Raw genomic sequence first — 56,953 nt, 5'->3', positions numbered from 1 at the left:
ATCCAGATTACCGGGAGATTTAAGATAAGGATGCAGATGCTATTCCGGTCCGTGGGACGAGATGCCTGTTTACGAATAAACGATCAAGAAAATGCGTCGACACTCCCGAAACAAACAGCCGCGGCGACGTTCTTCACGCTTCGCCCGGGCAATAAATGCACTCCAATCCGTCAAGCAAGGACGACCGTGACTTGCCGACGGTTTCGTCAAGGCTTCCATGAGCTCCTGGGCGGCGTCAATCAAAAGATGCCGTTGCCTTACGGATGTACAAAATGCGGCCTTGACGCGCCATTACGGTTCTTCTCAAGCCTCTTGTGAAAGGCATTGTTCAAGAGAAGATGCTAGCTGTACTCCAAAAAAACGTCAGCCAGGAATATTCGACCTTCGGGATATCCTCGACACAGCACAAACAGGAACGCCGCATTTTGTTCCTAGGTTTGTCAGTGCCAGCCACAGTGTTCCAATGACGAAGCACTGCCGAAAAAGAGTCAACAGGACGAGGCGGAAGCACACCGCCATCGTCCGCGTTGTTCGTTAGTTCGCCCGCCGAATTATCCGTTTGGAACATTACGGTTCGGATGAAATTCTCATCAGACTTACAGAGCGGCGCGCTGAGCTTTATCGCCAGCTTGCAAGAAGGCGAGCAATCGCGTCGTAAAGTGATCGGGCGAATCAGCGTTTGAGATGTGAGCTGCGCCCTGGATGACGGTTACTTCGCTATTTGGGGTCTGCATGGCCATGTGATGACTGAGCTCTGGTGGTGACATTCTGTCAATGCTTCCAGCAATGAACAAGATAGGCATAGAAAGTTCCCGAAGGCGAGATGAGACATCGAACGTAGTGATACCGCGAGCGACCTGAGCAAGAGACCCACCGTCTGAGGTCGCCGCGATACCGTGCCAAACTTGGTATGTGCGTATTCCCTCTGGCGTTGCCTGAAAAGACGGTGAAACCGAAACAAGCCAGTTCTGTTCTAGCCTTGCTTCTGGACCATTGGCTTGTTCGAAAACCGATGCCCATCCCTCGGCCATTGCTTTAAATTCGGGCGTATCCGTCTTATAAAAACTGTTTGCCACGACGAGCCGTCGTATCCTGGATGGCTGTCGAAGCGCGAGCTCTAGCGCGACCATTCCGCCCAACGAGAGGCCGACGACATCCAGATCATCGACGCCCAGATAGGCGAGCAAACGTTGTGTGTCGTCGGCGATATCCGCGACGCTGAACGGGCTGGACAGTCGAGCAGAAGCACCGTGACCGGCATGATCGGGAACTATCGTACGATAGCCGGCTTCGACAAGTGCGGGAATTTGCGGTCCCCAGGCTCGGCCGGAATTGCTGATGCCGTGCAGCAGCAGAACCGGCCTGCCCTTTCCGAACTCCATGAAGTAATTGCGGCGACCCTGTGACTCATAATAAGCCATGATATTGCTCCTTTCGGCCAGTTCGAAGATACGAGATGGATGTGAGGATGGAAGCAGATGTCGCTCCCAAAAAGGGGCGAGGCTCCAACCGAGAGATGACAACGCGACAGATTGCTCGGAAGGCTGTGAAGGCCCCCCCACAGCAATACCTTCCCGACCCTGCAAAGGCGTTCTCAAGCCCGCAGTTGCGATAGCGCCGATACGGGCAATGCCGCGCGGGAGCGCGGCAGGTATTCAGCTGAGAAAAGGAGACATTGTACGCTCGTTCGTCCGGATTTCGAGGAGGTAATCTCATTTATCTCTACGTAGAGATAATATGTCTTGACGTCAAGACATATTTCGCCGTTCAAGGAGCGATTGTTCGTTTTCGTGCAGAGCTGAGACGGTGGGGGTGCGGATAAAAGATTGGACCGTTTCATAAGTTCAGGCCGAGACTTTTACGATACTCGACCGGGTTGAGTGATCCCGACATTATTTTGATGCGCCTCTCATCGTACTATCGGATGTAGGTGTCCACCTCGGCGACGAACGATCGATCGTGATGGCCTTCCAGTCTCGTGGATAGAGGGCTCTGGTTTCAGGCGGCCGAAACGCTCGGCATTTAGGAAGCTAAAAGCAAATCAAGCGAACGACGCCCCATGTCCTTCGTTTTTGTCCAGCCTTCAGTGCCGGCTTAAGGCGAGCGCTGGAGGCTGGATTGGCAACGGCATAAGTTCCACGGCCGCCGGCATTCTGTCTTTCGATTATGCGTTTCTCGTAACGATGCGTGCTGCTTCGGCCAAAACGGCTTCCTGATCAGCCACGGAACCACGTGCCTTGCCGAGATAGGCCGCGACGACGATCGGAGAACGATTGGGTGGGAAGATCACCCCGATATCGTTGGTTGCTATTCCCTCCCACGTCCCGGGCTTGTTCGCGATCCGCCAGCCCGCCGGCAAACCAGCCCGCAAGCGCTGTGCGGCCGCGTCTCTGGACGCCATCATCCACCCTGTCAGGTACGCCCGCGACTTCGGTGACAGAGCGGAGCCCAGTATGATGCGTTGCAGTGTGCCCACCATCCCCCGCGGCGACGTCGTGTCGTGTGTTTCTCCGGGCTTGACGATATTGAGAGTCAGTTCGGTCTTGTCGATACGAGTCGTTTGATCACCGATTGAGCGCAGATAGGCGGTCAATGCAGAAGGTCCGCCGAAGCTGGACAGAAGCAGGTTTGCCGCGGTGCTATCGCTGACCACCGCCGCCGCTTCGCAGAGTTCTTCGATAGTCATGCCATCGGTAATGTGCGGTTTGGTCGCCTTGAACGGAATAATCAGGTCCTTTTCCCCGAAGAAGATTCGTCGATCTAATTTCTCCTCTCCGCGATCAACGCGAGCGAGTGTGAACGCGATAGCGAGAGCCTTGAATGTGCTGCAAAGCGCGAAGCGTTCATCAAGACGGTTCTCAATTATCTGGCCGGTCGCGGTGTCCAGGACCGCGACCCCAAGATGACCACCACTGCCGAGTTTGAGCTCTTTGAGCTGCATTTCAACAATGGCTTTGCTGCTAGCGGCCCAAGCACTCCGCTCCAGCGACCAACATGCTGCAACCAGGGGGGGGTAAGGCATAGAGTTCGTCGTGTTATCCACAGGAATACTGAGCCTTAGCTTTTCATGAGTTATCGAACTGTACGGCAGTCATGGCGCTCTTAAGACAAGAAGATTTTTTTGTTGCGCCACAACACTCGCGCTTACAAATGCGAGATGGCAGGAGAATCAGGATCACCATCGGTTTGTATAAGCGCTTGAGAGCCGGCTCACGCGTGAGTCACCGCTTTAAGCGACAACAGGTTTGTGAACTAGAACTTCAATTTAAAGGGTCATCTGGAAGGGCGTGGGAATCTGCGTCATTTCCCGTATTTCAAGTGCATGAGCGGATAAGGCCTTCCCTGCCCGTCAAGCGGTGACCGGCCCGTACTTCGAAATCCCATTTTTTTATAAAAGCCGATCGCTTGACCATTCTGCTCATTGACGTCGGTTGTCATCTCAGGATGAAGTGATAGACCGTGGCGCACCAGAGCTGCGCCAATTCCAGTTCCCCGACACGCTGGATCGACAAACAGCGCCTCCATGTGGCCGTTGTCAATCAGCATGAAGGCTAGCGGGTAGTCGTCAGCGTTGACCGCGATCCACAGCGGAGCCTGGGGTAGAAAATCACGAACCATCTCTTCAATTTCATGGCGATCCTGAGGTGAAAGAAAGTCATGGGTCGCGTCTACCGCTGCCCGCCAAATTTCCACCACTCGTTCGTTTTCGTCGGGGTTAGACCATCTAATTTTGATCACGACGCCACCTCTGTTGTTTCTCGGCAAAAGTGAATATTGCCGAACACTAAAACGCTGCAAGCAGCCCATTGAGTAGCAATGCGGCCGTCAGCGTTGCGAACCGGTTCGAAAACCGATTTCCTGCCCGAACGACAGCTCTAGCGTGTTGCCATCCGGGTCGGAGATATACGTCCAGAGGCCGACCGGCGGCCCGCTGTCGCGCGGGGCAGACCGCAAGATGCCGCGACGCTCAGCCTCAGCGGCAAGACGCAACACATCGTCCGGCGTGGCACAGGCGATGCCGATATGCCCGAAGGGTCCGAGTGGCGTATCATCTAACTTCCTAGATGCAACTAGGACAAGTGCGAAGGGACGCAAGCCATCGGCCATCCAGGCGACCTCTTGGATATCGCCGCCTGCGGTTCGACGATGAATCACCTCAAGGTCGGCGAATTCCCGATAGAAGTTGATGCTCTTATCCAGGTCGCCCACGACGATTGCTACGTGAGACAGGCCGAGATCAGTTTCAGGTGACTGGACCATGTTCGATTCTCCTTTGCTCTCAATTCTGGATCATTGAAAAATTGAATGGAAATTGATATTCAATATTCTCGCTATGCACGATTCGAATAATATTCATCCATCCGATTTGGGCTTGCTGCCTGTTCTCGAGGCACTCCTCGAGGAGCGCCATGTCTCCCGCGCAGCTTTGCGGCTCAACCGTTCACAGCCAGCGGTTAGTCACGCCCTGGCACGGCTGAGAGATATTTTTGACGATCCGCTGCTGGTGAGAGCCGAAGGTGGCCTGCAACCCACAGCGCGGGCGCTTCAACTTGCAGAGCCGCTCGGCGAAGCCCTTGCGCTGATGCGTTCCCTTGTCAATCAAACATCATTCGACATGGAGCAGTGTAACAGCCATTTCCGCCTTTCCCTGTCGGATTATGGAGCTGCAATCCTCCTTCCTGCTCTCGTCTCACGGCTCCGAAAGTCGGCCCCGTCAGTGGACCTGTCTATCGTGTCGTATGGTCGAGAGCGCGCCCTCGCCGCGCTTTTGGACGGGGAGATCGATATGGCCATTGGCGTTTACCCCAAGCTGGAGCACCTCAGGGATCTCAAAAACGTGGTGCTCTTCGAAGAGACATTCGCCTGCCTCTTCGACCACTCGGCTGGAAGCAAAGCATTATCTCTTAAAGACTATCTTGCGCGTCCGCATATCCGAGTGAGTGTTGCGCTGCAGGATAACAGCGAGGTCGATGAAGCGCTTTCTCGTCTTGGCCACAAGCGCCGCATAGCAGTCCAAATTCCGCACTGGTCTGCTGCGCCCGACCTCGTTCGTGAAAGCGATCTTGTGCTGACCGCAGCAAGCCGCAGCATCGAAGGTTTGAGCGGTGGAAGCCTCCAATGTGGCGAACTGCCTTTCCAGCTTAACAAATTTCCATTCGTTCAGACGTGGCACCGGCGCCGTGAAAAGGATGCAGCGCATCGATGGCTGCGGGAGGAAATCGCTGCTATAGCCGTTAAGCAAATATAGGCTCGAGACTAGTATCCCACTGTGAGCGTCAAGTTGAGGCCGTTCAGGCGTAAGCGCGGATTTCCATGCACCTTTTGTCATTGAGAGTAATGCGCCAGCTTTTTTCTCAAAGGCCCTTTTGGCGAACGGGTTCCCGCCGATAACCCGATATTTCCACCTGTAAATTATGCCGGGATAATTTCCCGGGGAAGATTCCTGTGACCGCCTCCGCCCGCCAACATGCCAAGACGCGGAGCTAAGGATAACTGATGCACGTTCATTCTTCATAGGCGACCGCATAGGTCCCGTCTGCTGTACGCACTATATGTCCAAAAGCGGATTCGCCCAGATGCATTCCTGCGATGAGCAGACGCTCCGAACTGGCAAGGTCCAACAACCTCGTCCGTGTTTCAGCGGCAAGTTGTGCATCCTGATCGAAAGCAATCGATACATCAGGGCGCGGAATCTGAATCTCAGGGAAATGGACAATATCTCCCCAGACCAGCAGATCTTGACCGCCGGATTCGAGACGGTAGCCGGTGTGCCCGACGGTGTGGCCCAGAAGCGGAACCGCCGTCATGCCGGCAAACACCTCTCCGGCATCGAAGGTGCGTAATCGCGCGCGATAGCCATCGAACGCTTGGCGTACCAAAAGGAAGTTGCCACGGGCGCGCTCAGGCGCGCGACTTAAATTGCCATCATCTTCCCAAAAAGCGACTTCCCGATGGTGAACGACCAATTCGGCGTTCGCGAAGACGGCTTCGCCTGAAGCGTTCATCAGCCCGCCGATATGATCGGGATGGGCGTGCGTCAACAAGATCGCATCGATTTCGGAAGGCTGGATGCCAGCGCGCAACAAATTGGCGGTTAATCGACCGCCCCATTGCTTGAAACCGCCTGCTCCTGCGTCGATCAAGAAGGTACGGCCGCCTGCGCGAACAATGTAACAGTTGATATGAATCGACGTATAATCCCTTATCCCGGCATTTTCCTGTATGCGACAGGCATGGTCCGGATCGATATTCGCAAGAAAGTCGAAACTGGCATGAAGATAGCCATCGCTGACGGCGATGATTGTTAGATCACCGATCTGTTGGCTGGGTAATACAAAATTAGACATTGGTTTTCTCCTGCATCCGCTCAATTTCGTGCGTGAATGCTCAATGCTTCATAGCCAAAGCAGCGAATGCGCGCGATGAGGCCAGTGTTGCGCCTTATGGCGTCGTCCAGTCCACCCATAAACTCCGCCATGACTGGCGGCGTCCGAAATGCCTCAAGCCGATATTGGATTTCTACGAAGGCGGGGTGCCCCGGCCATGACCGACAGCGACATAGATAATATGTACGTTCGCCAATGCTGCGTGGAGAATGCCGGTGCAGAGTTCAGTGCATTGCTCCGTAAGGTCTGCGAGCGCCTCGTCCGGCGGCATCTTGTCTGCCGGAATATAGATCGTGACATTCGGCATTGGGGCCTACCGGGCTTTCGCAGACGTCGCATCGTCCTTTGTCAACTGCGGCGTCATCGGCGCATAGACTTGGACGCCTTCCGGCAAATGCCCGATATCAAGCACATTGTCGCGCTCCACTTTGGCGAGCCAGCGGTGTTCCGGAACCTTCTCCATAGCGACCGCGTGCATCGCATGTGAAATAAGACCAAGCCCGATCAGCAGTTCAGGCCCTGTTGCGCTTAACGCCAGATATTCGCCTTCACCAATGGCCGGCGCACGGTCGATACCACCGTAGAGGTTCCGGTGCCAGTCGGTGATGTGCTGTTGCCAGCGTGCGAAATTGCCGCCGCCCTTCTGGCGGTATTCCTCACCCGTGAGAATATCGAAGCCATCAATGGAATGAAGGGCAAGATAAACAGGGCAACCGCGGCTCAAAGACCTGAAACGCTGCGACGTATGAAAACCGGTTACGGAAATAAGGGCTGACAGCTTGTCCAGGCTGTAAAAGTCGTTCCATTCCACTTCGCTGGCCGGATCGGCAAAGCTGCATTCTACCGTATAGATCATCACACCACCTTCCACCGGAAGTTTGGAGTGTCCGGCCTTGTTTATTATTGATATTTCCTCATGTTAGACCGGTGATCTCGGTTCATATATCGAATACTGATCATGCTTCAGTGACATAACATCAATGTGGCGGCGAATCCAATGCCGCCCACCTTCTCAGGAACCGCCATGCGCCGCAAGATTCCCAGCAATTCCGCACTCATGGCGTTCGAGGCTGCGGCGCGTCATGGTAGCTTCGCTCGCGCAGCCGACGAACTGGCTCTCACCGAAGGAGCGATCAGCCGCCAGATCGGTCGACTGGAAGCTTTCCTTGGCGTCATGCTGTTCGAGAGGGTCGGCAATCGTGTGCGGCTTTTGCCGAGCGGAGAGCGGTATGCGGCTCAGGTTCGCGAGACGCTCGATCGGCTTGAGCGTGACAGTCAATATCTGATGGGGCAGCCCAGCGATTGCGCGAGCCTCGACATCGCGACCATCCCGACATTTGCCGTGCGCTGGCTTATTCCCCGGTTAGCGCGGTTTCGAAAGATGCAGCCAAACATCACCGTCCATCTCACTGAGCGGATGGAGCCCTTTGTGCTTGCCGAAAGCGGTTTCGATGCTGCGATCCATTTCGAGCATCCTGCCTGGACGGGAATGAGAACGCACCGCCTGCTGCATGAGACGTTGGTACCTGTTTGCCATCCAGGGCTTCTCGATGGGGGTGAAGGGGCGGTATCCCTGGATGAACTGCCTCGCCTTCATCGACGCCAGAACCCGGACGCCTGGCAACGATATGCGCAAGAAACCGGGATCGCGCTGACCAATCCTGCGATTGGCGCCCGTTATGATCTTCACTCCATGCAAATCGAAGCCGCTTTAGCCGGCCTCGGCGTTGCACTCGTACCGCGCCTCTATGTCGAAACCGAATTGGCTGAAGGTCGCCTTGTTGCGCCTTGGCCAGACGGCAAGTCGATCTCCAAGACCTTCTGCCTGGTGCTTCCGGAGCCGATCCGATTGAGTGAAGGGCCTATCCAGATGTTCGCGAACTGGCTGATGGAGGAAACGCGCCGTCATAGTCCAAGCTTCGATTAACATACTGCCAAGTTTGGAAATCGACTTAATACAAGAAGGCTACCCGCGCCAAACGCTGAGCAGATTACGTTCAAGCGGCGCGGACGGTCCAAAAGAGCTCTATCACCCTGGCCAGCACCAACGTCTCGTTTAGAGCATAATCCGACCGGAGCGAAACGAGGATCGGCTATGGTCTGATGACTCGTTCGGCCATGTTGGAGTCGATCTGGGCACGGCCATTGGAAGCTCCAAAGCTGTTGGCGCAGACTATCCTGGACTGGGTTGCCAATCTACCGTCTCAACCACCGCCGGAGAAAGAATTGCGAGAGTCAGCCGTTGGCGCTTCCTAGGATTTGGTGGGGATGATCGCGTGACGTCATTGAGCGGGACCAGTACAGGATGATGACGAAAGGTAGACTGAGTATTGATGATCCAGCCAAGAAATTTGAAACAGGATCAATGGCGCGAAACCCGACAGAGCCGTAATAACCAAACATTAGGAAGGAACTTACCAGAAGTAGGAATTTTCTATCAAAGGGGTCGAGGCCAAGGTCGGCACAGAGACCAGGAATCTGATACTTGTAAAAATTCATTATGCCTTCGATGACAATGGGAAATATGAATATATATATGCGCCAAGGCGAAATGTGTAGGGCGGCGCAAATATTCGCAATGTCTCCAGTCGGGGAGAATGTCCTGATCGGCACATAGTCGTAAAGGTTGGCGAGGTTCATGAAGAGAAGCCAAAAATACATAAGCCTCAATCCTGGATGTTGCGACTTCGATCTAAGGCGAGCGTTGATCCGAAAGTAAGCATAGAGACCACCATTGACAAAGAATGGCCCTGTTGCAGCGGTCAGTGCAGCAGCTAAATTGTGCCCTCCACCAATGGCCCGGGCGTAATCCACACGCTCTCCAATCTGAAAAAGGGTCAGGATGTTCAAGGCGCTGGTGTCTCCCCACGTGATGATAAGTGGATTGGACTTGATCCCAAGCATCCATGCCATGAATGAATGCCCGAACTCATGTGTCACCACTGCCATGCTATGCGAAATGAACAGCAGAGGAGTTGTTAGCAAGAAAAGGATCGATCTCCTCATCAGAGCCTGCCCTCCCCGCTGCGCCAAAAGCGGCAAGCAAGATTAGCGTTCCGGCCGACCGACATGCCGATGAATAGCATCCAAAGGGCAGCAGCGATCGACGACAGGTCGAGGTTGCTCATCCGGACTGCGCCTGATTCAACCAGGTAGTGCAGAGCGAATTCGAAACAGAATGTCGCAAGGATCACAACAAGCATCATCACGTCGCCAGGAACAGAAACGGTATGCTCTGCCCTGTTAACGGTGACGGCCCATGCTTGGACATGACTGTAACCGAGCGCTACTCCTATGGCTCCTCCGCAGAGGCCAGCCAGAAGATCGAGAAGACTCGCCGAGTGGAATAACCCATAAAATCCGTGGAAGCCCAGCGCGGCCATCAAAATCGGCATGATCAGCAGGCGCTCGATCCGGAATGTTCGAGGCTGACAACGTGAAATTCCCATCCAAAGAAGTGTGAGAAACAGAATGTAGACGTAAGGCGGCACGTGAGACATTGCCAATTCCTTGAAATGTTGTAGAATCCTAACGTTGTTAGTTTTGCAGGATGGTTCGTACAATGTCAAGTCGATCGTCGGGAAGTCATGGTCGCTATCACCATGGCGCTCTTCGCGCAGCTCTGTTGGTGGAAGCCCGCGCTCAGCTTGAAAAGGAAGGTCCGGCGGCATTGTCGATGCGCGAGATCGCCCGGCGAGTCGGGGTGGCGGCCCCGTCCGCGTACCATCATTTTCCAAAGCTGGACGCCATCGCCCTCGCCTTGGCGGAGGAGGGTTTCGCAGAATTGGCTGCCCGACTGGAAACCGCGCCCACCAATGCGAAGGGCCAGTTGTCCGGGGTGGGCTTGGCCTATGTTCGGTTCGCCCTAGATAATCCAGGGCTCTATCGGCTGATGTTCGGTGATGGCCTAAAAACATCGTCAACCGAACACCACGCCCTTCGAATACTGCGCGAGCGGACCTATGAGAGGGTCAAGACCGGTTTGAGAGCGAGGTTGCGTGAAGAACAGGTTGAGACAGCAGCCCTGTTCCTTTGGTCACTGGTGCATGGGTTGGCTTTGCTGATGATTGACGGACGGATTGGCAAGCCTGCCAATCACGATGCCGTCATTATGTCAGTGCTTCGACTGGCTGGAACGGGACTTCCAAGTGCCTCAAGTCAGTTGTAGCAAAAGGCCTTCAACCATTACCGCTTGTCTCATCGCACTGACCAACCTTGATTGGCTCTTGCGAAAATGTCACTGTAACCGGTGTGTTGATTTCCGCGCGGAAACCAGCACGGACGACCGGAATACGCCGAAAGCTCTACGGGTGAACTGTCGCGATTCTTGAGACCGCCGCAGGTAGTCGCGCCACACCTTTAAGGAAATGGCCGATATGGACGGAGTTGGGAAATCAAATGTGCGTTCTAAGACCCAGCGCCGCTTTAGCGCTACAATGCTCTCGGAGACCTTTTAGGGCACCTTCGGACTTCCGATCGATCATCCAGCATTAGACGTCCCCGTCGATCCCGCGGCGATAGCAGTTTCGAGTAGTCGATATTCATGATTGTTAGCTTCACCTTGTCCGATCTCGACGAAGCCGTTTGCTAAGTAGAATGCTAATGCCGCTCTGTTTGCGGAGACACATTTAAGTTGGTATCGAACCGACTTCCATCCAGGCAGAGCCGAGAGGAGCGAGCGCCCGATCCCGCGCCCTACATAGAGTGGATCGACATGCAGATGGTGGATAAAATTGCTTGGCTCCCATACTGAACTGAACCCGGTAACACGATCACCATCTGCGGAGATCGTTATTGTCTCGCCGTCAGTTTCCTTATCGAAATCTTCGAGAGCAAAAGTGGAAGGCATCTCCCAAACAAAAGCCGCTCGTCGAGATCTCAAAAACAGATCTCGTAGGTCAGGCAAATCGCGCAATTCTGCGGGTCTTATAATCATTGCTCGCGGCTCCTGTCCTCATTTTCTGACAATGCTGTTTGCAAAGCGGGTTTTTGCTGCTCAGTATCACTGCCCCATGTCAGGTTAAATTGGGGATCCGCCGGCGCGGGTCAAGCCTGATCGCGATAAGGCCGAGCACTGCACAAAGGAGCATCATCAGCCACCAGGCAAGGGACAGGTCAGCGAGTATCTGTCGCAACAAGCCAGCCACCAACGGCATCACCGCCGCCAAAACATAGCCCCCTCCTTGTACAAATGCCGCGATGGCAGCGGCTTCGTCAGGCTCATCGCCATGATCCATCGCCACGATAATAGAGAGGGGAAACAAGGCTCCAATCCCTAAACCGCCCGAAACTGCCGCCTGCCATGCGAATGTTTGCGGTGAAATTGCAAGCCCCAGCATTCCCAAAAAAAGAGCCCCGATCGCCATCAACAAGGCGGGACGTCTATCTGGCAGGCGATTAATTGCCGACGACACGGCGAGCCCCGCGATCACCTCCGCAACCGTCACTGCTGCCAAAAGTCCACCTGCCCTTTGCGCCGACCAGCCCATCTGGGTGTAAAAAGGTGGCAGCCAGGCGAGCACCAAAGTGTACGCCCCCGTACTTAAGCCAAAAAATGCCAACAGGAGCCAGGCGCGTGGCTCTCTATAGAGATGTAACGGTTTGTCGCAGACCCGATGCACGACTGTTTCAGGACCAAGCGCATGTCGCCAAATCAGCAGTGCTATCGCAGCGGGTACGACCCATATTCCCAAAGCTGCCCTCCAGTTCAGCGTCACGGCGAGCCATGGCCCGGCCATGGCTGATATAAGAGCGCCCGCCATTATCGCTGTTGAATAAAGTCCCATCATTCCCGCCGCATCACTCTTTGCGTGACGACGGATGACCGCAGGCATGACCGCCTGCACCAACGCTATGCCTATCCCCCCGCAAACCGCCGTCATCAGCAAGATTGAAGCACTCGGTAGGACGAAACGGACTACGTGACTAAAGAGAAGAAGGATGAGTCCCGTCGCAATCGCGGTCTTATCGCGGACAGCAGCCCGGAGCGGGCGGATCGCAAAAAGAACCGCGCCCATCAAACCTACAGGAAGCGTCGTGAGTAAACTACTGCCCGAATCCGAGAGACCGGTCGAATGCTGTATCGTATCAAGCAAAGGTCCGATGACCGCAATAGACGGCCTCAAATTGATACCGACGAACAAAATCGCAGCCGGAAGCATCCAGCGATGGCTAGGGCCGATCATAAATGACTCCTGAAAAAATCTCTGCTTGCGGTCGCAAGTTACCACCGATATAAATCTCTACATAAAGACAGATGTCTTGATGTCAAGATAGGATTTGTATGGACCGCGCTTCAAAAGCTGCTGATCAATGGGCCCGTGAGCGGCCAGACTTGGATACCAGCGCAATGCTACTTCTCGGGCGTTTGGGCGAGGCGGCACTCGTCATTATGCGAGAACACCTAAATCCTGTATTTGCTGCGTTCGGCCTTCAACCCGGTGAATTCGACGTATTGGCAACTCTGCGTCGAAGTGGAGCACCTTATGCGCTAACGCCAACTGATCTTTATGAAGCCGCGATGATTTCATCAGGTAGCATGACAAACAGAATAGATCGACTGGAAAAGGCTCAGTTGGTGCTGCGTCAGCCCAACCCAAGCGACAAGCGTGGCACCTTGGTTGCACTTACCCCTCAGGGCTTGGCTTTGATTGATCGCGCAGTGGAAGTCCACGTTGTCAATCAGAAGGCGGTCCTGGCAGGACTTACCGAGAGTGAACGTGCAGCGCTTTCAGCTTTGTTGGAAAAGCTCCTTGACCATGTTCAGAATTGACCCATTCCGATTGGGAAAAGACTACCCATAGGCACCTCTTAACTTCCAGGAGTAACTTACGAGCCTTTCCAGCCCGCAGTTTTCGGATTCTATCGACCTGCGGCCAAAAACTTGTTGACGTCGACCGGAATCGAAAACCGGATTTCGGAAGATGCTTTTCAGGACTTCGACTAGTTCCTGAGCCAGTTCACTTGTATTATTTTGTTTTACAATCTCAATTCGGAAGCTGGCAGGCTCGGCAGCCTCCATCAATCTTGCGGATGGCAGAAGGTATTTGGTGCGCAGTACGAGCCGCATGCCCAAGCCAAATCTCAAAGCACGCCAGACCTTGGCAAAAGGATCCCAATTTGGATACCATCTTGAATCGGGCCTTGACACAACCCCATCTAACGTTCAGCCCGCAGCCCTCCCGCTACACAGAACTTTCGGGTGGAGGCGATACTGGTGGTGGGATAGAGGCCGTTTGGATGTCCATCGCTGACAAGGCTGGCGTCCATCGAGTGCTTCCGGATGGGCGTTGTGATATCATTCTACGTTTCTGCGCCACAGCACGTCCGATCAACAGCATCACGATTGTTGTGACGGGCCCGACGACCCGGCATTATGATGTTTTGTTGGAACCGGGCATGGGCTTTGCTGGTATCCGCCTGCGCCCGGGTTTCCTTCATGCTATTCTGGGACTGAGGCCCATGGTTTTACGGGACGGCAACCTTGTGGGTGAAGCGGCGATTGAGGCCTGCGCCCCCCTTTCCGAACTAGGTGCGAAAGCAAATTCGCCAGACGATCTACCAGGTCGGTTGGTTGCGTTTGTGCGGCACCGCATAGCGCTTGGGCACTTCCTTCCGCCAATGCAGGCCCTACGCATTCTAAGCGCGTTCCATGCTTCGGGCGGCCGACTTCGGGTCAAGGATGTTGCGCGCATGCAGGGCATCAGCACCCGCACGGTTCAGCGGATCGTCCAAAGCGCGACGGGCCTGTCGCCCAAATCCTACGCCCGGATATTGCAGTTTCATCGCGCGCTGCGCCTGCTTCGCGACCATCGCATGCGCCCATCTGAAGCTGCGTTTGAAGCAGGATATGCTGATCAGGCCCATATGACAAATGCGTTGCGCGACTTCGGCGGGCTAACATCTACTGAGCTGGGGGATGTGACACTGGTCACACTCGGAGATTGATGTCCGATTTTTACAAGACCGGGATCGCCGCCGCGTGCATGGTCCGGCCGAATTAACAAGGAAATCCCCATGACCGTCAGATTCGGCTATACCATTCTCTATGTCCCAGATGTTCCGGCAACGGTCGCCTTTTATGAGGCGGCCTTCGGCATGACGCTTCGATTTCTGCACGAAAGTCGTCTTTATGCTGAGATGGAAACCGGCGCCACCGCCTTGGCCTTCGCAAGCGAAGAGATGGCTGAGATGAACGGGGTGGCTATTCGGCCCCTGCGTGCCGTTGATCTGGCCCAAGCGGTGGAGGTAGCGTTAATCTGCGACGATCCGCACACTTTATGGGACAGAGCTGTCGCAGCAGGGGCAAGCCCGTTGACGCCGCCAACGACCAGGCCGTGGGGCCAGGTTGTCGGTCATGTCCGTGACCTGAATGGCGGTCTGGTCGAACTCTGCTCCGACATGAAAGCGATCGCTTGAAGAGTCGCTGTACAACCCAAAATAGGTTCTCTTATGCTGACTACATGTTTTATGGCAGGCTTTAATGGAGTAGGAACGGACAGAGCTTGTTTGGCTTACGGAAATATATTTCATCTCGACATGCTCGTTGTTAATTAATGGCTCGGCTGCGACTGTCATGAGCGGTAGATTGAGTTCGATCATGTAGAGAGATGTTTTACATAAAGCAGGTGGTGGCTTGTATCAGATAACCTATTCCATGAATGCACGAGACTATGCGGCTATGACACGTGTTCTGACGAGGCGGCCTCTGGCAAGGAATAGTTTGGCATTCGTCCTTTGGCTGTTTTCCCTATGGTATTTCATCGGTTTACTCACAGATATCTTCAATCCAAAGTTCATGGCGAAATTTCTCTATGCTAGCAGCTTTTATTTCTGGATTTTCTTTGCCATGATAGCATTTTCCATCCTGCTTTCGTATTTTAATCATTGGCTTGCCGCTGGAATATCTTTTTTTTACTTCCGGCAGATGGCTTCTGCAGATGCGAGAGTGACCTTAACCATGAGCGAGGAGGGTATTGAGAGCCAGTCGGAAGTCGCCAAAGTGAATTTTCCGTGGCGTGCCGTCAAACGTATTGTTCATGAAGGCAACTATTTAATCATGGCGATATCGAAGCGTGAAGCGATCATTTTTCCTCGGCGCGGCTTCAATACGGATTCTGAATTTGAAGCAGCGTATCAATTCGCAGCGGACAGGCTCTTGGCGTCTGGCTGATACAATTCTAACCTCATGACAGCGCCAAAGACTGCGGGTGCTGAAAGAGATGCCAGACGAACAAGCACTCTCGTCGAACTCTGCACATCCATGGAGGAAGAAGTTTTCAGAGCGGGATCGACTCCTATCTCGTTATTCATTCAATTAGAATTAAAGATCTGGACCCGTTTCACGCGCTTACTACGCCGTGTCTCCGTAAATGGGTGTGTAACGCGGCCCAAACCTTAGTGGCCTCAATCAATGATTGATGACGAGATTTCTTACAGCTGTTTTGAGGATGTCAGCCAGTTCATGAGCCCCCTCTGTGGGATGGTCTTGTTTTAACATCCTCAACTCGAGAGCAGGCAACTTCGGTAGTCCATCCTCCACCTTATGTATTCCCGGCGGCACACGGTAGGTGGTGCGAACTGTGATGCCCAATCCAAACCTCAAAGCGCCCCAAACCCCAGCCAAGCTGGGGGTTGTTAGGGAAAGTCGCCACTTGATCCTTGCGTCCTCTAACGCGCGAAGTGCAGCTTGCCGAAACAGGCAGGGATGTTCGTAAAGAACAAGAGGCAAATCGCTTTGCGAACCTCTAACAGCGTCTATGTTCTCATCCTTGGCCAACCAGAGCATCGGCATAGTTGCCAAAAGTTCACCTGTCGCAGGCCGACCTGCTTCGCAAAAAGCAAGGGCAACGTCCAGTTGACCCGCCTTCACCTCTTCCTCAAGTGCATAATTTCGACCCGCCCGAACTGCGACATGTGCGTTGGGTTGGCTATTGGCAAATGCCGTAAGTGTAGTGGGCATGACATCTTCAAAAAAATCTTGCGGCAGGCCAAGCCGTATCGTTGGAGGTGCTACAGAGGCACCCAAAGCCGCCGCCGCCTCATCGTGCATAGCAACGATGCGACGCGCGTACTCAAGAAGTGTTTCGCCGGCCTCCGTCGGCGTAAGACCGCGACCCTTCCGTTGAAACAGCAGATGACCAGCCTGATCTTCCAGGCGTTTGAGTTGCATGCTAACAGCGGATTGTGAACGGCCGAGATGCACCGCCGCTCGCGCGAAACTACCTAGCTCAATGCCCATGATCATCATACGCAAGGCTTCGATGTCGAATTGAGGCGTCATCTACCCGATTCCTTGAAGTCGGATGAAAGACCTATCGTATTATCTAATTATTTGCTATATGCGCCTGCACCTTGAAAGGTTTTTATCTGCTTGTGTTTGGCATCGTCAGCCGGCGGATGGAACGACCGAGCGTTTGTGACAGTTCGCCGGGCGAGCGATTGCCTGTAAGGCTGATGTGCATTCGAGGAGATGCGCAAATGGCACTACTGATGATCCCAGGTTACATGCTGGATGCTGAACTCTGGCTCGAGGTTGAACCAGCTCTAGCCCATTACGGGCCTATCGTTCATGCCGATTTGGCTCAGGATAATTCGATCACTGCTATGGCGCGGCGCGCTATAGCGAGCGCCCCATCTGAGTTCATTTTGATTGGTTTTTCGATGGGAGGCTACGTGGCGCGCGAAATCGCGCGGCAGGTTCCCGAACGAGTGAAGGGATTGATTTTGATTGCCACGTCTGCGCGCGGGGATAGCGACATACAGGTAAATCGAAGAGCGCCTGTTACGCATCAGAATGCACCTGAAGCATTCAAAGGTCTCAGCAGGGCAGCGATAAACTCCTCGCTGCATCCTAATAATGCGGACCGCGATGACCTCATCTCGTCGATCCAAGCGATGAACCTGCGCATCGGTTATGCTGCCTTTGAGCGGCAGTCTCTGCTTGTCCGACACGATGAGCGCGGCGAATTAGGGACGATCAAATGTCCTTGCCTCATAATTGCTGGTGAGCAGGACAGACTCCGATCAAGAGCGGAAGCCATCGAGCTTCACCAAGGACTGGCAAAATCCACGTTTGCCGTCATCGAGGGAGCGGGCCACATGGTGCCACTGGAAGCTCCAAGATTGCTGACGAAAACTATCTTGGATTGGCTTTCCAAACTATCGCACTAAAAAAATCGCAGCTTTAAGTTTGGGTGCCAGTGCTAACCGCCCGCAACTCGATTGCTATCTCCTGTGGCGGCGTCCACTTTTGCCCCGCTGGCTATTGGCCTTGCTTCAGCCGAACACAAGGCCACCATCGACGATGAGGTTCTGACCCGTCACTGCTCTCCCCCACGGACTGACAAAGAACAGCACTGCATCGGCCGCCTCTTCCGGTGTAGTGACACGACGCAGGGGCGTGCTGGCTGCGACCAGGTCGAACACTGCCTCTGGGGTCGCGCTGCTCGCCGCCGTGGTCCGAAGTAGACCACCAGAGACCATGTTTACAGTGATACCATCCGGCCCGAGTTCGGCCGCGGCAGTGCGGGTAAGCGAGAGGAGCGCGGCTTTTGCTGCTGTGTAATCGTGGTAGGGAACGACAGGATTCTGGAATAAGTTCGTGCCAATCGTCACGATCCGACCGAAGCCGGAAGCCGCCATGCCCGCGCGCACCGCCTGGATCAGGTTGAGCGCGCCCTTGAGGGCGGTATCGAGCTGTCCCGTCATGTCGTGCCATGAGAGATCGCTGAGCTTCGGCCGCGCATCTCCGTTGAAGCTGAAATCGGTCAGTGCATTGTGCACGACCGTTGTTGGTACACCGAAAGCATCAGTCACCTCGGCAACCAATCGGTTGACGGCGTCTGTATCCCGAATATCGGCCTGGAAGGCGCGTGTCCGATCGCCGAGACGGTCCGCCAGCGATTCGGCTTCCCTTCGGCTGGTGCGAAAATTGATAGCCACTTTTGCGCCTTCACGTGCGAGAGCTTCGGCAATTGCCGCGCCAAGGCCACGCCCAGCGCCGGTTACGATGACCGTCTGCTTACTGATATCAAGTGTCATGCCTTTCATCCTTCCTGATTGCGCTATAGCGCATGAAAATGTTGCCTCGGCCTATGGCTGGAACCGACGTGGAGCGTACCCGCCTTGGCGACATAGGCTTTGGCAGCCGCCATCGCTTGGCTGACTTGCCCCCCGTTGGCGAGTTCGACGGCGAGCGCGCTGGAGAGGGTGCAGCCAGTGACGCGCGTGTTAACTGCCTGACCTCTCGCTGCCTCGAACCAGACCGTGCTGGATGGGTCAGAGCCGGCGATCGAAAGAATGTCGCATAATCACCCTTTGACCTTTCTGATTTGTTCCGCGATAAGCGCAGCCTCTGCGCGTGGATCCGGCCTGCCACATATGGCCGAAACGACTGCAAGCCCTTGGGCGCCCGCTCTAAACACCTCATCGACATGCCCGGCTTTCAGGCCTCCGATCGCCACCGACGGGACCGGGCATATTGAAACCAACCGGGCCAATCCGTCTAAGCCGATTGGCTGCTTGTGATCAGGCTTGGTCGGCGTTCCGAAGACAGGACCGATGCCGGCGTAGTCGACGAGATCGACGTCCACTGCGGCAGACAGCGTTTCCGTCTCGACGGAGAGGCCAAGGATCATGGAAGGGCCGATCAGTCTGCGGGCTCTGCGCGCATCCATGTCCTCCTGACCGATGTGCAGACCGTCGGCGCGGATAGCGATCGCCGCCTCGACGTCATCGTTAACTATGAGCAATGCGCCGGTGCCCGCTAGCGCTGCCTTCAGCGCGTGGCCGGTTTCGATTATCGCCGCCGTGTCGGCGTGCTTGTCGCGCAATTGCACGATCGTTGCGCCACCGGCTACGGCGGCGCGGGCCGTCTGTACCATGCCGACATCGGCGCAGAGATCAGGATCGAGAACGAGATAGAGCGAGAGGTCGAAGCTTTTCATGCCGCACGAATCCTTGCCTGTCTGTCGAGCGTCGGGCCATCAAGGGCGGAAAGCGCGTCAAGGAAACGCCACGCAAAGGAGCCCGGGCCATCCGCTTGGCGCGCCGCGTTTTCGCCTGCCACTGCGAAGATGGTGAGCGCCGCGACAGAGGACACAAGCGGATCGGTCGGGAAAACCGCCGCTAAAGCACCAACGAGGCAGGTGAGTGAGCATCCCAGCGCCGTGACTGCAGGCATGAAACGCGACCCACCTTCGATAACGAAGGCCCGCTCGCCATCGGTAACGAAATCGATCTCGCCAGTGGCAGCGACGACTGCCCCGTGTGCTTTCGCGAGGATGCGGGCAGAGGACTGCGCTTGCTCTACCGGATCGCGGCTATCGACGCCTTGCCCGCGATTGGTGCCACCGGCCAAGGCAATGATCTCGGAGGCGTTGCCGCGAATGATAGTCGGGCGATGGGCCAGTAGCGCATCGACCGCCTGGCGTCGGAAATTCGTCGCATAGTGCGCCACAGGATCGAGCACCCAGGGCTTTCCAGCACGGTTGGCGGCATCTGCGGCGCTGTGCATGCCTTTCATCCAGCCTGCTGACAGCGTGCCGATGTTGATAGTCAATGCGCGGGCGATGCCTGCGAACTCGCTCGCTTCTTCCTCGGCATGGACCATGGCGGGAGAAGCGCCGGCGGCGAGCAGCACATTGGCGGCGATGTTCATTGCCACGAAATTGGTGATGTTCTGGACGAGCGGCGGATCGGCGCGTAGCGCCGTCAGTAGGCTTCCGGGCGAGGTCTGCTGCATGTTGCTCCTTTCGAACGGAGCAAGACGCGGGAGCGGAACGCAAAAGCCTGCGAAGATCCCGAGCGACTCCCTCCGCCAGCATTATCTGGTTCAGGTTCCAAGGGTACTTCTCAGCCCGCCTTTCGACGAACGCCCCTGTCTCTCAATGTGTTCGTTGTTGCAGAGAACCGAACGATTGTCACTTTAAAAAGCAGCCAGCCCAGCTGGGACTCAGCGAGTTATTGCAAGTTGGTTTATGTCGCTTCTTCATGATTGAAGTACGATTCCGACGACTCGGATTTCCTAGTGAGGAAGCTATAAATAGGATCGGGTAATTGAGCCTAGATCTCCTCAGAAAAAATCCCGCGCTATTTCTTTGCAGGGTTAGCGAGCATATCCTTGTGTGCAAGGCTGTGCATTTAAGTGCGTTGACTTCATGTGTCTTGGAAAACCGAGGCTAGCGTCCACGCTCTGCGCCCCCGTTGACCTGAATGATCTGCCCAGTGATATGTGCAGCCTCAGCAGAGGCAAGCCACCCAATCGTATGAGCGATATCTGCGGGGATGCCGGCCCGGCCGTTCATCGTTTCGGCAATCTTGGCCTGATGCAGCGCATCAGACAGAGCTGTACCAAAGAAGCCCGTCTCGGACACATAGCCGGGCGCAATTGCATTGACCGTGATGCCTTTGCCGCCCAGCGACTTGGCAAGATCGAAACAGTAAGGATGCAGGGCTGCCTTGGCACCGCCGTAGCAGCCATTTCCTGAGCCGCGATAGGCCGCGATCGAGCTCAGGAGAATGATGCGTCCTCCCGGAGACCGCAATTGTGGCAAAAGAGCTTCTGTGAGAAGGACAGCGGCAAGCGTGTTGTTGCGGAAATTGTCGTTCCAGCGGCGGGCCACACCCGCCAATCCGTCAGCATAGGTTTCAGCCGGAAATTGACGCAGCACGTGACCGCCCGCAGCGTTTACCAGCACGTCAAGGGTCGAAAGCCGGTCCGATAGATCAGCTTTAATGGCCTCAACCTCCGGCGCGTTTCCAAGATCACCCGCAATCACCAAGACATTCGGTGCCTGCGGAAACTCGCGCGCAATTGCAACTGCGGCATCCTCCAAAACGGACTTCCTTCGGCCAATGATGGCCACTTGCGCACCGCGTTCCGCAAAATATCGCGCCGTCGCCAAACCGATACCGCTGCCGCCGCCGCTGATAACAACTGTTTTCGTCATGATGTAAGCTCCGTGGATGAGGTAGATTTGGCGTTCAGCCAGACCGGCGGCGATGATCCCAGTTTCGGGGCGGGAAGATCCCAGCCCATTGTGACGCCATCAATTGTAGCAGGCGGTCGCAAACGCCGCGCCGGTCCCCAACCGGTGCGCTCGATTGCATCCGACAAGTCTTCCTGCTGTTCTGGCAAAAACGCCGTCGTGTCGGCGGATTGGTGGCCAGCGGACACCAGCAATTGCGCGGTGCGTGCCAGCGATGCGCGGGCTTCGAGGACGCGCCCGGTGCGCAGTCTTTCGGTCAGGCCTCGAACTACCGCGGCGGCCATCAAGTAACCTGTCCCGTGGTCGATGGATTGTCCGGGCAACGGCGTCGGGCGATCACGACCCATCAAACGCATGCCAGTATCGGCGATCCCGGTACTCATCTGAATGAGACTGTCGAAGCCGCGTCGTCCTTTCCACGGACCTGTCCAGCCATAGGCGTCAAGGCAGACGTCGATCAAGTTGGGATTGATTGCCCGACGCTGTGCCGGATCGAAGCCAAGGTCCGCCAGCGCGCCCGGCCGGTAGCCATGGACGATCACGTCGGCCCCGGCGATCAAATGGGAAAGGCGGTCGCGCCCTTCTGCGGTCTTCAGGTCAAGTCGCGCGCAGCGTTTGCCAAGGACAACTTCTGGGACCGTCCCGGGCTCCTCCCATCCAAAGGGATCGATCCGCAAAACGTCGGCACCAAAGGCTGCCAGGAAGCGTGTTGCAACAGGACCGGCGAGGATGCGTGTCAGATCAAGCACGCGGATGCCCTGAAGTGGGCGTTCCGCCATCGGGGTCCAGTGCGCTGGGGTCGCGGCGGTTGTCCACGCAAGGTGTATCAGTGGCTCGGCGTTCACGGCTAGCCCTTGCGGGTGTTCAGCCCATGCCTGTTGTGTACGCATTGATGCCGCACACCCACCACGTTCGACGATCGCGGCCTCAAGATCGGCGGCGTTCCATTTCTCCACAGCCTGCTCGACTGAGCGTTTATCGATAGGTGTTCCGAGAACGGACAGGACGACGTCGCGGTGGTGGGGCGCATTCGTGTGCAGCCGGATCCAGCCGTCAGCCGCCTGATAATCACCAGCGATCGGGTCCCATTGCGGTGGCAACGACCAATCCTGCGGGCGGAGGGATGTCAAAAACCAATAGGACCCAAGTCGCCGGTCGATCCCGACCGTCGGAAGAGCGCCCGATGCGACAGCAGACAACTCCGCTACCGCAAGACTGGCAACCCCGATCGTTGCAGCCGCCAGTTCGGTGACGTGGAACGCTGACGGAAGCACACCAATTCCTGAAAATTTGATGTGTTTCAATTCATCGGGGTCACCCCCGATGGACGTCCACGACGTTTGTAGAAGCTTGTTCGGAGACGGTTTATCTGAGGTTGGGTTTGGCCCAAAAGCAAAATTGTCAGGCATGGCAGCCTCCCAAATGGAAGATATTGCATCCATCGCCACGATAGAATAATTGTCAACGTTGATTAATTTTGTCAATATAACTTTGAGGGTCTGCAATGCCTCGTTACATGTCCTCCAAGGAGGCGGCAGCCTATTTGCGGGTGTCTCTGCAGACACTTTATGCCTATGTCAGCCGAGGATTGCTTCACGCGGAAAACGGGCCCGGCCAGCGTGAAAGCCGCTATCTTGCCACAGATGTTGAGCGCCTCAGAGACAGGAAGGAAAAGGGCCGTAAGCCAAGGGAAGTGGCGAAAGCAACGCTGAGTTTTGGCCTTCCTGTTCTGGAGTCGGAGATCACCCTTATCGAGAACGAGCGCCTTTACTATCGTGGCCTCGATGCATTGGAGATAGCCCGCACGCACAGCGTCGAAGAGGCGGCGGCCCACCTCTGGCAATGCGATATCTCTGCGTTCGACCGTTCCGCGCCCTCTTCTGACAGTTCTCTTTTGGTCGTGATGGATAACTTCCGGGGACGGCGTGCGGAAGAGGTGCTGTTGCCACTCTTCACGCTGGCAAGTGACGATGCCAGAACTGCGCTGTGGCAGACATCGCAGCAACGCCTGGCGGAAGGTAGTATTGATCTTGTGCGCATCCTGGCTGGATGCTTGCTGGGCACGGGGCCGAATGCAAAGCCACTTCATCAGCAATGCGCAGACGTCTGGGGCATCGATAGCCGCGGGGCGGACCTCATTCGCAGGGCCCTCGTTCTTTGTGCTGACCATGAATTGAACGCATCAAGTTTCACGGCGCGTTGCGTTGTATCGACCGGAGCAAGCCTGAGGGCCGGCATCATCGGGGGATTGGCCGCATTGACGGGCGGCCGCCATGGGGCGACCACCGCTCGCGGTGAAGCGCTTTGGGACGAGGTCGTAGGTGATGAAATGGGTACGAAGATACGCCAGCGATTAGCACGAGGCGACGACATTCCCGGTTTCGGCCATCGATTGTATCCTTCCGGAGATGTTCGCGCGGCAGATCTACTGGCGTCCATGGCACCCCTCGATCGCGATTGCCAGGAACTCATACATCATGGACACGATTTAACGGGGGCCCGACCTTCCATAGATTTTGCGCTTGTAGCCCTACGGCGCCACCTTCGGTTACCGCTCGGTGCGGCTTTCGGCGTGTTTGCCTTGGGCCGCTCGATCGGCTGGATTGCACATGGTCTGGAACAGCGACGCAATCCCGACATCATTCGGCCACGCGCGGCTTACACGGGGCATATACCATCTGACGTAGATCCCCATTATGGAGTGCCTCGGTAAGAAACGTAGACCTGCAAGGGTAAGCGCCAGCTTTGCGGACAGTTGAAGCTGACCTAATTTGGCTTTAGATCCTTTAGCACCCTATTTGGCACATCATTGTAAATGATTACCGACGACACATAGGAAAGCGGGACTATAGGACAAGGCGATGCGGCGTCCAGCTTATCTCTTGTCACCATTGTGGAGATCTCGCTAGATCGGCGTCGTTTCTGTAGCCATGATGAAGTTGGTGCCAACTCGGATTTGTCGCGATTTCTGAGCGACTTTAGGGAACCTCTCGGGAGAGAACGATGAAGCGAAATATTGACAATGCAGAACATTACAATTGGGGCGCGGAGTGCGATGGCTGGATCCTTTCGCCTCGCCCGGAAATGATGGTTATCCAAGAGAGGATGCCGCCAGCTACAGCTGAAAAAAGACATTACCACAACGTCGCCAGGCAATTCTTCTACGTTTTATCTGGTGAATTGACTATGGAGCTCGACGGAACCTACCATTCTCTACCAAGTATGTCCGGTATCGAAATCCCTCCCTTGGGGCGTCATCAGGCGCGTAACGATAGCGGTGCGGATGTGCACTTTCTTGTCATTTCCAGCCCCACGACGCGCGGCGATCGTGTAGATCTCGAATAAAGCGGTAACTGGCGCGTCTACTTATCAATGGTACTGACCCGGGAAAACAATGTCCTGATCGACGAGGACATTGAATTTATAGCCTGGCTGGATCTGCAGCGTCGGCTGCACGTCCGTGTTCCGCTGGATCGTCCTGTCCGCAACGCGTCCAAATGTCTCGGCAAAATTGCGTCTTGCCGCATCGGATGCCGTATCTTGGGTGGCAAGCGTTGAGCTCTGGGGCACAGCCATGTCGATACCCGTCCCGATCAGCGCGATCATGACCGCCGAACCGAAGGTTCTGAGGTAGTGGTTGTTCACCTTGTCATTGAATCCGCCATAGCCTTCAGCATCCGTGCCGGCCATCCCGCCGATCTGCAATGTCGAGCCGTTGGGGAAGATGATATCGGACCAGACGACAAGAACCCGGCTCTGCCCGAACGAAACCTTGCTGTCATAGCGACCGAACAGTTTCGTGCCTTGCGGGATCAGCAGGCGATGGCCTGTCGCGCTGTCATAGACATTCTGGCTGACCTGCGCGGTGATCCGACCCGGAAGGTCGGAATTGATGCCCGTTATCAATGTCGCCGGAATGACCGAGCCGCGTTTCAGTTCGTACAGGGACTGCTGTGGCACGACGCGGTTTGGCAGATAGCCAAGATCCTTGAGGTCGGCATTGAAGAAGTCTTCCTTGGAGCTCTGTCCATTCGGATCGACATTCTGGCCGCCGAGACCAGCGCGTAGGGCCGCGGCATAAAGGTCGGAGGCGTTTGCGCTCGCGGCGGCTGTCGTCGTCCGGCCCCCCGCGCCCTCATCTCTTTCCGACCGCGCTTCCAGCTTGCCGCGATCGATGGCAAGCGGTGCATCGTAGGCGGAGTCCCGCGCCTGCAACCGGGCCATCCGCTGGCGTTGCTGCTCGCGCAGCACCTGTTCCTGTTGCTCGCGGGCGAGCCGCGCCCGCCACACCTCTTCAGGCTCCAATTCCGGTCCCCGCCTCGGCTGTTCCTGCTCGGGCTGAGGCGTAAAGGGGTTGGCCACCTTCTCTTGGGCCTGTTTCGTCTCGACCGGGGTTGGCTGAAAAGTTTGCTGCTGCTGTGGCTCGCCAATGATGCCGTCAGTGACGCCCCGCTTGATCTGGTCGGCATAGGTCGAGGCCGGATTGCCTGTACTGGTATCCGGGCCGTTATCCTTGCCGAAGTAAAACCCGCGCGAGGCGAGCCCAAAGAAGATGATGCCGAGAAGGGCGACCAACAGCACCATTACAAGGATGACAGGCAGGCGGTTCACCCGCTTGATGCCGGATGCGGCCTGACTGTTTTGCGCACCACCGAGTTTGAGAGACTGCACCATGATGTCCTCCCTTACCCGCGCCGCATGAGGGACAGGGCGCTTGCCGGTGTCGCACCCGATGTCGTCACAATGTAGGCACGACCAAGCTCGACACTGCTGGTCGAGAGCCTTGCGAGCACCTGACCGTCATAGGGCATGACGACATAGGCGAGCGGAATGACGGCAGCGCCGCCATCCGTCTTCTGGTCAGTGACAACCGCATAACCCCATCCCTTCAAGGCTGCTTCAAGCGCCTGTCCGAACGGCGAGCCGTCCTGCTTGAGCACAACGGTCGCTTTTCCCTGTCCGATCTGTTCGGCAAGACGGCTGACCATATCGCCGGCGATCGCGCCCGCCGCCGGTCCCGAGATTTCTGGAGGGGCCGCGCTGGAAACGAGACGGTCGGTGTCCATCGATTGGCAACCGGAGAGCAGGATGCCAAGGGTACCGACTGCGACAAGGCAGTAGATGGGTCTGAGACGTTTTACGCTGTGGCGGGGGAAGTTCAGCATCATCGCCCTCCCCTGCTGATCGTCACCTTCTGCTGTTTCCAGCCAACGCCCGAGACGAGGACAGCACGGTCGATATTATAATCAACCACCATCATGTTGCTCTTCATGCGATAGTTGACGATGCGGTTCTGACCGCCGGAAACGACGAACAGAACCGGCGCATCCTGACCGGAGATCGACTGTGGAAACTGGATGTAGGTCTTCTGCCCATCCGAGTAGACCCGCGTCGGCCGCCAACCGGCACTGCCCGAGACGGAGTACGCAAAGCTCAATTGCTCCGCCGGAACGCCGGCGCCTGGAATGGTGCTGGCTTCCAGCCGTGCATTGACGTCGGCGAGTTTTGCCGAAACGTCCTCGGGATATTCAAAGCCGACACGCGCCATATACTGGCTTGGATGAGACTTGAGTTGGATATGATAGGTCCGCCGCGACGTGGTCACGACCATCGATGTGATGAGACCCGGCTCCGACGGCTTGACGATCAGGTGGATCGCCTGCCCGGCAGCAGCACCGGATGTCGCGGGCTCGACCTTCCACCGCACGGTGTCTCCAACCAGCACGTCACGAACGACCTCGCCACCCTGAAGCTCGATGTCGCAGACCTGCAGAGGCGAGCAGACGACGGACGGCTGCACTTCGCCATAAAGGAAGATGACTTTTCCGTCCGCGCCTTTCGTCACGAGCCCGCGACTTCCGCGCCATTGTGTCGAAATCCCCATGCCTTTCGCCTCGTTGGCGGTGACGCCATCGGCGGCACGTGCCTGGGAAGTGGGGAAAACCATCATCGGGAAAATCATCAGCATCGCTACGCTAGCCGTCAGGGCGGCTCGTATTCCGAAATGTCGTATGTTCATGTTGGGAGCCATGCCTTTCAAAGCTGCGCGGTCCAGTCAAAGTCCCTGACATAGAGACCGATGGGATTGAGACGGATGAGGCCCTCGTCCTGCGGCGGCGTCAAAGTCACGGTGGCAATGCCGCGGAAGCGGCGCGTGGCGGTCTCCTTGCCGCGCCGATCCCGCTCGAACTCGGTCCAGTCAATCTGGTAGCTCTGGTTCGACAGAGCGACGATATTGTTGACCTCGATCGCGACCGTCGCGGTCTTTGCCTTCTCGAAGGGCGAATTCGAACGGAACCAGGCATTGACCTTTTCGGTGGCGGGATCGGAGGTCCGCAGCAGCCCGTAGGTCCGGTCGATATATTGCTTCTGGACCACCGCATCAGGCGTGACGGATCGGAAGTTCGACACGAAACTGCCGAGCGTTGCACGGACCACGCGCGGATCGGCATACTCGATCTGCTGCGGGAAGCCGGCATTGACTGATGTGCCGAGCTTGTCGACTTCGACGATATACGGAATCAGCTTGACCTGGGTGCTCTGATAGAGGGCGTAGCCGAAGCCAATGACGGCCATGGTCATGCCGGCAATGCCGACGACGCGCCAGGCGGCGGCCGCTTTGACGTACGAGCCATAACGCTCGTTCCATTCGTTGCGCGCGGCGATGTAGGGATTATCTGGAGCATTCTGTCCGGCCATTCTGTCACGGTCCCGTCACTTGCTGTCGTTGATCGGCGGTGGTGGAGGCGGCGTGCCGGGCCGGCCGGATTGTTGATCGAGTTTAGCGTTGGCTAGGCCGAGCATCGATCCGGCATAGGCGCCGGGCGAACCGATCGTTTTTTCCTTCGCTGCCGAGCCGACTGCGCCGGCCGCCCCGCCAATCCCGGCCTGCATGCCGCGCAGCGCCGCACTGCCGAGGGATGCTCCCCCTGCCCTTGCCGTCGTCGCCGCCTGAAACCCTCTGCTTGCCGCTGCCGTTGCCAAAAAGCCGGCGCCCGCCGCAAAAGACGCGGCCTGTCCTCCGTGACGTATCGCCTCCATACCGCCGCCGACCGATGCACCCTGGACCACGCCCTGCAGGATGGGCGGCACATACATGGCGATAACGAAGACAACGACCGAGATGCCGGCAATTGCAAGCGTGGTGATGAACTGCTCCGAGGTCGCCGTTGGCGCCTCTGCCAGACCGAGCAGGATATCCGAGCCGATCTTGGCGATCATCACCAGTGCCATCAGCTTCATGCCGACAGAGAAGGCATAGACCAAATATTTGATCGTAAAGTCCTTGGTGTAGGACGACCCACCCAGCCCGAGCATGATCATGCCAGCGAGCAGTCCGACATACATCTCGACCATGACGGCCACGAAGATCGCCGCAACGAGCGAAAACGAGACAACGACCACCACCATGGCGAAGACGGCGGCGATAGCGAGTGCATTGTCTTCCCAGAGCCCAAACTTCGCCTGTTCCGACATTTTGGTTGCGACACGAATGCCGGCGTCGAAAATATTGGCAGGTGAAGCCGAACCGCCGCCGGCGCCGATCTGGTAGAGGCTGTCGACGACGGCTTTCGCGAACGCCGGGCCCTGATCGAGGATGAAGGCGAACAGGCCGATAAACATGATCCGCTTCACGAGTTCGGCAAACCAGCTGTCGAGCGAGGCGGCGTTGATTGCCAGCCATACGGCCGCAATCCCGACTTCGATGCCGGCCAGGATCCAGAAGAGTGAGCGGGCCGCATTCATCACAGTCGACTCCCAGCCCTTGGCGGCGGTGACGACGGAGTTTTCGAGTGTGGTGAGAACCTGGCCCTGTTGTGCCAGCGCCGGCGTGGTTGCCACCAAGATGAGCATGATCGCGATGAACATCCGTTCGAGCGTGCGGGAAGAAGGAGCAGCTACCATCGCGGTTTCATCTCCTGACCGCCGCGGATGTCGCTGTTAGAATTCCCAACAAAGAACTCTTCGCGATATCGGCGCTGTTCTTCAGCGGGTGACGAACTCGTTGCGGCCGTGCCGGAAGCTGAGACGGGTGCGGCCGGCGGCTGAACGACGACAAAGGTGATGGCGCTTGCACCGGCCGCCGAAACGACCGCGACGAAGGCGAGAATGAGGATCAGACGCGGGCTCACCAGCGGGGCTCCATCGTCTGGCCGCCACGGATGTCACGCTCGGTTCCGCTAAAGAATTGTTCGCGCCGCGCCTGCGCCAGATCTTTTTGCGCCTGCTCGGACTGATACCAAGTACCCATCATCGTCATCTGCTGGGAAACGAGACCCCGCAGCTTCTGCATCTGCGCGACCTGCTGGGCTGCAATCTCGTGCCCGACCTGCAGCGCCTTCATCTGGCCGTCGGCCGATTCCGACATCGACCTGAGCTGCGACATCGTGCTCTCCTCGCTGGAGAATTGCTCTGCCGTCAGATTGGCAGCCTTCAGCGTGCCGGCGATCGTGTCGCGATTGGTGTCGGACCAGCTCTGGTAGGTCGTGGAGAAGCTCGCACCCTCAGGAAGGTTGCTCTTCATGTCGGCGAAACTCTGGAAGCGTTGCTTGAGCACATCGTCGACATTGCCCATGGAGAAGGCGACGCCCTGGCCCTGGTTGACGATGCTCTGGAGGTTCTTCAGGTCATTTTCGACCTGGCCCCAGATATGGTTCGGCAGCTGAGCGGTGTTCTGCAGCATGTTTTTGTAGATGTTAATCTGGTTCTGGATCTGCTCGGCCAGCTGCGAGATCTGGGTGATCTGGTTGTTCACCTGCTCGGCGGACTTGCCGACGAGGCTGATGAGTTCGGTATTGTTCGCCAGCTGCGTCCATTCTGTCGCCTGTCCGGTGACGCCACCGGCCTGCACTGGAAGCGGGAGAGCGGACGAGAGCATGAGGATCGCACCAAGCGCGGTGTGCAATGTCCTATCGGGTTGGGAAGAGCGTGTCGGCATGGGCGATCCCCCTTTGCTGGAGCCAATGGAGAGGCCAGCTGGCCCCATGTTCGAGATGCAGGGCGCGGATGCGCTTCAGGTCTTCCTTTCCGGACGCCCCGACAAATGAGAGCGCCACCGGCCCCAGTGCCATGTCGAACAAGCGCCGACCCTCGGGCGAGACGACGTAATAGTCGCGCTTCGGGATTGCTGTCGCGACAATCTCGATCTGCCTCTCATTAAATCCGATGCGCTCGTAGAACTCGCGGGTGCCCGGCTCCCGTGAAGCACCATTCGGCAGGCAGATCTTCGTCGGGCAGGATTCTTTCAGCACATCGATGATGCCGGAGCGTTCCGCATCAGAGATCGATTGCGTGGCGAGCACCACGGCGCAATTGGCCTTGCGCAGCACCTTCAGCCATTCGCGGATCTTGTCGCGGAAAACCGGATGGCCGAGCATCAGCCAGGCTTCGTCGAGGATGATCAGGCTTGGTGCGCCGGTGAGTCGTTTTTCGATGCGTCGGAAGAGATAGGTGAGCACGGGCACGAGGTTGCGCTCGCCCATGTTCATCAGTTCCTCGATCTCGAAGCACTGGAAGGCGCCAAGCGCCAGGCCGTCCTCCTCGGCGTCGAGAAGTTGCCCCATCGGACCATCGACGGTGTAGTGATGCAGGGCGTCCTTGATCTCTCGCATCTGGACGCCCGAGACGAAGTCGGAGAGCGAGCGGCCGCGGGACTCGGCCATCAGTCCGACCTGTCGGGATATGGCATTGCGATAATCAGGGGTGATGGTGACACCCTGCAGCGCAACCAACATCTCGATCCACTCAGAGGCGAATGCCCGGTCGGCGTCGGACGAAAGCTCGCCCAGCGGGCAGAAAGAGAGTGCCCTTCCTTCCCCTTCCTCTGGAGCGTCGCCACCGATCTGATAGTGATCACCGCCAATCCCGAGCGTCAGCGTCAGCATCGAGCATCCCTTGTCGAAGGCGAAGATCTGCGCACCGGCATAGCGTCGGAACTGGGCTGCGATCAATGACAGTAGCGTCGATTTGCCCGAACCCGTGGGACCGAAAATCAGCGTGTGGCCGACATCGTCGACATGCAGGTTCAGACGGAAGGGTGTCGATCCGCTTGCGACCTGCATCAGCGGAGGCGAGGCTGGCGGATAATACGGGCAAGGCGCTACCGGACTTCCTGACCACACACTATTGAGCGGAATGAGGTCGGCGAGGTTGCGGGTGTTGATCAGTGGCTCGCGGATATTGGCATAGGAGACTCCGGGCAGGCTGCCAAGAAAGGCATCCGTGGCATTTAGTGTCTCGATCCTTGCGCCAAAACCTTCAGCCTGGATCAGACGGCGGACTGCCTCACACTTGTCCTGCAGGCTTTGCTGGTCCTCATCAAAGAGAACGATGACCGGCGTATAGTAGCCATAGGCGACAAGCTGCGACGAGGCCTCGGCAATGGCATCCTCGGTTTCGGCCACCATGAGCATCGCGTCCTGATCGAGTGATCGCGACTGTGTCTGGAAAAGCTGATCGAAGAATGGCCTGACCTTCTGCTGCCATTTCTTGCGTGTGCGCTCGAGCTTGGCCCTCGCTTCCTCGGCATCGAGGAAAACGAAGCGAGACGACCAGCGATACGTCAGCGGCATCAGGTCAAGACTGTTCAGTATTCCCGGCCAGCTTTCGGCGGGCAGGCCATCGATCGCCACCACCCCCAGAAACCGGTTCTCAACAAGTGGCGTCAAGCCGTGCTGCAGCTCGGCCGTCGCCAGCCAGTCGAGATACATCGGGATCTCTGGCAGACGCACCGGATGATTTTCGCCGGTGATGCAGAAGCGAATGAACTGGAAGAGCTCGTCATAGCGGGCGACACGATGGCCACCGCGCTCCCGTGTTTCGCGTGTCATCATCCGCCGGATCGACACGACGTTGCCGAGATATTGTTCGACCTCACGGATCGAGGTCAGGAAGGTTTCAAGCGCCTTGTCGGCATAGGTTGCGGATCGGCTGCCAACGTCGGAGTAGACATAGCGCGTCAGTCCGGATCGCCGCGGCTCCGGTGGGCGCCAGGTCAGGATCAGAGCATGACGGCTTTCGTAATGCCCTCTTTCCTTCTGGAAATGCGCCCGCCGCTCCGTATCGATGGCGCGGGTCACCGGATCGGGGAAATGACTGGCCGCCTCCGTTGGATAGTCTCCCGTCGGGACCCTGATGGCCTCTACCTGGATCATCCAGCCGGAGCCTAGGCGCGACAGGATGGCATTGATCTGCCGCGACACCTCGTTGCGCTCGGCGTCGGTCGAGCTTTCGCTATCGGGTCCGGCAAAATACCAGCCGGCCATCAGCGAGCCGTCCTTCAGGAGAAGGACGCCATTATCGACCAACCCGGCATAGGGAACGAGATCGGCAAAGGACGGTCCGGCATGGCGGAAGAATTTGAGGCCAACCATGTCCCACGCCCTCAGTACCGGCGCCACGGCGACGATGTCGCGCGGTAGAAGGTCTTGTAGGAGATATGCCTGATGTAAACCCTTCGCATCAGCGGGTCGGCCTTGGCCATCATGCGGAGGGCTGCGACCGCGACCAGCCAGACCGCAACGCCGAACAGCGCCGCATACCAGGTCAGGACCACGAAGATCAGGATGACGGCGGCGAGCGCCGTCACCAGGACCAGCTCGCGATCGGCGCCCATCAACAGGTTGGGGCGCGACAGTGCCCGATGCACCCGCGATCGGATAAGGTTGGAACCGGCTTCAGCCACGAGCCCCCTCCCCTGCTGCTGGCGGCGTCGTCACAGGCGCAGAGACGATGGGAGCAGCCCCGACCTCGGCGTGGTGCTCGCCGATCGACGCCCCGGTTGCACCGAAGAGAGCGACGATCTGGGTGGCGCCGAGAAGAACGCCGCCGACCAGGGCGACATAGCAAAGGCGACGGGCAAAATCGTTGAGCTCTCCACCAAAGATCAGCATGGCTCCGGCGATCGCGACCGCGGCAAGCGCTATGAACCCTGCCACAGGACCGGTAATCGACTGCTGGATCTGCTGCAGAGGCGATTCCCACGGAAGGCCGCCTCCACCCGAGGACGCCAATGCAGGTTCCGAAAGGCTGAAGGAGACCGCAGCAAACATAAGCGCTGCGATAATGGGATAAGTCTTACGCGACATGGCTATCCTCGTCGATCTGGGCATAGTGTTCGGTCTGGTACTGATTGTTGCGGTATCCCTCGATGTGGATCACCTCTCGGACCCGCCTCCCCTTGCCCGTCCGCTCGATGGAGACGACGAGATCGACCGCCTCGCCGATCACCTCCTGCATTGGCTGCTGGCTGGCCTCGGCGGTCAGTTGTTCCAGCCGGCGCAGCGCCGACATTGCGGTGTTGGAGTGGATCGTGGTGACGCCGCCGGGATGACCGGTGTTCCAGGCTTTCAGGAGGGTGAGTGCTGCGCCGTCGCGGACCTCACCGACGATGATGCGGTCGGGCCGCAGTCGCATCGTGCTCTTCAGCAACCGTGCCATATCGATCGTGTCGCTGGTGTGCAGGCTGACCGCGTTCTCGGCCGCGCACTGGATTTCGGCGGTATCCTCGAGGATCACCATCCGATCGTCTGGCGCCGCCGAGACGATTTCGGCGATAATTGCGTTGGCGAGCGTCGTCTTGCCGGAGCCAGTGCCCCCGGAAATGACGATGTTCATGCGGGCGTCGATTGCACTGCGGATGGCTGACGCCTGGGCTTCTGTCATCACCTTCAAGGTTACGTAGTCGTTGAGTGGGATGAGACGCGAGGCGCGACGACGGATCGTGAAGGCAGGGCTGGAGACGACGGGCGGAAGCAGACCCTCGAAGCGATGGCCACCGATCGGCAGCTCGCCGGAGACGATCGGGCGTTCGTCGTCCGCTTGCGACTGCAGGGCATGGGCGACACTGCCGATAACGACTTCCGCGGCGGCAGAACTCATGGCGCCGGCCGGAGCCACGCCATGACCGAGGCGTTCGATGAACAACCGGCCGTCCGGATTGAGCATGATCTCGACGACCGAGGCATCGTCGAGCGCGACGCACAGCTGATCTCCAAGCGCATCCTGCAGTTTGCGGACAAGTCTTGGATGTGAGCGGAGCTGATTCACGCTGCGCTCCTCTCGAAATAGGCATCAGCAAAAGTCAGAGCGGACCGATAGTGCGGTGGACGAACCCGTTCGAAGCTCTTCTTGTCCGCTGGGAGTGTGCCGGCAATTGCGATGGTGTTGCCAATTGCCACTGGCTCACCCAGCCGCGTCATCGGCCATCCCGCCCGGTTCAGGATACGCTCAAAACGCAGGTCGGTGGCGGTAACGATCTTGTCGTAGCCGTTCGCCATCGACCATTCGATGATTCCGGCGAACATGGTCAGTGTTGCATGGTGGAGCTGGTTCCCTCCCCTGGTGGCGGGCAAGGTCGTATCGACGCAGAAGCGGGAACTCTCGATCATTGCGCTGGTCGCGTGGAGTGAACCGTCCACGAGCAGCTGCGGGAAGGTCCGTTCCAGCATGGTTGGGCCGACCGCGGGAAGGAGGCGCGCGCAGCCTACGACCTTATTTCCGCCGAAGGTGGCGAGGATGTAGGTCGGGTTCATATCGTCGTACTGATCCCTCTCGCCACCATCCGTGATGGTGACGTCCCATTCGAGCCGCCCGCCAAAGACGTTGGCGCGCAGCTGATGCATCGGCTTCAGAGGATTTTGATGCTCGACATATCGGTCGGGCGAGATTGCAAGAACCTGCATTCTTATCTCCGCTTGAACTTCGTCAGGGGGGATGAAGATCACCTCAATCCACCGTTGGCTATCTGCAGATCTGCAGAGGGTGATTCTCTCGCAGGAGGGAGCCATGAGCCCATGAGCCCATGAGGCGTCGACGGAGAGCAATAAGCGCAGGACCTGCAACTGCAGATCTGCAGTTTCCACTGACTATACGTCATCAATGGAATCTGCCTAACTGGCGGAAAGATATCACTGAATCGGCGTGCCCGGTCGGTTTGCGCCAAGTGCGTTAACTTGTTGTTAACCTTAAATGTCTTGCAGCGGGGTGGGAATCGGATGATAGTTTCGCAAATGATGGCCTTAGAGCCATTTTTTCGAAAGTGAAGACCTCCGGGAAATAGTTCGCAAAATGAGCAATGAGCTGCAAAACAGATTTGATATTGAGATCGCCCAGCAAGGGTCGAAGATCTCCAGCGCATTGCATATGTTGCGCAGCCAGCAGTATCCACCTGACGCTCGCAAGGGTTTGCGCAAGTTCCAGCTCGCGGAAGTCGCGGACTTCATAGGGGTAACGCAGACCCATCTCAGGCAGCTCCATTCTGACGGGAAAGGACCGGAAATCGAATCGGTCAGCGGACGACGGTACTATACGGCCGATCAGATGCTCGAGCTCCGGGACTATCTCGAGGCGAACAAAAAGTCCGACAAGCGGTACTACGTGCCAAGACGTCGGGAAGGCGAACCGTTGCAGGTTGTCTCGGTGGTCAACTTCAAGGGCGGAAGCGGCAAGACGACCACAGCCGCACATCTTGCGCAGTATCTTGCCCTCACAGGCCATCGCGTGCTCGCGGTCGACCTTGATCCGCAGGCGTCCCTTACCTCTCTTTTCGGGATTCAGCCAGAGCTTGATGATACCGCCTCTTTTTATGAGGCACTTCGATTTGACGATGAACGCAAGCCAATCGCCGAAGTCATCCAGCCGACCAATATTCCAGGCCTTGATGTCGTGCCAGCGAACCTGGTTTTGCAGGAATACGAATACGATGTGCCGCTGGCAATTTCCTCGAAGAGAGGAGAGGATGGGCGGCTCTTCTATATGCGGATCGCCAGCGCTCTAAAGGAGGTCGATGACAGGTACGATGTAGTCGTCATCGATTGCCCGCCTCAATTGGGCTATCTGACTATCACTGCGCTTATGGCGTCAACCGGGATCCTCATCACCATTCATCCGCAGATGTTGGACATAATGTCGATGAGCCAGTTTCTCATGATGCTCGGCGGTATCATGGGACCGGTGGCAGAGGCCGGGGCCGAGATGCGCGTGCAGTGGTTCCGATATCTCATCACCCGTTTTGAGCCGACTGATATTCCGCAAACGCAGATGGTCGGGTTCATGCAGTCGATGTTCGCGCAGCAGATGCTGAGGAACCATGTTGTGAAATCCACGGCCATCTCTGATGCGTCGATAAAGAAGCAGACATTGTACGAGGTCGAAAGAGGCGAGTTCGTCCGGGCGACTTACGACCGAGCGATAGAAAGTCTCAATGCTGCAAACGCGGAAATCGTGGAGCTCATCCACGGCGTCTGGGGGCGAAAATGAACCAATTGTCAGCCGTTTTTTTTGCTGTTTTGCAGAGCCCGAACAAGGAGTTGCGAGCGTTGATATCTGTTTTGGAGTGTATCCATGTCCCGTGAAAATCCGTTCGCCAAACTTGATATGGCAGCGATAACGGCGAGCCAGACGCCAACCAAGCCTGGATATGGCATGACCGGGGCGGCCAAGACGGTTGTTCGCTCGATCGAGGACATGGCCGAAAATACCAAGAAGCTTATGGAAGGCGAGGTGATCGTGGACCTCGATCCACGATTGGTCGATGTCTCTTTCGTATCTGATCGCCTTTCAGATGATGGAGAGGAGTTTCAGGAACTGCTCCAGGCGATCAAGGAGTCGGGTCAAACGACGCCTATCCTAGTTCGCCCAAGCTCGACCGATGCCAAGCGTTACATGGTGGTGTTCGGTCACCGTCGTCTCAGGGTCGCTCGTGAGCTTGGAGTTCCAGTCAAGGCGATTGTCAAGAAACTCGACGATATCACTTCAGCGATCGTGCAGGGTCAGGAAAACGCGGCCCGCTCGAACCTGTCGTTCATTGAACGCGCCTATTTCGCTCAGAACTTGATCACGTCTGGAATGACCAAGGAAACTGTTCGGTCATCGCTCGCCATTGACGAGGCGATGCTGTCGAAGATGCTCGCAGTCGTCGAAGCGGTGCCAGCGTCCGTTATTCAGGCCCTAGGTGCATCGAAGAAAATTGGCCGTGACCGATGGCTCAGCCTCCGGCAGTTGATCCTGGCCCCTGCCCTCTCGAAAGTCGCTGTTGAGCATGCAGCGTCGGCCGACTTTCACGCGCTAGCCGAGGCCGAGCGGTTCGATGCGCTCCACGACTATCTGAAGCGATACAAGGCCAAATCGGCTGCAAAAAAGCCCAAAGCCGCTACCGCAGCAAAGGGCTGGGTATCGTCGGATCGCTCTTTGAATCTCGCGATGACCGCCAAAGCAAAGAAAGTTGCCATCGAGCTCACAAATGTCGAAGCCAAGCCCTTCAGCGAATGGCTCTCTTCTCGCATGGACCGCTTGTACGAGGAGTACAAGGGGTTGAAGAACGAAACCAACGGAGACTAAACCGCAAAAGAAAAAGGCCCCCGAACGGCGAACCATGGAAGCCTTTCTCGTCATCTCTAGCAGGATCGAGAATCGCATTTCCCGGAATCACAGTCAAGAGTCTTGGCGCCAGTTTGGTGAGCGGATTTCTTTTGCCTGAAGAAAGGTGAGAGAAAAATGCAGACGGGACATGTGACGACGCCCTTTGGGCGGCGGGCGATGTCGCTTGCCTTGGTCAAGGGCCAGATGGCGATTGCGGATCCTGATCCGGGCGTGCGGATTGAAAAATGGAAAGTGTTTCGCGATGTCTGCGAGGCGCGCGAACGCCTTGGACTTCAGGACCGGGCTTTGGCTGTTCTCGACGCGCTCCTGACGTTTTACCCGCACGGAGAGCTCAATACGAGCTGCGGGCTTGTCGTGTTCCCATCCAACGCGCAGCTATCCGTTCGAGCGCACGGGATCACCGAGACAACGCTGCGCCGGCAACTCGCCGCACTTGTCGATGCCGGCCTCATCCTGCGGCGCGACAGCCCGAACGGTAAACGCTACGCGCACCGCAACCGGGCTGGCGAGATCGAGCAGGCTTATGGGTTTGACCTGACGCCGCTGCTCGCTCGCGCCACGGAGCTCGCGTTGTTGGCGCAGGACGTCGCCGCCGAGCGCACTCGCTTCCGCCGTGCACGGGAGGCGCTGACGATCTGCCGTCGTGATGTGCGCAAATTGATCTCGGCAGCCGTGGAAGAGGGCGCGACAGGTAATTGGGACCAGGTAGAGTCCGAGTATGTCAGCATCCTCGCCCGCCTCCCGCGCCAACCGAACCGGTCTCAGGTCGAGACTACGTTAGATGAAATGGAGCTCCTGCGGGAAGAGGTGCTCAACATGCTGGAAATGCAGCTTAAAACTAACGAAATGCATGGCAATGCCGTTCAGAATGACCGCCACTTACACAATTCAAATACCGAATCCATAAATGAACTTGAACCTAGCTCTGGAAAAGAGCAGGGCGAAAACTTGGCGGACAATTCTCTGACGAGGGATGAGCCAAATGAACCGCAAAAGACGAAACGCGAGCCGATCAAGGCGTTCCCGCTCGGAATGGTTCTTCGTGCCTGCCCCCAGATCACTGATTATGGGGTCGGCGGGCGTATCGAGCACTGGCGCGAGCTCATGAAGGCAGCCGTTGTCGTGCGCTCGATGCTCGGCGTCAGTCCCTCTGCTTATGAGGAGGCGTGCAACGCCATGGGGCCTGAAAATGCCGCAGTGGCTATGGCCTGCATTCTCGAGCGGTCGAATTTCATAACGTCGGCGGGAGGCTATCTGCGCGATCTGACCAGACGCGCTCACCGAGGCGAGTTTTCCCTTGGGCCAATGCTGATGGCTCTGATAAAGGCAAATGACCAGGGAGACCGAAGAACTGCGTGACGATGGAGCAACGCGGCGGGCCGACAGGGGGAAATCGGCTCCTGAGCCTTCGATAAAGAGGTCACTTGTCAGCCGTTTTTTTTCATGATTTTCTCTTGTGATACAGGGAGTTACTGGCGCTGAATGCTGGTTTCGAGGGCGTCAGGTCGATGACATGGATCTTATTCCCCTCGAATGGGCGCATCGTTTTCCCTACGTTGCGCAAAAGATTTGGGTGAGGGGCTAAAAGAAAGATGGTTGCTCTGACATCGATGGTGGTGGAGGTGGACGATGACGTTGTGGGTCTCCAATGGGCGGTAAGTGATTTCGCGGAACTTGCTAAGCTAATTGCGGTGATTGCTCTGGGGCAGGCCCAACACGCTGTAAGGATTATCGATACCCTTGAGCCTCATGGTCCGGCCCTCTCAGACGAGGAGCTTTTCCGCGGAGCGCGAGGCCAGATGTCGGTTCGTGGGCGTACAGATGCGCAGAAGGAGGTCTCGCGCTACCATCGAGACGGCTTTCTTTTTGAGTGCATCTCTTGGATTGTTGCCCGCCAGTCGAGCAGTTCCCGGACCTTCATGAAAGATCCACACATTGCTGCCACCACGCAGGGGCTCGACGGCCTCGCGATCGAAATGCATCCAACTGAGCCTGTGATGGTTGGTGCGACGATATTTGAGGATAAATGCACTGAAAACCCGCGGCAGAAATTCAAGGGCGAGGTCCTGGTGACCTTTGGGGAGCATCACACCAGCAAACGAGCGCGCGACCTGGTTGCCAATGCGGTGAGCTTGATCAAGGAGAGTGGCCTTAACGGCACAGAAGCAACGAAGGCGGCTGCCAGGGTGGTGGACAAGAACTTTCGGACCTATCGAGCCGCCCTGACCGTTGGAGCCGAGATATCAACTACCAAGAGACGGAAGAAGCTCTTCAAAGGCTACAATGGTCTGGCCGATATCACCAAGGACCAGCGCATTGGAGCGACGCTGATCGTTGACGATCTGCGCAACTGGTTTCAGGAACTAGCTGAAGAAGTAGTCAAAGCGCTCAACGAATTTGAAGCCGCTCATGTTTGACATTCGTACATCGGAACTCCTTCGCGCCGCGCCCGATTTGCCCGAGCTGGATGCCCAGCAAATCCCTCAGATGTTGACGCGACACTATGCCGAACTCGTCTCGGCAAGGCTGAAGGGGGAAGATGATACTTCTCCCGACGAGGAAACATGGTCGCTTGATCGTATCGCTGACGCGTACGAAATTGTTGCGTCTATTGAAGAGGATCCCGAATTTCGCCGGGCAGCGGCCTTCGTCGCGGGTACAGCTCAGCAGATTATCGCGCGGCGATCGACCGTACCTGCCGAGGCGGGTTATACGACGCCGATCAGTCGCGATGGAGTGGATCCTACCGTCTCGGCTGCCGTCCTCTTCCTCGGGGCGGAACAATATGCTGACGCTTACGAGGCCGGAGCGTCCCTCACCCGGAGTCGCGCGCCTTATGAAATCCAAATCCTCGGCGACCACATTCGTGATTTGGTTCAAGGACGGCTCACCTCGATACTTGATCGGGCCAATCGATGGCGCGTCGATGCGCCGATAACGGGTACGATCCAGACCCGAGCCCTTCGTAGCCTCGCATCAGCTTTGGTCGAAGGCATTGAGAGACTTGCCGCGAGCCTAATGTCGGTCGCGGTCCCAGAAGCGACACCGGGAAGGTTCGCTACCGCTCAGGATGCTTTTCGCAAAGTCATTGAACTCTGTTCAAATGCGGAGCCGGGCGACGAGGAGATACTCGGTGGCGAGCTCCGCACCGCTTATGCGGGGCCAGCGCATCTTGCCTCCCTGCTGCTTTCGGCGGCTGATGCCATTGACCAGGCTGCGCTCACCAAACTACCTCCGCCGGATGGAGCGGACGCAAGCTTTTGGCAACGATGGCTCACGTTCAGGGCCGAGGATGCACCTTATGTTTGGCGAAACCACAGGGAAGCTATTCGGCAGGGGTTTTACCAGACTGGAAACTCCGCAGTTCTCGTTCTACCGACCGGAGCTGGCAAGACGACTATCAGCGTCCTGAAGATTGCGGCAACGCTCGCTCGTGGGAGAAAGGTTATCTTCCTTGCTCCCACGCACGCCCTCGTGGAACAACTCACCGACGATCTCCAGAAGATGTTCCCAGCTGACGAATTTGGACTCGAGGTCTCCAGCGACTACGATTCCCTACTTCTTGAAGATGCACAGCTGCAGGATATTGAGGTCATGACACCGGAGCGGTGCTTGGCGATGCTGTCTTATTCCCCGACGTCGTTCCAAAAGGTTGGATTGCTGGTTTTTGACGAATGCCATCTCTTGAGCGCGGAATCCGGAAAAATCGGTCGTGCGCTGGACGGGATGCTATGCCTGCTGGCGTTTCGCGCCGCTGTTCCAGATGCAGATATGCTTTTTCTTTCCGCGATGCTCAAGAACGGGCCAGAGTTTTCCGAATGGATTGAAAAGCTCACCGGTCGACACTGCCTCGCGGTCGATCTCCTCTGGAAACCAAGCCGCCAAGCTCGTGGAGTCGTCACATACGAGGAAAATGAAATCGCCCAGGGACTCGCAAAAGCGAAAGCCGTCCAGAGAACGAAAAACGCGCAAGAGAAGAAAGTTGCGAAGGGGCTGCGTGCGGCGGCGGAGCGTGAGATCGTCGCGCAGCCTTTCGTGGTCTGGGGGCTCCAACATAATTGGACAAAATCAACGACCGCTCATGCATTCACAAGCATTTCGGACGGCACCTTTCAATTGGCAGGTGGCTTAAAAGGAGGAAGGATCTGGGCAACCCCTAACGCCAACGACGTTGCTGCAGCCATCGCTCTGAGCGCCCACAAAAGTGGGCTCAAAACTATCGTTTTCGTTAACACAAAAGCTGATGCTGTCGGAACAGCAAAGAAGATTGCCGCTGAACTGGGCGGAGCCGTCGTTCTGAATGAAAGCGAAGTGTCCCTATGGGATGCTCTCGTGCTGGAACTCGGCGACGCGAGGCATTCCATCTTTGGCGAACCGAACTTTGGTGCCGTGCCGCATAATTCGTCGATGCTTCGGCTAGAGCGCGCTTTGTCTGAGCGGTTGTTTCGTCGGAGCGACGGTGCGCGCGTGATCGTAGCTACGCCTACTCTTGCGCAAGGGTTGAATCTTCCCGCAAATCTCGCCGTGTTGGCGGGTGACAAGCGTTCGAGCGCAACAGATCGGAAGCGGGAAGCGCTCGAGGCTCATGAACTGCTGAACGCCGCGGCACGTGCAGGAAGGGCTGGGCATTTGGCCAATGGCGTCGTCATCTTGATTCCCGAACCCATCACGACGTTCAAGCAAGGAAGGGCTCTGAACGCTGATTTGAGGGGTAAGCTGAAGTCCGTCCTGCCTGAGGATGATCGTTGTGTCACGATTACAGATCCTCTCGAAGTGGTTCTGGACCGCGTGATGCAGGGGAAGCTGGATGATCGCCAAGTAACCTACACAATCAATCGCCTCGTGTCGTTGAGCGCGGCAGACGTCGATGTCGCATCTACAGATAACTTGATGTCGAGGTCATTCGGTTCCTTTCTAGCGGAGAAAAAGAAAAGGCAGGAAGACTACCTGAAGAAAGTTGAAGAACTGTGGGACTTTGCGAAGGAGGCGGTCGAGAACGATCCTCAGGCCGTCGTTATATTGATGGCGTCACAGACCGGGCTTCCGCTGGACCTTCTGGAAAAACTCAGGATGCGTTTGACCGGCGAGTTGGGCGACTTGCCGACGACCATCGAGGGATGGATCGGATGGGTGTTTACCTGGCTTAAGGAAGATGCTGATGCGCGAGAGCATTTACTGAGAGATGTTGAGAAATCCGCGATATCAGCGGCAGGGAAGAAAGCTGGTAGCCTGCTCAGTGCGTCCGTGCTCGAAATCCTTCTGCCTGGCATTGTGGCCTGGATCACTGGCCAACCGGTAAATGAGATTGAGCGTGCTTTGGGTGGCAACCCGGACGGCACGCCCGAGAGTTCGAAGATGTGCCTGCGGGCGCGGGAATTGATAGCGACATTCATTCCCCGCGGGCTCTCGTTTGTAATTGGCGTAGTCGCTCGAATGACTGAGGAGCTTGAGGCATATAAGTCTCAGCCGCTGCTCGAATTGGAGTTGCTGCAAAGCCTTTCAGGAGCGGTCCGCCGAGGGTTTAACACAATCGGTAAACTTCAGTTTGCAAATGGACGTCGCGAAGTACTGGGTCGCGTGCAATTGCATCGACTGTATGAGGAAACTTATGGTTTTTCGGACGACGAGTTCGATGAAGAGTTATAGGGCAGCTATGCGACCCGTACCTCCTCACTTTATGGTGTTCTTCTATTTCGACTCTTGCGGTCAGAATGCGCCAATGAGGTCTACACCGATTCCAGCTTGACCGAGCGGATATCAAAAATACTGAGGCCTTCTCGATTGGCGAAACCGGTGTCGCCTAACCAGTGTTTATGGTCCACACCTGGATTGAGAATTGTCCCGATGTTGAGCCCGACAATCATTGCCATCCTGTTTTTGCGAATCGCTTCCTTTTGAACGGTAAGGAGGTCTTGCCAGCGGCTTTCAGAATTGATGGGCACAAGGCCACCGAGGGTTGGGAGCACTACAATATAGCTACCTTCATGGCCATGATCAGAGAACGGCTCACTAGGTGGGTAATAAAGCAGTCTATAAAGGGCAATTTCCTCCGATTTTGGCTCTGGCTCAGGTGAGAAATACCCTCCCTCTCTTTTGTCCTCCCGCAGAGGGTCTCCACGACGTGCCGTAATCCTGACGATTGGTCCGTCGAAGTTTTCTATGGGCTGCCGCCTCATTCGCAGCAACTCGGTTCGCCCAAAGCCCGGAAGAAGTGACATAACCCAGCGAGTCGCAATCGCTTGTCTGTGAGCGGCGATTTCGTCTTCCGTAAGTTCCCGTCCTTCGCTTGGTGGATCCCACAGCAATGCCATGGGCATTCTCGGTCGTCGATCCGTTGCCCAAAAGTTGGCGCCGACCCAATCTCTGCTCGCAATTTTTGCTCCATGTGTGTCGCGGATTTCCACGCGCGCAAACTGCGCTTTGCCGCTTGTCACGCATTTTGGCTGGCTCGGGCCCCAGAGAGCGTCCGCCTCGCCTGTCAGAGCGCCTTTTGCTTCGCCCAAGGCGTAGCCGCCATGCTGATGATCCCAGGCAACCCAATCGGGAATATCACCGGATGCAATTCGATTGACGGTAACGCCGTTCGTCAAGGTCGTAATATCTCTTCTTAAAGGAATGAAATACGACAGGGTAAGATTGGAACTGAGCACTGCGCGAGCAAAAAATCTGCCGTAGAGAGCTGAATATGCGCGTCGGATTTCAGCGCTGCTGCCGAGATCGTCCTTCCACCTTAGCCAGACTCGGTCAGTTTGACTTAGTTGGTTTCTGAACAGGTTTTGCCATGCTACTGACATGAAGCCAGTCTGGAGCGTTTCTTCCGACGCGCTTAATGCGGCACGCCACAAACTTAAGGCGTGGGGTCCATGTCGGTTCGAACGATGACCTGGGCCGTGATGAACTCGTAACCAAAGATAGCGACTGCTGGATGGCATGGACACTCCGCCGATGGGTGAGGCCGATGCCCCTAACTCAATCGTCGCGTCTTGCAAAACCCCCAGAGGGGAGGGAGACGTGGAACCAAGGCACGACAAGGAGGTTCGACGGCATAGACACAAAGGCGCCTGGTTTTTGTTGACAGGAAACAGTTAAGAGGCTGTTGAAGAGAAGAGCGCAAGTTGATGGGCAGCTTTGCTTGCAATCTGGACTTCAAAGGAGACGAGCAGCGCGACCACTGCGCCGCGTCTCGCTATTATAATAGCTGGACGCCTGCTGGACCGAACGATGCCTGGATTGCTCCATCGCTTCGGGCAAGGGAATGCCTCGATTGGCGGCCTCGGTCAAATAACCAGACCTTAGCCCATGTGCCGAAAACTCCCCACTGTCCAACCCCGCCATCTCCGCCCGCTGCTTGAGGATCGCATTGACCGACTGCGGATCAAGCGCTCGCCGCGAGACTGTGCCCCATCGTCCGATCCCTCGAAACACGCTGCCCTTATCGATCTTCGCGGCCGCGATCCAGGCCTTCAGCGCCTCGACCGGCCTGCCGGCGAGATAGACGACATCGTCTTCTTCACCATTCGTCGTTTTCGTCCGACCGAGATGGATGGCCAGCGAGGGTAGGGGAGGGCCGTCTTCAGTTTCGATTGGCGCTTCCACGGTCAGCTGTTCCAGGCGGAGGTCTGCGATCTCACTGCGTCGTCGGCCGCCGGAGGCAAAGGCGACCATCAGGATAGCTCGGTCCCTGATATCGCGCAGGCTTTCGGTGGAGCAGGTCGCGAGCAGTTTTGCCAGAACGTCTGATGTCACCGCCTTGGCACTCTTGCGCCGGCGCTGTCTCGGCACGGCACGCACGGCCAGACGAAGAGCCGACTTAAGGGCAGGGGAGGTGAAGGCGCCACCGAGGCCACGCCATTTGGTGAGGGTCGACCAGCTGGCCAGCCGCCGGCGCACCGTATCCGGCGCGTGTGGGCCGGCGGATCTTAGAAATCCCTGGACCCGGAGCTTGTGTTCCACATCATCCGGCATACCGTGATCTGCATCTGTCGCACGTTTCTCCGGATCCCAGAGATGATGCGCCACGAATTTCAGGAGCAGCGCCTCGGGCGCCGGCCAGGGCAGGGATTTTCCCGTCGCCGCCAGCCCCCAGGCTTCGAGATAGGCGAGATCGGAGGTCAGCGCTTTCAGCGTATTAGGCCCCATGCCTTGGTTGACGAGATGCCGCAGCGTTTCGACGTCTTTGTCAGTCAATAGTTCGGCGAGCTCGTCGCGCCGTTCCATAGGCAGGACGGCGGCAATCGTGTCGAGTTCTCCCGCGCGGCGTTCGACGGCAGTCAGGGATGTTTTGGCTTTGGCCACGAGCGCTCCAAGTCGCAGGTTTCGGAGGCCTCAAGGACCGTATTCGCACCGATTCTTTCTGATTTGCGGCTTCAAATCAACTACCATCGATAAGCATTACTTATCGATGGCCAGCGGTGCGCTGGTGCAATCTATCCAGTGGCGAACTCAAACGCCGAGATAGATTTCCTTTAATAAATCATTTACCATGATTTCAATGGCTTACGATCTCGCAAAAATCAGCATGAGCGCCCTGATGCGGCCGGCTTTCGACGCCGGTATCGCGCTCACCCGTCTCGACGAGCGCATCGCCCGCTCGCCGGTCGGATCAGGCTTCTTGGAGCGGCAGAATTTCGCAGACGCCTGCGCCTCCCTCTGGATCGATGGGGAACTGGTCCATCTCGAGGACCTCGTCCTCCACGACGCCACGCGCGACATCCGCACCCCAACTCACGAACTCACCATCGCCCGCGACGTTTTACGAACCCGCCGACGCATTGCCGGCCAATCACGGGATTGGGCGTTATCGGCAGAGGGTATCCGAATTTTGCGACAGACGTCGGACATCGATCCGGTCGGCGGCGAGGTGGTGGAGCCGGCCGGCGTAAATCGGCCCGCGGCCGCTTCAAAAAATCCGGAAGGGGAAGGGGACGATGTCGACGACGTCGAGAACCTTCCGGGTATCGACTACGCCGCGATCGACGCGATGCTGGCCCGATCGGAGGCTGCGATCGAGAACGCAACCCGGCCTGGCCGTGGCGGCGGGGCGGAAAAAGATCCGCTGGTCTATGACCTCGATTGGGACGAGGACGAGCGGCTCAACGAATGGCGTGGTGCAGTACGTCAGGCCGAACATCTGCCGGCGGTGCTGCAGGCCATCGTTGCCCTCGATGCCTGGAACGAATTTTTGGTCCTTCAGCACGCGCCCTGGCTCGGCCGGCTGTTGGCTGCCTCGATCCTGCGCCAGGCCGGCATCACGTCAGGTGCTCATCTCGCGGCCATCAACCTTGGCCTGAAAACCATCCCCGTCGATCGGCGCCGGCATCGTGATCGGGAGACCCGGTTGCTCGCCATTGCCCATGGACTTTTGGCGGCCGCCGAGATCGGGCTGAAAGAGCATGATCGCCTGGCACTGGCGCGAACCCTGATGGGGCGGAAGCTGGAGGGGCGTCGGACGTCTTCAAAGCTGCCGGAGCTGGTCGAACTGGTGATGGCCAAACCGTTGGTCTCGGCCGGAATGGTCGCGAAAACGCTCGACGTCACGCCGCAGGCGGCGCGCCGGATTGTTTTGGAGCTGGGCTTGCGCGAGATGACGGGGAGGGGGAGGTTTCGGGCGTGGGGAATATTGTAGTCATCTTGCAGAACGTGGCTTTCATTGGCAACCGGGTAAAGAACCTGTGATTTCCAGCGAACCAATGTGCCCCCGTGGGCGGATGTCTGCGGCTGAACGATTTGCCAATCTGCAAGGCATCCTCGAAAAGGTCCGCCAAGAGCGGGGAAGCAAGCAGGCCCTAATCTCTGGGGTTGTTTCAAAGTCACTAAAGACGCGGAAACGTTGCAAGTATATACTTCGACGGGAATCAAAATCGGTCGCGGGGCGTTACTTTCTAACAACTGATACGACGTGGTCGTTCAAGTAGCGAAAGTAGAGTGTTTTCGTCGGCGCTATTGGGGAGGCGTGGCGTGGCGCTGTACGGAGAGTGGTGCGACACCACGAAAGAAAAGAACGAGCGCAAGGAGTATTGGTGCCTCGTCGAAAAGGCAGGTGGGCGCGACGCAGTTCGTGAATCACTCGCGGAGACCGTCCGATCTCACTACGACCGCCTTGATCGGATAGCCGATGACGTCGCGCGTCTCGGGTATGCCGGCGCCGCAGAAATTCTCCGCGCAGAGCTTCCGCAAACGGATAGGGGCCGATCCGGCGATCTCGGCGAGATCCTTGCGACTGAGCTGGTCGAGGAGGAAATCGGTCTCCGCGTTCCTGTGCGCCGGCTTCGTTACAAGGACGGTCGCAATATGGCAATGCGGGGCGACGACTTCATTGGTGCTGCCTATGGCGGTGACGGTGATGATCGGGGCCTTTGGCTGCTAAAGGGCGAAGCCAAGAGCAACAGGGTGCTGGGGAGAGCAACCGTCACTGCGGCGCGGAAGGTTCTCAACCGCGATAGTGGCCGCTGCACGCCAGACTCGCTCCTATTTGTCGCAAATCGCCTGTTGGAGAGCACCGACGACGACGATGTCGCGCTGGGCCGCGCAATTCGCGACGAAGTAGGCCTCAAGGCGCTGCGGCCTGGCCGCATCAATCACATGCTGTTCACGATGTCGGGTAACGCGCCTCCTGCCGCCTTGAAAGAGGACCTCGACGCGGCAAGCACCAATCGAGATCAGTTTGTGGTGAACCTCCGCATTGAGGATCACCAGGACTTCATCAGGGAGATGTACGAAGAGGCGGAAGACCTTGGAGACGATTGACGAACTGCGGATCTTTCTGACCGCCGCGACCCAGGAAGGAATCTTGCGTCGGTTGCTTTACCGAGGCGCCGCCTGGTCGTTGATGCGGACCGACGGCGTGTTGCCGGCTGACGCGCCCGCGCTCGGCGCGACGATCGAAGTGGACTTGGCCGAGCACGGCTTTGCGCTTCTACGTGGCGCGATGGCGCTTCGCACCGGTGAAGGCGCATCGCCGCTAACCAGCAAGGCTTTCGAGCGAGCAGCCAATGCGTTCGAAGCCCTTATCCGCAACGGCGACCCCGAAGCGCCGGATCGTGGATTTCGCAGGACAATCGCGGCGGCCGCCTATCATCTCGCCGGCTATTCGGCAGTTGCGTACTCCCTGTTCAACGAGGTTCCCGGCGACCTCAACGTCGCACCCGGCGAGACCGCGGTCATGTTGCTCATCCTGCGCGACCTTGATCGGCTTCGCGCCTATGTCCGCGACTGGCTGAATGACGAAGCGCATGGCGATGCGCAGATGTCGGCCGAGCTGCGCGGCGAGGAAGCCGATCGCGATGAGGTGCTGGCAACGATTCTCAACACCACGATCTGCCGCGCCTTGGCGCACTTCGAGTTCGCACTTGCCACCGGCGATGACGAGCCGCTGCAGACGGCCCGCAACCTCTTGGCCACGGCCGTCAGCCTAGCGGATAATGCCGAGAACGTGCCGCTCTGGTGGATTTCGAACCTCTGCCGTCATTTGATCGATGATCTGTGGGCACACTCGCTGCACCAGAATCTGCCGATCGATCCGCCGGACGGGGCTGAGGAGCGCTACCCGGAGCTTCGGCAGCTCTTCATCGGCTCCTTGTTCGCCCGCAAGAATTCCGAGGTTGAGTTATGGCCGTCTCAGCGTGAAGCGGCGCGTCGGTCGACGGACATAACCGACGATCTCGTCGTGGCGCTTCCGACCAGCGCCGGAAAGACGCGCGTCGCCGAGATCGCCGCGCTGATGACGCTATCCGCAGCGCGTCGCGTCCTGATCGTCACGCCGCTGCGCGCGCTGTCGGCGCAGACCGAGCGCTCATTCCGGAAGACGTTCGCTCCTCTGGGGTTCAGCGTTTCGTCGCTCTACGGTGCAAGCGGATTGTCGGCCGGTGACGAGGATGCGCTCCGGTCGCGCGAGATCATCATCGCGACACCGGAGAAACTAGACTTCGCGCTTCGCAGCGATTCGAGCTTGATCGACGACGTCGGCCTCATTGTTCTCGACGAGGGGCACATGATCGGCCCGAGCGAGCGCGAGATTCGCTATGAGATGCTGGTTCAGCGGTTGCTACGGCGCGGCGATGCCGCCGATCGGCGGATCGTTTGCCTGTCCGCTATCCTTCCAAGTGGCGATGAGCTGGATGATCTGACCGCTTGGATACGCTCGGACCAACCCGGGGAGCCGGTGCGATCAGATTGGCGGCCGACGCGCCAGCGTTTCGGAATGCTGAAGTGGCGCGGGCGTGATGCCCGCCTGACGCTCGATCTCACGGCGAACGGACCATTTATCGATCGATTTGTGGTCCAGAAGCCGCCGTTGGGCCGGGAGAAGAAGCCGTACCCGCGCGAGGCCGGGCATCTCACCCTGTTCGCGGCGTGGGAGTTTGCGGGTCAAGGTAAGCGGACCCTGATCTTCTCCACGCAGGCCAATTGGGTCGAGGGCTATGGCAAGCGTGTGGTTGACCTGTGCCGACGCGGATATTTGGAGCCGCTTCTCGACGACGAGGGCCCGATTGCAAGGGCGCTGGAGGTCGGGAAGGAATGGCTCGGCGACGGCCATCCCGCCGTGGCCAGCCTGAAGCTCGGCGTCGCCATCCATCACGGTCGCCTGCCAAGCCCGTTTCTGAGGGAGCTGGAGATCCTACTGTCGGAGGGTGTGCTAAAGGTCATCGTCGCATCTCCGACCTTGTCGCAAGGCCTCAACCTCAATGCCGCGGTTCTGCTTGTGCCTGCGCTTTACCGCTCGGGCGCGCTGATCACTGGGGAAGAGTTCGCAAATGTCGCCGGACGAGCAGGCCGAGCGTTCGTCGACGTCGAGGGTCTGATCGTCCACGTCATGCTCGACCGAGTAGACTGGCGCAGCGGCGAGTGGCGGCAACTGGTCGCCTCGTCGAAGGCGCGGACATTGCAGAGCGGGCTGATCCAGATCGTGGCCGAGATCCTTGAGCGCCTGACGCGCGGAGGCATTCTCGCGCGGACTGATGCCTGGGAATACCTGGCGAATTCAAGGGACGGCTGGAAATCGGAGGCGGAGGAAGCTGCGGTTGCCGCCGAGCTGGCCGATCCTGGCGCTGACGAGGATGATGAAGATGAAGACGAAGAAGGTGATGGTGGCGGGGACGAAGAGGAGAACATCGAGGAAGAACCGCTGTCTCAACTCGTCGAGCGTCTTGATGCGACCGTCTTCGGTTTGATCGAAGCTCTCGACGCTGATCGAGCGGATCTGCCGCGGCTGCTGGATGAAGCGCTCCAGGGGTCGCTTTGGGCGCGCCAGATTGCCCGCGAAGGCGAAGCGACAGTGGCGCAGCACCGTAGGGTTTTCGAAGCCCGAGCCAATTTGATCTGGAGCGTCACCACGCCACACGCGCGCAGGGGCCATTTCGCTATGGGCGTCGGGCTTGAGGCCGGCCTGGCCATCGACACCATGGCTGACGAGTTGGGAGCGCTCGTCGATCGAGCCGACGCGGCGTCGCTGCCGGGTGATGTCGACGAACTTTCGGACGCGCTCGCCGGCCTCGCCGAGCGGCTGCTCGTCATGCGTCCGTTCATCCCCGACAAAAGGAATGCGCTCCCAGTAGATTGGCGAAGGATTCTCAGCCAATGGGTTTCGGGTGCGGAGGTGACCGAGATCGGTCCTGACAATATGCGCGTTGTCGAAGAGGCGTTCACCTATCGGCTTGTCTGGGCGCTCGAGGCGATCCGCACGCGTCGTCTCTCGCTCGGGTGGGCGCCAGACATTATTCCCGGCGGCGGAGCGGCAGCTTTGGAGACGGGCGTGCCGCGCTTCATGATGTCGATGCTGATCCGCGCCGGTCTACCGTCGCGCCGGGCTGCGATAGCCGCCATCGATAGCACCGAGCCGGTCTTTGTCACGCCAGCCGAGATGCGAGCTTGGCTGGAGTCCGACGAAGTCACCGCCTTCACCGATCTCGGCGATTGGCCTACGCCGGATACTGCGGCGTTATGGGCGCGATTCAGAACTGAAGCCCTGAGCGGCGGCATTCAAAAATGGAATGTCGAGCCCAACAAGCGCCTGCTCGATGTGCCAGCTGGCGCGCGGGCGCCCGGGCCGGGTCTGTATCGGATCATCACAGATGCCGGCGACGGTCAGACCTGGCTCGCAACACCGGACTATCGACGGCTGTTCGCGTTCAAGAAATCTGCTGTCGATCCGAAGCCCAGCTTGTTCTCGGGTCGGGTTCCGGGCCGGACGACGTTGGTCGACGTGCTGCGAATTGGACGAGGCAAGATGCGATGGCCACGCGCCGACGCTTAGCCAACGACTAAGCGACTGCCGCTGTCGGTCAAAGACAAGTATAACGCGTAAGCGACCTGCGGGTAATGATACCGCAGACAGGGATTGGGGGCGCTGACAGTGCATATTGAGTTCTTAGAGATCGCCAATTTCAGGAAGTTATTGTCGACGCGGGTCGACCTTTCTAACACGACTACACTTTTCGTGGGAGCAAACAACAGCGGCAAGACGTCGGCGATGCTTGCACTACGACGATTCTTGTCGCCGCGCCGCTGTCCGTTCGAGATGCATGATTTCACGTTGTGCCATTGGCCCACGATTATCGCCTTGGGCGACGCATGGATAGCTGCCCGGAACGCGGAGGAGATCGTCGACCTAGTCGTTGATCCCTGGGTTAGCGCATTGCCGACTCTGGACCTGTGGCTGCACGTCGAAGCGGGGGAGATGCACCACGTTCGTGAGCTCATCCCGACCTTGGATTGGGAAGGGGGAAGACTCGGCGTCCGGCTGCGCTACGAGCCGAAGGACCTTGCGCTATTGTACAAGGAGTTCATGGGTGCGGTGAGCGATGCGGAGACGATGCTGGCGGCAGCCATCGCGGCCGCCGCGGCGGATAATCCCGACGCTGATCCACCTGCTACTCCGCCCAAGCTGACGATCTGGCCCGAAAGTCTGATCGATTTCCTGAGCAAGCGTTTGTCGACGCACTTCACCATTCGTGCCTATTCGCTGGATCCAGGTCAGCTCGTCGCTCCTGCAAAATCTCTGGCGCGGGCGCAGGCCCTTCCGGTCGGATCTCGGCCGATCGAAGGTGACCCGCTGAGCGGCTTGATCCGTGTTCATGACATACCGGCGCAGAGGGGCTTCGGTGAGGAGCAGCAGGTCGCGGAGAATGATGATGCCCCTGTGTCGGCAAGCGGCAATCGGCTGTCCGATCAGCTCAGAAGCTATTACGCCAAACACCTCGACCCGACGAAGGGCCCTGATCCGAAAGACCTCGGCGCGTTGCAGGCGATAGAAGCCGCCCAGGACGCTTTTGACAAGCGGCTGACCGAGAGTTTCAAGGCGGCGTTCACCGAGGTCGAGGGTATGGGATATCCTGGCGTGACCGATCCACGTCCGCGCGTCTCGACGCGCTTGAAAGCTATCGACGGTCTCAACCACAATGCGGCGATCAGCTTCGAGGTAGACGTCATTGCCGAGGACGGCGTAACGACGCCCGTGTTGCGGTTACCCGAGGCAAATAACGGCCTCGGCTATCAGAACCTGATCTCGATGATATTCCGGTTGATGAGCTTTCGTGACGCCTGGATGCGTGTCGGGAAGGCGTCAACCGGCGCGACGGTGACCACGACCGAGCCGCTCCATCTCGTCCTGGTCGAGGAACCGGAAGCGCATTTGCACGCGCAGGTCCAGCAAGTCTTCATCAAGAAGGCTTATGCGGTGCTGCGCGCGCACGAGGACCTCGGCGACAGCCAAAAGCTGCGCACCCAGTTGGTTGTTAGCACCCATTCGAGCCATGTCGCGCACGAGACGTCGTTCTCGTGCCTGCGCTATTTCCGGCGACTGCCCGCGGGTATGGCCGCGAAAGTGCCGGTCTCCACTGTTATCAATCTGTCGGAGGTTTTTGGCCCGGGCAGTGAGACCGAGCGTTTCGTGACCCGATACCTTCGGGCCCAGCACGCGGATCTGTTCTTCGCCGACGCGGCCATTTTGGTGGAGGGACCGGCCGAACGCATGCTCGTCCCGAATTTCATCCGTGCGCACTACGACGAGCTCAACCAGTGCTACATCACCCTGCTTGAGATCGGAGGAAGCCACGCGCATCGTCTCAAGCCTTTGATTGATCACCTCGGCTTGCTGACCCTGATCATCACCGACCTAGATACGCTGGATAAAACGGGCGGTGCCTCCGTCCAACCCGCGAAAGGCGCCGGTCAGAAAACCAATAATGCGACGTTGAAGACATGGGTGCCAAAGCTCGACGACGTCGATGAGCTGATGCGAGCTGTTGGCGCGACGAAGACGCTGCATGAAGACGACGACCCGCTATTTGCTGTGCGTGCCGCGTATCAGATCCCAATGGGTCTGACGTCCCCGGGTATTATCGGGCCGGAGGTCGCATATCCGTATACGTTTGAGGACGCGCTCGCGTTCGACAACCTCAGCTTCTTCGCCGAACTGGATGGGACCGGCCTGGTCCGCAAGTTTCGCGACGCGATCGCTGATGGTGGCGGGGCGGCCGCGATCGGCGGGAAAATGTACCTCGCTCTCAAGAACGGCAAGAAGGCTGAGTTTGCGCTCGACGTGATGGAGGTTGAGAATTTCGACACGATCGTCGTGCCGCGCTACATCGCCGAGGGACTTGAATGGCTACTCGCGCAGCTCAAGAAAAAGCAGGTAGAGATCCTGCCTCTTGCCAAAGAGGCGCCGCCAGAGGAGGAGGTCGAGGCTAACCCGCCGGTCGAAGAGCATGCCGTCGCCGAAATCGAGGGGGCTGACGCATGAGCGCGGTCGACGACAAATTCGATTCCGAAGCCGATGAAACGATCCTCGCCTGCCTGAACATCGAGAAGCCGAGGAGCTTCTTTCTGTATGCCGGCGCCGGATCGGGCAAGACGCGGTCGCTCGTCGAGGCGATCCGGACGGTGTGTAAGGAGCAGGGCAGGCGATTGTCGCTATCCGGTCAGAAAATCGGGGTGATTACCTACACCAATGCCGCCTGCGACGAGATCAAGCAACGGCTCGAGTTCGATCCTCGCGTAGAGGTGTCGACCATTCACGCGTTCGCGTGGTCGCTCATTGCCGGCTACGACGGTGACATTCGAGGGTGGCTTTCGACACGGCTCCTAGCAGATATCGCAGACCTGGAAGAAGCACAGGCGAAGGGTCGGGCAAATAGCAAAGCCGCGTCGGACCGCGCTCGCTCGATAGAAAGCAAGCGGCGGCGTCGCGAGAACCTCGCTGAAATTACGCGATTCGTTTACAGCCCGACGGGCGACAACCGCACGAGGGACTCTCTGAGTCACGCAGAGGTTATCGCCATGACTGCCGATTTTCTCGGCGCGAAGCCTGGTTTACGCTGGCTGCTGGTGACCCGCTTCCCCATTCTCCTTATCGACGAGAGCCAGGACACGAGCCGGAGGCTCTTGGACGCGCTGCTCGATGTCGAGGCGGGATACCGGGAAGCCTTTTGCCTGGGGCTCTTCGGCGATACGATGCAGCGCATTTACGCCGACGGTAAGGAGCGTTTAGCGGAGGCGATCCCGCAGGCCTGGGCTAGACCGAGGAAGCGGATGAACCATCGTTGTCCCACACGAGTCATCACGCTCATCAATAAAATTAGACGAGATGAGGATGGCGAGGAACAGCAGCCGCGGAGCGATGCGGAGCAGGGCGTTGCTCGGCTGTTCGTCGTCTCACAGGCGATCGCCGACAAGAGCGCAGCCGAGGCCGCCGTAGCTGCACGGATGGCGGAGATCACGGGCGATCCGAGTTGGGCGGAGGGAGCCGAAGCGATCAAGACGCTGGCGCTGGAGCACCTGATGTCCGCGCGCCGCTTTGGCTTCGAACAATTCTTCGAGCCTCTGTACGCGGTCGAGCGCATCCGCACGAGCTTTCTGCAGGGGACAGGCGCGGGCATCGGACTTTTCACACGCGAAATATTGCCGCTGGTCGCGGCCCTGCGCGCGGGAGATCGATTTACCGTCGCGGCGGCCGTTCGTCGCACATCGCCACTCCTCGAGCGCAAAGCGCTTGAAGCTGCCGGCGAGAAGCAGGTCGAGATTCTCAGCAAGGTCAAGGCTGCCAGCGATGGGCTGCTGGCCTTGGTGAATGCGGATGAGAAGCCGACTGCGCGTTCGGTCTTGCGCTATGTCGCCGAAACGAACCTCTTCACCATCCCCGAGGTGTTGGCCCCGTTTTCCGTCGCCGATGCCATTGTCCCGGAAGGCGATGCTCATGCGGCCGGTGACGCCGGCGACCAGGAAGAGGAAGTCGACGTCAAAAGCGAGTTGGGTGGTTGGCGGCTGGCGCTTGAGGCGCCCTTCGACCAAATCGAGCGATATGATCGCTACGTTCGTGGTGTATCGCAGTTCGACACGCATCAGGGGGTGAAGGGGCTGGAATTTCCTAGGGTAATGGTAGTCGTTAGCGATGATGAAGCGCGTGGCTTCATGTTCGCCTATGACAAGCTTTTCGCAACGAAGGCGAAGAGCAAGGCGGATATTGAGAATGAAGCGGCCGGAAAGGAGACGACCATCGATCGGACTCGGCGACTGTTTTATGTGACCTGCAGCCGCGCCGAGCAAAGCCTTGCCGTTGTGTATTACGCTTCGGATCCAACGCTGGCACGCGACGCAATGATACGGCAGGAATGGTTCGAACCTGACGAGATAGAACTGATCGCCTAAAGGCGGCGGCAACCGTTCTAGCCGATCCTATCGGAGGCCCTGAAGCATGCTGACGAGCTCTCCATCCAGCGGAATGGCCACGTGCTGACGCATTGCCAGCGTCAGTTCCGCAAGCCCGCGTGTGCCGGATCGGCCTAGCTTCTTGAGAGCCTCGATCGTCTCGGGGGCTGCGTTCGGACTTCGCAGGCGAAATCGTTGGGATTGGACGGCGTTTTCCCACTGGGCCATGGCCCACTGATACGCCATTTCCATGATCTTGCCGGAGGCGTCGGCCGCCCGCATACCGATCAATCTGATCACGATCATGAACAGGTCGTCTACCGAGAGCGGGCATTGGTTCACGGCCGCCGAATACACTACGCCCATGGCATTGCTCTCGTTGTCGTTATTGGGGCGCGTGATCCTTTCAGCGCGGAATTGCCCAACGTCCTCCGGCGCAAGTGCTGGCGGCGTGAAGGAGGTCTGTAGCTCAAGAAATTCCGGAACTATCTCGTACCGCCCGGCAAAGATTTGGTACCCGATAAACATCAGCGCTGACGACGTCAGGAAGCGTTG

53 protein-coding genes, 2 pseudogenes and 1 riboswitch (1 of these 56 cut by a window edge) are annotated in these 56,953 nt (G+C 57.7%); of the genes and pseudogenes, 21 read left to right on the top strand and 34 right to left on the bottom strand.

From position 1 onward, the window contains the following. A protein-coding gene (maiA, locus tag Q2T52_RS25355; protein ID WP_302079777.1) for a maleylacetoacetate isomerase crosses the window boundary here: on the top strand, positions 1 to 23 show its 3' end. The gene continues 619 nt to the left of window position 1, outside the view; only the last 23 of its 642 coding nucleotides appear in the window; its start codon lies beyond the left edge, outside the window; its stop codon occupies positions 21 to 23. Between the two features lie 573 nt (positions 24 to 596). On the opposite strand, the gene Q2T52_RS25350 is transcribed toward maiA, so the two are convergent. The 5 genes and pseudogenes from Q2T52_RS25350 to Q2T52_RS25330 form a co-directional block, all read right to left on the bottom strand. After that, positions 597 to 1,421 (bottom strand): alpha/beta fold hydrolase, encoded by an 825-nt coding sequence (locus Q2T52_RS25350; RefSeq protein ID WP_302079716.1) that lies wholly within the window; start codon positions 1,419 to 1,421, stop codon positions 597 to 599. Positions 1,422 to 1,836: 415 nt separating this feature from the next. Then, positions 1,837 to 2,011: pseudogene (locus Q2T52_RS25345) on the bottom strand (IS3 family transposase); the annotation flags it as partial. Between the two features lie 153 nt (positions 2,012 to 2,164). Then, positions 2,165 to 2,941, bottom strand: a complete 777-nt coding sequence (bla, locus tag Q2T52_RS25340) for a class A beta-lactamase (RefSeq protein WP_302079715.1) — start codon at positions 2,939 to 2,941, stop codon at positions 2,165 to 2,167. A 359-nt stretch (positions 2,942 to 3,300) separates the two neighbouring features. Further along, positions 3,301 to 3,738 carry an acetyltransferase gene (locus tag Q2T52_RS25335; RefSeq protein ID WP_302079714.1) on the bottom strand — a complete coding sequence of 146 codons (438 nt, stop codon included), beginning with the start codon at positions 3,736 to 3,738 and terminating at the stop codon, positions 3,301 to 3,303. 87 nt (positions 3,739 to 3,825) lie between these two features. Further along, positions 3,826 to 4,260, bottom strand: coding sequence for a VOC family protein (locus Q2T52_RS25330; protein WP_302079713.1), 435 nt, complete (start codon positions 4,258 to 4,260; stop codon positions 3,826 to 3,828). A gap of 52 nt (positions 4,261 to 4,312) precedes the next feature. On the opposite strand from Q2T52_RS25330, the gene Q2T52_RS25325 reads away from it, so the two are divergent. Further along, on the top strand, positions 4,313 to 5,248 hold the full coding sequence (locus Q2T52_RS25325; RefSeq protein ID WP_302079712.1) for a LysR family transcriptional regulator: 936 nt from the start codon (positions 4,313 to 4,315) through the stop codon (positions 5,246 to 5,248). A 256-nt stretch (positions 5,249 to 5,504) separates the two neighbouring features. Here the strand turns inward: Q2T52_RS25325 and Q2T52_RS25320 are convergent, their stop codons facing one another. From Q2T52_RS25320 to Q2T52_RS25310, 3 genes are all read right to left on the bottom strand, one after another. After that, positions 5,505 to 6,347 (bottom strand): MBL fold metallo-hydrolase, encoded by an 843-nt coding sequence (locus Q2T52_RS25320; RefSeq protein ID WP_302079711.1) that lies wholly within the window; start codon positions 6,345 to 6,347, stop codon positions 5,505 to 5,507. Positions 6,348 to 6,519: 172 nt separating this feature from the next. Then, positions 6,520 to 6,693: a hypothetical protein gene (locus Q2T52_RS25315; protein ID WP_302079710.1), complete on the bottom strand. Its 174-nt coding sequence runs from the start codon at positions 6,691 to 6,693 to the stop codon at positions 6,520 to 6,522. A 6-nt stretch (positions 6,694 to 6,699) separates the two neighbouring features. Further along, positions 6,700 to 7,242 carry a sugar ABC transporter gene (locus Q2T52_RS25310; RefSeq protein ID WP_302079709.1) on the bottom strand — a complete coding sequence of 181 codons (543 nt, stop codon included), beginning with the start codon at positions 7,240 to 7,242 and terminating at the stop codon, positions 6,700 to 6,702. 168 nt (positions 7,243 to 7,410) lie between these two features. Here Q2T52_RS25310 and Q2T52_RS25305 point away from each other — a divergent pair, with 168 nt between their 5' ends. Beyond that, positions 7,411 to 8,313 carry a LysR substrate-binding domain-containing protein gene (locus Q2T52_RS25305; protein ID WP_302079708.1) on the top strand — a complete coding sequence of 301 codons (903 nt, stop codon included), beginning with the start codon at positions 7,411 to 7,413 and terminating at the stop codon, positions 8,311 to 8,313. Between the two features lie 308 nt (positions 8,314 to 8,621). Here the strand turns inward: Q2T52_RS25305 and Q2T52_RS25300 are convergent, their stop codons facing one another. Next, positions 8,622 to 9,392, bottom strand: a complete 771-nt coding sequence (locus Q2T52_RS25300; protein WP_302079707.1) for a hypothetical protein — start codon at positions 9,390 to 9,392, stop codon at positions 8,622 to 8,624. Beyond that, complete coding sequence (locus Q2T52_RS25295; RefSeq protein WP_302079706.1) at positions 9,392 to 10,057, bottom strand: DUF6622 family protein; 666 nt, start codon at positions 10,055 to 10,057, stop codon at positions 9,392 to 9,394. The genes Q2T52_RS25300 and Q2T52_RS25295 overlap by 1 nt, the downstream gene beginning before the upstream one ends. A gap of 5 nt (positions 10,058 to 10,062) precedes the next feature. On the opposite strand from Q2T52_RS25295, the gene Q2T52_RS25290 reads away from it, so the two are divergent. Continuing rightward, positions 10,063 to 10,554 carry a TetR/AcrR family transcriptional regulator gene (locus tag Q2T52_RS25290; RefSeq protein WP_302079705.1) on the top strand — a complete coding sequence of 164 codons (492 nt, stop codon included), beginning with the start codon at positions 10,063 to 10,065 and terminating at the stop codon, positions 10,552 to 10,554. A 312-nt stretch (positions 10,555 to 10,866) separates the two neighbouring features. Here the strand turns inward: Q2T52_RS25290 and Q2T52_RS26850 are convergent, their stop codons facing one another. Both Q2T52_RS26850 and Q2T52_RS25285 read right to left on the bottom strand, forming a co-directional pair. Further along, positions 10,867 to 11,322: a GNAT family N-acetyltransferase gene (locus tag Q2T52_RS26850; protein ID WP_367187367.1), complete on the bottom strand. Its 456-nt coding sequence runs from the start codon at positions 11,320 to 11,322 to the stop codon at positions 10,867 to 10,869. Positions 11,323 to 11,401: 79 nt separating this feature from the next. Beyond that, positions 11,402 to 12,571: an MFS transporter gene (locus Q2T52_RS25285; protein WP_302079704.1), complete on the bottom strand. Its 1,170-nt coding sequence runs from the start codon at positions 12,569 to 12,571 to the stop codon at positions 11,402 to 11,404. Between the two features lie 98 nt (positions 12,572 to 12,669). On the opposite strand from Q2T52_RS25285, the gene Q2T52_RS25280 reads away from it, so the two are divergent. The 4 genes from Q2T52_RS25280 to Q2T52_RS25265 all read left to right on the top strand — a co-directional run bounded on the left by Q2T52_RS25280 (position 12,670) and on the right by Q2T52_RS25265 (position 15,558). After that, positions 12,670 to 13,158: a MarR family winged helix-turn-helix transcriptional regulator gene (locus Q2T52_RS25280; RefSeq protein ID WP_302079703.1), complete on the top strand. Its 489-nt coding sequence runs from the start codon at positions 12,670 to 12,672 to the stop codon at positions 13,156 to 13,158. A 347-nt stretch (positions 13,159 to 13,505) separates the two neighbouring features. Next, positions 13,506 to 14,333, top strand: a complete 828-nt coding sequence (locus Q2T52_RS25275) for a helix-turn-helix domain-containing protein (protein WP_302079702.1) — start codon at positions 13,506 to 13,508, stop codon at positions 14,331 to 14,333. A 69-nt stretch (positions 14,334 to 14,402) separates the two neighbouring features. Then, positions 14,403 to 14,804 carry a VOC family protein gene (locus Q2T52_RS25270; protein ID WP_302079701.1) on the top strand — a complete coding sequence of 134 codons (402 nt, stop codon included), beginning with the start codon at positions 14,403 to 14,405 and terminating at the stop codon, positions 14,802 to 14,804. 262 nt (positions 14,805 to 15,066) lie between these two features. Continuing rightward, the gene (locus tag Q2T52_RS25265) at positions 15,067 to 15,558 is read left to right on the top strand and encodes a YcxB family protein (protein WP_302079700.1); all 492 of its coding nucleotides are present in this window, start codon (positions 15,067 to 15,069) and stop codon (positions 15,556 to 15,558) included. 237 nt (positions 15,559 to 15,795) lie between these two features. Here the strand turns inward: Q2T52_RS25265 and Q2T52_RS25260 are convergent, their stop codons facing one another. Next, entirely contained in the window at positions 15,796 to 16,668 is an 873-nt protein-coding gene (locus Q2T52_RS25260; RefSeq protein ID WP_302079699.1) for a LysR family transcriptional regulator, read from the bottom strand. A gap of 197 nt (positions 16,669 to 16,865) precedes the next feature. Between Q2T52_RS25260 and Q2T52_RS25255 the strand changes: the two genes are divergently transcribed. After that, positions 16,866 to 17,558: an alpha/beta fold hydrolase gene (locus tag Q2T52_RS25255; RefSeq protein ID WP_302079698.1), complete on the top strand. Its 693-nt coding sequence runs from the start codon at positions 16,866 to 16,868 to the stop codon at positions 17,556 to 17,558. 105 nt (positions 17,559 to 17,663) lie between these two features. Here Q2T52_RS25255 and Q2T52_RS25250 read toward each other — a convergent pair whose 3' ends face one another. The 6 genes and pseudogenes from Q2T52_RS25250 to Q2T52_RS25225 all read right to left on the bottom strand — a co-directional run bounded on the left by Q2T52_RS25250 (position 17,664) and on the right by Q2T52_RS25225 (position 22,785). Next, the gene (locus Q2T52_RS25250; RefSeq protein WP_302079697.1) at positions 17,664 to 18,428 is read right to left on the bottom strand and encodes a 3-oxoacyl-ACP reductase; all 765 of its coding nucleotides are present in this window, start codon (positions 18,426 to 18,428) and stop codon (positions 17,664 to 17,666) included. Positions 18,429 to 18,451: 23 nt separating this feature from the next. After that, positions 18,452 to 18,691, bottom strand: a pseudogene (locus Q2T52_RS25245) (bifunctional hydroxymethylpyrimidine kinase/phosphomethylpyrimidine kinase); the annotation flags it as partial. A gap of 6 nt (positions 18,692 to 18,697) precedes the next feature. After that, complete coding sequence (thiE, locus tag Q2T52_RS25240) at positions 18,698 to 19,333, bottom strand: thiamine phosphate synthase (RefSeq protein ID WP_302079696.1); 636 nt, start codon at positions 19,331 to 19,333, stop codon at positions 18,698 to 18,700. Further along, the gene (gene thiM, locus Q2T52_RS25235; protein ID WP_302079695.1) at positions 19,330 to 20,130 is read right to left on the bottom strand and encodes a hydroxyethylthiazole kinase; all 801 of its coding nucleotides are present in this window, start codon (positions 20,128 to 20,130) and stop codon (positions 19,330 to 19,332) included. Before thiM ends, thiE begins: the two co-directional genes overlap by 4 nt. A gap of 50 nt (positions 20,131 to 20,180) precedes the next feature. After that, a riboswitch (TPP riboswitch) is annotated at positions 20,181 to 20,277 on the bottom strand. 289 nt (positions 20,278 to 20,566) lie between these two features. Next, on the bottom strand, positions 20,567 to 21,337 hold the full coding sequence (locus Q2T52_RS25230; RefSeq protein WP_302079694.1) for an SDR family NAD(P)-dependent oxidoreductase: 771 nt from the start codon (positions 21,335 to 21,337) through the stop codon (positions 20,567 to 20,569). After that, positions 21,334 to 22,785 (bottom strand): CoA transferase, encoded by a 1,452-nt coding sequence (locus Q2T52_RS25225; RefSeq protein ID WP_302079693.1) that lies wholly within the window; start codon positions 22,783 to 22,785, stop codon positions 21,334 to 21,336. Before Q2T52_RS25225 ends, Q2T52_RS25230 begins: the two co-directional genes overlap by 4 nt. 95 nt (positions 22,786 to 22,880) lie before the next feature. Here Q2T52_RS25225 and Q2T52_RS25220 point away from each other — a divergent pair, with 95 nt between their 5' ends. Next, the gene (locus Q2T52_RS25220) at positions 22,881 to 24,089 is read left to right on the top strand and encodes a citrate synthase family protein (RefSeq protein ID WP_302079692.1); all 1,209 of its coding nucleotides are present in this window, start codon (positions 22,881 to 22,883) and stop codon (positions 24,087 to 24,089) included. A 290-nt stretch (positions 24,090 to 24,379) separates the two neighbouring features. Further along, positions 24,380 to 24,721, top strand: coding sequence for a cupin domain-containing protein (locus tag Q2T52_RS25215; protein ID WP_302079691.1), 342 nt, complete (start codon positions 24,380 to 24,382; stop codon positions 24,719 to 24,721). A 24-nt stretch (positions 24,722 to 24,745) separates the two neighbouring features. On the opposite strand, the gene trbI is transcribed toward Q2T52_RS25215, so the two are convergent. Genes trbI through traI form a run of 12 tightly spaced genes read right to left on the bottom strand, consistent with a single transcriptional unit; the run spans position 24,746 to position 35,058 of the window. Beyond that, positions 24,746 to 26,050, bottom strand: coding sequence for an IncP-type conjugal transfer protein TrbI (trbI, locus tag Q2T52_RS25210; RefSeq protein WP_302079690.1), 1,305 nt, complete (start codon positions 26,048 to 26,050; stop codon positions 24,746 to 24,748). Between the two features lie 11 nt (positions 26,051 to 26,061). Further along, complete coding sequence (trbH, locus tag Q2T52_RS25205; protein ID WP_302079689.1) at positions 26,062 to 26,541, bottom strand: conjugal transfer protein TrbH; 480 nt, start codon at positions 26,539 to 26,541, stop codon at positions 26,062 to 26,064. Beyond that, the gene (trbG, locus tag Q2T52_RS25200; RefSeq protein ID WP_302079688.1) at positions 26,541 to 27,395 is read right to left on the bottom strand and encodes a P-type conjugative transfer protein TrbG; all 855 of its coding nucleotides are present in this window, start codon (positions 27,393 to 27,395) and stop codon (positions 26,541 to 26,543) included. The genes trbH and trbG overlap by 1 nt, the downstream gene beginning before the upstream one ends. Before the next feature lie 17 nt (positions 27,396 to 27,412). After that, a complete protein-coding gene (locus tag Q2T52_RS25195; RefSeq protein ID WP_302079687.1) occupies positions 27,413 to 28,075 on the bottom strand; it encodes a conjugal transfer protein TrbF in 663 nt (220 codons plus the stop codon). 15 nt (positions 28,076 to 28,090) lie between these two features. Then, positions 28,091 to 29,281, bottom strand: a complete 1,191-nt coding sequence (gene trbL, locus Q2T52_RS25190) for a P-type conjugative transfer protein TrbL (RefSeq protein ID WP_302079686.1) — start codon at positions 29,279 to 29,281, stop codon at positions 28,091 to 28,093. After that, positions 29,275 to 29,508 (bottom strand): entry exclusion protein TrbK, encoded by a 234-nt coding sequence (gene trbK, locus Q2T52_RS25185; RefSeq protein ID WP_302079685.1) that lies wholly within the window; start codon positions 29,506 to 29,508, stop codon positions 29,275 to 29,277. Before trbK ends, trbL begins: the two co-directional genes overlap by 7 nt. Next, entirely contained in the window at positions 29,505 to 30,314 is an 810-nt protein-coding gene (gene trbJ / locus Q2T52_RS25180) for a P-type conjugative transfer protein TrbJ (RefSeq protein WP_302079684.1), read from the bottom strand. The genes trbK and trbJ overlap by 4 nt, the downstream gene beginning before the upstream one ends. Then, positions 30,286 to 32,748 carry a conjugal transfer protein TrbE gene (locus Q2T52_RS25175; protein ID WP_302079683.1) on the bottom strand — a complete coding sequence of 821 codons (2,463 nt, stop codon included), beginning with the start codon at positions 32,746 to 32,748 and terminating at the stop codon, positions 30,286 to 30,288. The genes trbJ and Q2T52_RS25175 overlap by 29 nt, the downstream gene beginning before the upstream one ends. 11 nt (positions 32,749 to 32,759) lie before the next feature. Next, a complete protein-coding gene (locus tag Q2T52_RS25170) occupies positions 32,760 to 33,059 on the bottom strand; it encodes a conjugal transfer protein TrbD (protein ID WP_112569255.1) in 300 nt (99 codons plus the stop codon). Continuing rightward, positions 33,052 to 33,462 carry a conjugal transfer pilin TrbC gene (gene trbC, locus Q2T52_RS25165; protein ID WP_302079682.1) on the bottom strand — a complete coding sequence of 137 codons (411 nt, stop codon included), beginning with the start codon at positions 33,460 to 33,462 and terminating at the stop codon, positions 33,052 to 33,054. The genes Q2T52_RS25170 and trbC overlap by 8 nt, the downstream gene beginning before the upstream one ends. Then, positions 33,452 to 34,423 (bottom strand): P-type conjugative transfer ATPase TrbB, encoded by a 972-nt coding sequence (trbB, locus tag Q2T52_RS25160; protein ID WP_302079681.1) that lies wholly within the window; start codon positions 34,421 to 34,423, stop codon positions 33,452 to 33,454. The genes trbC and trbB overlap by 11 nt, the downstream gene beginning before the upstream one ends. Continuing rightward, the gene (gene traI, locus Q2T52_RS25155; protein ID WP_302079680.1) at positions 34,420 to 35,058 is read right to left on the bottom strand and encodes an acyl-homoserine-lactone synthase; all 639 of its coding nucleotides are present in this window, start codon (positions 35,056 to 35,058) and stop codon (positions 34,420 to 34,422) included. Before traI ends, trbB begins: the two co-directional genes overlap by 4 nt. Positions 35,059 to 35,443: 385 nt before the next feature. On the opposite strand from traI, the gene repA reads away from it, so the two are divergent. The 5 genes from repA to Q2T52_RS25130 all read left to right on the top strand — a co-directional run bounded on the left by repA (position 35,444) and on the right by Q2T52_RS25130 (position 43,402). Further along, on the top strand, positions 35,444 to 36,634 hold the full coding sequence (repA, locus tag Q2T52_RS25150; protein WP_035211168.1) for a plasmid partitioning protein RepA: 1,191 nt from the start codon (positions 35,444 to 35,446) through the stop codon (positions 36,632 to 36,634). A gap of 84 nt (positions 36,635 to 36,718) precedes the next feature. Beyond that, on the top strand, positions 36,719 to 37,714 hold the full coding sequence (repB, locus tag Q2T52_RS25145) for a plasmid partitioning protein RepB (RefSeq protein WP_302079678.1): 996 nt from the start codon (positions 36,719 to 36,721) through the stop codon (positions 37,712 to 37,714). A gap of 156 nt (positions 37,715 to 37,870) precedes the next feature. Further along, on the top strand, positions 37,871 to 39,115 hold the full coding sequence (gene repC, locus Q2T52_RS25140) for a plasmid replication protein RepC (RefSeq protein WP_302079677.1): 1,245 nt from the start codon (positions 37,871 to 37,873) through the stop codon (positions 39,113 to 39,115). 233 nt (positions 39,116 to 39,348) lie between these two features. Continuing rightward, positions 39,349 to 40,173 (top strand): hypothetical protein, encoded by an 825-nt coding sequence (locus Q2T52_RS25135; RefSeq protein WP_302079676.1) that lies wholly within the window; start codon positions 39,349 to 39,351, stop codon positions 40,171 to 40,173. Continuing rightward, positions 40,166 to 43,402 (top strand): DEAD/DEAH box helicase, encoded by a 3,237-nt coding sequence (locus Q2T52_RS25130; protein ID WP_302079675.1) that lies wholly within the window; start codon positions 40,166 to 40,168, stop codon positions 43,400 to 43,402. The genes Q2T52_RS25135 and Q2T52_RS25130 overlap by 8 nt, the downstream gene beginning before the upstream one ends. Positions 43,403 to 43,482: 80 nt before the next feature. Here the strand turns inward: Q2T52_RS25130 and Q2T52_RS25125 are convergent, their stop codons facing one another. Both Q2T52_RS25125 and Q2T52_RS25120 read right to left on the bottom strand, forming a co-directional pair. Further along, a complete protein-coding gene (locus tag Q2T52_RS25125) occupies positions 43,483 to 44,688 on the bottom strand; it encodes a hypothetical protein (protein ID WP_302079674.1) in 1,206 nt (401 codons plus the stop codon). Positions 44,689 to 44,902: 214 nt separating this feature from the next. After that, positions 44,903 to 46,051 (bottom strand): site-specific integrase, encoded by a 1,149-nt coding sequence (locus Q2T52_RS25120; RefSeq protein ID WP_302079673.1) that lies wholly within the window; start codon positions 46,049 to 46,051, stop codon positions 44,903 to 44,905. Positions 46,052 to 46,238: 187 nt separating this feature from the next. On the opposite strand from Q2T52_RS25120, the gene Q2T52_RS25115 reads away from it, so the two are divergent. From Q2T52_RS25115 to Q2T52_RS25095, 5 genes are all read left to right on the top strand, one after another. Then, the gene (locus Q2T52_RS25115; protein WP_302079672.1) at positions 46,239 to 47,381 is read left to right on the top strand and encodes an RHE_PE00001 family protein; all 1,143 of its coding nucleotides are present in this window, start codon (positions 46,239 to 46,241) and stop codon (positions 47,379 to 47,381) included. A 332-nt stretch (positions 47,382 to 47,713) separates the two neighbouring features. Beyond that, complete coding sequence (locus Q2T52_RS25110) at positions 47,714 to 48,502, top strand: HamA C-terminal domain-containing protein (RefSeq protein ID WP_302079671.1); 789 nt, start codon at positions 47,714 to 47,716, stop codon at positions 48,500 to 48,502. Continuing rightward, a complete protein-coding gene (locus Q2T52_RS25105) occupies positions 48,489 to 52,007 on the top strand; it encodes a DEAD/DEAH box helicase (RefSeq protein WP_081177305.1) in 3,519 nt (1,172 codons plus the stop codon). The genes Q2T52_RS25110 and Q2T52_RS25105 overlap by 14 nt, the downstream gene beginning before the upstream one ends. A gap of 99 nt (positions 52,008 to 52,106) precedes the next feature. Next, the gene (locus Q2T52_RS25100; protein WP_081177387.1) at positions 52,107 to 54,494 is read left to right on the top strand and encodes an AAA family ATPase; all 2,388 of its coding nucleotides are present in this window, start codon (positions 52,107 to 52,109) and stop codon (positions 54,492 to 54,494) included. Next, positions 54,491 to 56,398, top strand: a complete 1,908-nt coding sequence (locus Q2T52_RS25095; protein ID WP_302079670.1) for a UvrD-helicase domain-containing protein — start codon at positions 54,491 to 54,493, stop codon at positions 56,396 to 56,398. Before Q2T52_RS25100 ends, Q2T52_RS25095 begins: the two co-directional genes overlap by 4 nt. Before the next feature lie 27 nt (positions 56,399 to 56,425). Here the strand turns inward: Q2T52_RS25095 and Q2T52_RS25090 are convergent. Next, the coding region (locus Q2T52_RS25090; protein ID WP_302079669.1) for a hypothetical protein at positions 56,426 to 56,953 on the bottom strand (528 nt) is incomplete at its 5' end.

The sequence above is a fragment of the Rhizobium oryzicola genome (assembly GCF_030504645.1).
GTDB classification, from domain to species: Bacteria; Pseudomonadota; Alphaproteobacteria; order Rhizobiales; family Rhizobiaceae; genus Neorhizobium; species Neorhizobium oryzicola.
Note: the sequence above shows the minus strand (reverse complement) of the source record. Positions and strands in the feature narration are given on the sequence as shown.

Coding starts and splice junctions, on each gene's coding strand:
- Q2T52_RS25330 (WP_302079713.1), bottom strand. CDS start 4,260: ATGGTCCAGTCACCTGAAACTGATCTCGGCCTGTCTCACGTAGCAATC.
- bla (WP_302079715.1), bottom strand. CDS start 2,941: ATGCAGCTCAAAGAGCTCAAACTCGGCAGTGGTGGTCATCTTGGGGTC.
- thiM (WP_302079695.1), bottom strand. CDS start 20,130: ATGCAGCAGACCTCGCCCGGAAGCCTACTGACGGCGCTACGCGCCGAT.
- trbI (WP_302079690.1), bottom strand. CDS start 26,050: ATGGTGCAGTCTCTCAAACTCGGTGGTGCGCAAAACAGTCAGGCCGCA.
- Q2T52_RS25315 (WP_302079710.1), bottom strand. CDS start 6,693: ATGCCGAATGTCACGATCTATATTCCGGCAGACAAGATGCCGCCGGAC.
- repC (WP_302079677.1), top strand. CDS start 37,871: ATGCAGACGGGACATGTGACGACGCCCTTTGGGCGGCGGGCGATGTCG.
- Q2T52_RS25255 (WP_302079698.1), top strand. CDS start 16,866: ATGGCACTACTGATGATCCCAGGTTACATGCTGGATGCTGAACTCTGG.
- Q2T52_RS25220 (WP_302079692.1), top strand. CDS start 22,881: ATGCCTCGTTACATGTCCTCCAAGGAGGCGGCAGCCTATTTGCGGGTG.
- Q2T52_RS25125 (WP_302079674.1), bottom strand. CDS start 44,688: ATGCCATCCAGCAGTCGCTATCTTTGGTTACGAGTTCATCACGGCCCA.
- Q2T52_RS25260 (WP_302079699.1), bottom strand. CDS start 16,668: ATGACGCCTCAATTCGACATCGAAGCCTTGCGTATGATGATCATGGGC.
- repB (WP_302079678.1), top strand. CDS start 36,719: ATGTCCCGTGAAAATCCGTTCGCCAAACTTGATATGGCAGCGATAACG.
- Q2T52_RS25300 (WP_302079707.1), bottom strand. CDS start 9,392: ATGAGGAGATCGATCCTTTTCTTGCTAACAACTCCTCTGCTGTTCATT.
- Q2T52_RS25115 (WP_302079672.1), top strand. CDS start 46,239: ATGATTTCAATGGCTTACGATCTCGCAAAAATCAGCATGAGCGCCCTG.
- traI (WP_302079680.1), bottom strand. CDS start 35,058: ATGCAGGTTCTTGCAATCTCGCCCGACCGATATGTCGAGCATCAAAAT.
- Q2T52_RS25195 (WP_302079687.1), bottom strand. CDS start 28,075: ATGGCCGGACAGAATGCTCCAGATAATCCCTACATCGCCGCGCGCAAC.
- repA (WP_035211168.1), top strand. CDS start 35,444: ATGAGCAATGAGCTGCAAAACAGATTTGATATTGAGATCGCCCAGCAA.
- trbL (WP_302079686.1), bottom strand. CDS start 29,281: ATGGTAGCTGCTCCTTCTTCCCGCACGCTCGAACGGATGTTCATCGCG.
- Q2T52_RS25350 (WP_302079716.1), bottom strand. CDS start 1,421: ATGGCTTATTATGAGTCACAGGGTCGCCGCAATTACTTCATGGAGTTC.
- Q2T52_RS25290 (WP_302079705.1), top strand. CDS start 10,063: ATGCGCGAGATCGCCCGGCGAGTCGGGGTGGCGGCCCCGTCCGCGTAC.
- Q2T52_RS25250 (WP_302079697.1), bottom strand. CDS start 18,428: ATGACACTTGATATCAGTAAGCAGACGGTCATCGTAACCGGCGCTGGG.
- Q2T52_RS25215 (WP_302079691.1), top strand. CDS start 24,380: ATGAAGCGAAATATTGACAATGCAGAACATTACAATTGGGGCGCGGAG.
- Q2T52_RS25175 (WP_302079683.1), bottom strand. CDS start 32,748: ATGGTTGGCCTCAAATTCTTCCGCCATGCCGGACCGTCCTTTGCCGAT.
- Q2T52_RS25310 (WP_302079709.1), bottom strand. CDS start 7,242: ATGATCTATACGGTAGAATGCAGCTTTGCCGATCCGGCCAGCGAAGTG.
- Q2T52_RS25280 (WP_302079703.1), top strand. CDS start 12,670: ATGGACCGCGCTTCAAAAGCTGCTGATCAATGGGCCCGTGAGCGGCCA.
- Q2T52_RS25295 (WP_302079706.1), bottom strand. CDS start 10,057: ATGCCGCCGGACCTTCCTTTTCAAGCTGAGCGCGGGCTTCCACCAACA.
- trbG (WP_302079688.1), bottom strand. CDS start 27,395: ATGAACATACGACATTTCGGAATACGAGCCGCCCTGACGGCTAGCGTA.
- thiE (WP_302079696.1), bottom strand. CDS start 19,333: ATGAAAAGCTTCGACCTCTCGCTCTATCTCGTTCTCGATCCTGATCTC.
- Q2T52_RS25305 (WP_302079708.1), top strand. CDS start 7,411: ATGCGCCGCAAGATTCCCAGCAATTCCGCACTCATGGCGTTCGAGGCT.
- Q2T52_RS25135 (WP_302079676.1), top strand. CDS start 39,349: ATGGTTGCTCTGACATCGATGGTGGTGGAGGTGGACGATGACGTTGTG.
- Q2T52_RS25225 (WP_302079693.1), bottom strand. CDS start 22,785: ATGCCTGACAATTTTGCTTTTGGGCCAAACCCAACCTCAGATAAACCG.
- Q2T52_RS25095 (WP_302079670.1), top strand. CDS start 54,491: ATGAGCGCGGTCGACGACAAATTCGATTCCGAAGCCGATGAAACGATC.
- Q2T52_RS26850 (WP_367187367.1), bottom strand. CDS start 11,322: ATGATTATAAGACCCGCAGAATTGCGCGATTTGCCTGACCTACGAGAT.
- Q2T52_RS25285 (WP_302079704.1), bottom strand. CDS start 12,571: ATGATCGGCCCTAGCCATCGCTGGATGCTTCCGGCTGCGATTTTGTTC.
- Q2T52_RS25265 (WP_302079700.1), top strand. CDS start 15,067: ATGACACGTGTTCTGACGAGGCGGCCTCTGGCAAGGAATAGTTTGGCA.
- Q2T52_RS25230 (WP_302079694.1), bottom strand. CDS start 21,337: ATGACGAAAACAGTTGTTATCAGCGGCGGCGGCAGCGGTATCGGTTTG.
- trbJ (WP_302079684.1), bottom strand. CDS start 30,314: ATGCCGACACGCTCTTCCCAACCCGATAGGACATTGCACACCGCGCTT.
- trbH (WP_302079689.1), bottom strand. CDS start 26,541: ATGCTGAACTTCCCCCGCCACAGCGTAAAACGTCTCAGACCCATCTAC.
- Q2T52_RS25130 (WP_302079675.1), top strand. CDS start 40,166: ATGTTTGACATTCGTACATCGGAACTCCTTCGCGCCGCGCCCGATTTG.
- trbC (WP_302079682.1), bottom strand. CDS start 33,462: ATGTCGCGTAAGACTTATCCCATTATCGCAGCGCTTATGTTTGCTGCG.
- Q2T52_RS25270 (WP_302079701.1), top strand. CDS start 14,403: ATGACCGTCAGATTCGGCTATACCATTCTCTATGTCCCAGATGTTCCG.
- Q2T52_RS25320 (WP_302079711.1), bottom strand. CDS start 6,347: ATGTCTAATTTTGTATTACCCAGCCAACAGATCGGTGATCTAACAATC.